The organism is Clostridium lacusfryxellense (assembly GCF_018861735.1).
GTDB lineage: Bacteria > Bacillota > Clostridia > Clostridiales > Clostridiaceae > Clostridium_AD > Clostridium_AD lacusfryxellense.
Map to the genome: position 1 here is coordinate 1 of NZ_JAHLEB010000036.1, position 51,408 is coordinate 51,408.

General features: G+C 33.8%; 35 protein-coding genes and 1 pseudogene. 7 read left to right on the forward strand and 29 right to left on the reverse strand.

The genetic code is table 11. The features are described from left to right. Nucleotides 1-142 precede the first annotated feature (142 nt). The gene (locus KPL55_RS17440) at nucleotides 143-1,015 is read left to right on the forward strand and encodes a helix-turn-helix domain-containing protein (RefSeq protein ID WP_216308026.1); all 873 of its coding nucleotides are present in this window, start codon (nucleotides 143-145) and stop codon (nucleotides 1,013-1,015) included. Nucleotides 1,016-1,108: 93 nt separating this feature from the next. Here the strand turns inward: KPL55_RS17440 and KPL55_RS17445 are convergent, their stop codons facing one another. The 4 genes from KPL55_RS17445 to KPL55_RS17460 form a co-directional block, all read right to left on the reverse strand. Next, nucleotides 1,109-2,986: an FAD-dependent oxidoreductase gene (locus tag KPL55_RS17445; RefSeq protein ID WP_216308027.1), complete on the reverse strand. Its 1,878-nt coding sequence runs from the start codon at nucleotides 2,984-2,986 to the stop codon at nucleotides 1,109-1,111. Beyond that, the gene (locus tag KPL55_RS17450) at nucleotides 2,983-3,828 is read right to left on the reverse strand and encodes a hypothetical protein (protein WP_216308028.1); all 846 of its coding nucleotides are present in this window, start codon (nucleotides 3,826-3,828) and stop codon (nucleotides 2,983-2,985) included. Before KPL55_RS17450 ends, KPL55_RS17445 begins: the two co-directional genes overlap by 4 nt. 193 nt (nucleotides 3,829-4,021) lie before the next feature. Beyond that, nucleotides 4,022-5,884: a DUF2264 domain-containing protein gene (locus tag KPL55_RS17455; protein ID WP_216308029.1), complete on the reverse strand. Its 1,863-nt coding sequence runs from the start codon at nucleotides 5,882-5,884 to the stop codon at nucleotides 4,022-4,024. Nucleotides 5,885-5,909: 25 nt separating this feature from the next. After that, a complete protein-coding gene (locus KPL55_RS17460) occupies nucleotides 5,910-7,097 on the reverse strand; it encodes a glycoside hydrolase family 88 protein (protein WP_216308030.1) in 1,188 nt (395 codons plus the stop codon). 142 nt (nucleotides 7,098-7,239) lie between these two features. On the opposite strand from KPL55_RS17460, the gene KPL55_RS17465 reads away from it, so the two are divergent. After that, nucleotides 7,240-8,121, forward strand: a complete 882-nt coding sequence (locus tag KPL55_RS17465) for a helix-turn-helix domain-containing protein (protein WP_216308031.1) — start codon at nucleotides 7,240-7,242, stop codon at nucleotides 8,119-8,121. 64 nt (nucleotides 8,122-8,185) lie between these two features. Here KPL55_RS17465 and KPL55_RS17470 read toward each other — a convergent pair whose 3' ends face one another. Together KPL55_RS17470 and KPL55_RS17475 are read right to left on the reverse strand one after the other, a co-directional pair. Next, on the reverse strand, nucleotides 8,186-10,087 hold the full coding sequence (locus tag KPL55_RS17470) for a glycoside hydrolase family 36 protein (RefSeq protein ID WP_246599586.1): 1,902 nt from the start codon (nucleotides 10,085-10,087) through the stop codon (nucleotides 8,186-8,188). 363 nt (nucleotides 10,088-10,450) lie between these two features. After that, a complete protein-coding gene (locus KPL55_RS17475) occupies nucleotides 10,451-11,161 on the reverse strand; it encodes a sialate O-acetylesterase (protein ID WP_216308032.1) in 711 nt (236 codons plus the stop codon). 236 nt (nucleotides 11,162-11,397) lie between these two features. Here KPL55_RS17475 and KPL55_RS17480 point away from each other — a divergent pair, with 236 nt between their 5' ends. Next, nucleotides 11,398-13,503: a glycoside hydrolase family 36 protein gene (locus KPL55_RS17480; RefSeq protein WP_216308033.1), complete on the forward strand. Its 2,106-nt coding sequence runs from the start codon at nucleotides 11,398-11,400 to the stop codon at nucleotides 13,501-13,503. Between the two features lie 66 nt (nucleotides 13,504-13,569). Here the strand turns inward: KPL55_RS17480 and KPL55_RS17485 are convergent, their stop codons facing one another. Then, the gene (locus KPL55_RS17485) at nucleotides 13,570-15,474 is read right to left on the reverse strand and encodes a glycoside hydrolase (protein ID WP_216308034.1); all 1,905 of its coding nucleotides are present in this window, start codon (nucleotides 15,472-15,474) and stop codon (nucleotides 13,570-13,572) included. A gap of 214 nt (nucleotides 15,475-15,688) precedes the next feature. On the opposite strand from KPL55_RS17485, the gene KPL55_RS17490 reads away from it, so the two are divergent. Then, the gene (locus KPL55_RS17490; protein WP_216308035.1) at nucleotides 15,689-16,579 is read left to right on the forward strand and encodes an AraC family transcriptional regulator; all 891 of its coding nucleotides are present in this window, start codon (nucleotides 15,689-15,691) and stop codon (nucleotides 16,577-16,579) included. Nucleotides 16,580-16,713: 134 nt separating this feature from the next. Here the strand turns inward: KPL55_RS17490 and KPL55_RS17495 are convergent, their stop codons facing one another. The 3 genes from KPL55_RS17495 to KPL55_RS17505 form a co-directional block, all read right to left on the reverse strand. Beyond that, entirely contained in the window at nucleotides 16,714-18,150 is a 1,437-nt protein-coding gene (locus tag KPL55_RS17495) for a glycoside hydrolase 5 family protein (RefSeq protein WP_216308036.1), read from the reverse strand. An 84-nt stretch (nucleotides 18,151-18,234) separates the two neighbouring features. Further along, nucleotides 18,235-18,684 carry a glycoside hydrolase 5 family protein gene (locus KPL55_RS17500; protein ID WP_216308037.1) on the reverse strand — a complete coding sequence of 150 codons (450 nt, stop codon included), beginning with the start codon at nucleotides 18,682-18,684 and terminating at the stop codon, nucleotides 18,235-18,237. A gap of 404 nt (nucleotides 18,685-19,088) precedes the next feature. After that, entirely contained in the window at nucleotides 19,089-19,298 is a 210-nt protein-coding gene (locus KPL55_RS17505) for a hypothetical protein (protein ID WP_216308038.1), read from the reverse strand. Nucleotides 19,299-19,620: 322 nt separating this feature from the next. On the opposite strand from KPL55_RS17505, the gene KPL55_RS17510 reads away from it, so the two are divergent. Next, on the forward strand, nucleotides 19,621-20,469 hold the full coding sequence (locus KPL55_RS17510; RefSeq protein ID WP_246599587.1) for a Gfo/Idh/MocA family protein: 849 nt from the start codon (nucleotides 19,621-19,623) through the stop codon (nucleotides 20,467-20,469). Between the two features lie 385 nt (nucleotides 20,470-20,854). Beyond that, nucleotides 20,855-21,154, forward strand: coding sequence for an SWEET family sugar transporter (locus KPL55_RS17515; RefSeq protein ID WP_216308039.1), 300 nt, complete (start codon nucleotides 20,855-20,857; stop codon nucleotides 21,152-21,154). A 109-nt stretch (nucleotides 21,155-21,263) separates the two neighbouring features. Here the strand turns inward: KPL55_RS17515 and KPL55_RS17520 are convergent, their stop codons facing one another. From KPL55_RS17520 to KPL55_RS17540, 5 genes are all read right to left on the reverse strand, one after another. Continuing rightward, nucleotides 21,264-23,363: a GH36-type glycosyl hydrolase domain-containing protein gene (locus tag KPL55_RS17520; RefSeq protein WP_216308040.1), complete on the reverse strand. Its 2,100-nt coding sequence runs from the start codon at nucleotides 23,361-23,363 to the stop codon at nucleotides 21,264-21,266. Nucleotides 23,364-23,525: 162 nt separating this feature from the next. After that, complete coding sequence (locus KPL55_RS17525; RefSeq protein WP_216308041.1) at nucleotides 23,526-24,440, reverse strand: glycyl-radical enzyme activating protein; 915 nt, start codon at nucleotides 24,438-24,440, stop codon at nucleotides 23,526-23,528. 61 nt (nucleotides 24,441-24,501) lie between these two features. Beyond that, the gene (locus tag KPL55_RS17530) at nucleotides 24,502-26,799 is read right to left on the reverse strand and encodes a pyruvate formate lyase family protein (RefSeq protein WP_216308042.1); all 2,298 of its coding nucleotides are present in this window, start codon (nucleotides 26,797-26,799) and stop codon (nucleotides 24,502-24,504) included. 77 nt (nucleotides 26,800-26,876) lie between these two features. Then, complete coding sequence (locus KPL55_RS17535; RefSeq protein ID WP_216308043.1) at nucleotides 26,877-27,626, reverse strand: N-acetylmannosamine-6-phosphate 2-epimerase; 750 nt, start codon at nucleotides 27,624-27,626, stop codon at nucleotides 26,877-26,879. Nucleotides 27,627-27,668: 42 nt separating this feature from the next. After that, the gene (locus KPL55_RS17540) at nucleotides 27,669-28,634 is read right to left on the reverse strand and encodes an ROK family protein (RefSeq protein WP_216308044.1); all 966 of its coding nucleotides are present in this window, start codon (nucleotides 28,632-28,634) and stop codon (nucleotides 27,669-27,671) included. Nucleotides 28,635-28,876: 242 nt separating this feature from the next. Between KPL55_RS17540 and KPL55_RS17545 the strand changes: the two genes are divergently transcribed. Next, complete coding sequence (locus KPL55_RS17545; RefSeq protein ID WP_216308045.1) at nucleotides 28,877-29,731, forward strand: AraC family transcriptional regulator; 855 nt, start codon at nucleotides 28,877-28,879, stop codon at nucleotides 29,729-29,731. A 183-nt stretch (nucleotides 29,732-29,914) separates the two neighbouring features. On the opposite strand, the gene KPL55_RS17550 is transcribed toward KPL55_RS17545, so the two are convergent. The 14 genes and pseudogenes from KPL55_RS17550 to KPL55_RS17615 all read right to left on the reverse strand — a co-directional run. Further along, entirely contained in the window at nucleotides 29,915-30,187 is a 273-nt protein-coding gene (locus tag KPL55_RS17550; protein ID WP_216308046.1) for a hypothetical protein, read from the reverse strand. A gap of 183 nt (nucleotides 30,188-30,370) precedes the next feature. Continuing rightward, nucleotides 30,371-31,819, reverse strand: coding sequence for a glycoside hydrolase family 88 protein (locus KPL55_RS17555; protein WP_216308047.1), 1,449 nt, complete (start codon nucleotides 31,817-31,819; stop codon nucleotides 30,371-30,373). Between the two features lie 40 nt (nucleotides 31,820-31,859). Continuing rightward, the gene (locus KPL55_RS17560) at nucleotides 31,860-33,830 is read right to left on the reverse strand and encodes a right-handed parallel beta-helix repeat-containing protein (RefSeq protein WP_216308048.1); all 1,971 of its coding nucleotides are present in this window, start codon (nucleotides 33,828-33,830) and stop codon (nucleotides 31,860-31,862) included. A gap of 2 nt (nucleotides 33,831-33,832) precedes the next feature. Then, complete coding sequence (locus KPL55_RS17565) at nucleotides 33,833-36,760, reverse strand: glycosyl hydrolase family 8 (protein ID WP_216308049.1); 2,928 nt, start codon at nucleotides 36,758-36,760, stop codon at nucleotides 33,833-33,835. 269 nt (nucleotides 36,761-37,029) lie between these two features. Next, nucleotides 37,030-37,272, reverse strand: coding sequence for a hypothetical protein (locus KPL55_RS17570; protein WP_216308050.1), 243 nt, complete (start codon nucleotides 37,270-37,272; stop codon nucleotides 37,030-37,032). Nucleotides 37,273-37,329: 57 nt separating this feature from the next. After that, nucleotides 37,330-39,771, reverse strand: coding sequence for a glycoside hydrolase family 9 protein (locus KPL55_RS17575; protein ID WP_216308051.1), 2,442 nt, complete (start codon nucleotides 39,769-39,771; stop codon nucleotides 37,330-37,332). Nucleotides 39,772-39,816: 45 nt separating this feature from the next. Then, entirely contained in the window at nucleotides 39,817-40,698 is an 882-nt protein-coding gene (locus KPL55_RS17580; protein ID WP_216308052.1) for a carbohydrate ABC transporter permease, read from the reverse strand. Nucleotides 40,699-40,739: 41 nt separating this feature from the next. Beyond that, entirely contained in the window at nucleotides 40,740-41,639 is a 900-nt protein-coding gene (locus tag KPL55_RS17585; RefSeq protein ID WP_216308059.1) for an ABC transporter permease, read from the reverse strand. Between the two features lie 126 nt (nucleotides 41,640-41,765). Beyond that, nucleotides 41,766-43,454 (reverse strand): type 2 periplasmic-binding domain-containing protein, encoded by a 1,689-nt coding sequence (locus tag KPL55_RS17590; RefSeq protein ID WP_216308053.1) that lies wholly within the window; start codon nucleotides 43,452-43,454, stop codon nucleotides 41,766-41,768. A gap of 225 nt (nucleotides 43,455-43,679) precedes the next feature. Further along, nucleotides 43,680-45,347 (reverse strand): response regulator transcription factor, encoded by a 1,668-nt coding sequence (locus KPL55_RS17595; RefSeq protein ID WP_216308054.1) that lies wholly within the window; start codon nucleotides 45,345-45,347, stop codon nucleotides 43,680-43,682. Then, nucleotides 45,337-47,091 (reverse strand): sensor histidine kinase, encoded by a 1,755-nt coding sequence (locus tag KPL55_RS17600; RefSeq protein WP_216308055.1) that lies wholly within the window; start codon nucleotides 47,089-47,091, stop codon nucleotides 45,337-45,339. The genes KPL55_RS17595 and KPL55_RS17600 overlap by 11 nt, the downstream gene beginning before the upstream one ends. Before the next feature lie 120 nt (nucleotides 47,092-47,211). Beyond that, nucleotides 47,212-49,314, reverse strand: coding sequence for a glycoside hydrolase family 52 protein (locus tag KPL55_RS17605; RefSeq protein WP_216308056.1), 2,103 nt, complete (start codon nucleotides 49,312-49,314; stop codon nucleotides 47,212-47,214). A 140-nt stretch (nucleotides 49,315-49,454) separates the two neighbouring features. Beyond that, complete coding sequence (locus KPL55_RS17610) at nucleotides 49,455-51,002, reverse strand: extracellular solute-binding protein (RefSeq protein WP_216308057.1); 1,548 nt, start codon at nucleotides 51,000-51,002, stop codon at nucleotides 49,455-49,457. Between the two features lie 72 nt (nucleotides 51,003-51,074). Beyond that, nucleotides 51,075-51,408 (reverse strand): annotated as a pseudogene (locus KPL55_RS17615) (ABC transporter permease); the annotation flags it as partial.

Consider the following 51,408-nt stretch of genomic DNA (forward strand, 5'->3'; position numbering starts at 1 on the left):
GGATAATATTTTGTGTCGTTACATTTATTCTCTCACAGTGGAGGAAAATATAAAAGCCTAACGGCTTAAAAGTTAGGCAATTCAATGATTGCAGAATTGTGCAATCGGCTAAAGTAGTTTATTTGCAAAGGAGGTTATTATTTTGGGCTCTACAGAATATATTGAACTTAATGGACTACCCATATTGGGTGTTTGCTATCATGACATTCCACCACGTTATGAGAATCACCCTCAAAAACTTTACCACACACTTAGAATAACTTTTGTTGAGCAAGGTAGTGGAATATGGACTATTGGAAATCGTAATTTTAAGTTCTCTTCTGGAGACATATTTATTTTTAATAATAATGAGTACCGTTCAATAAGTACAATTTACCCTCCGCAAAACCTATTACTTACAGTTATAGATTTTGAGCCGCGATTTATTTGGTCAAACCAACAAGATTTATTTAATTCAAGTTACCTTAAAATATTCTTTGAAAGAAAAAATAATTTATTTGAAAATTGCATAAGACACGTAAATCCTGTTTCACTTGATTTGCATAAGTTGATGTTAGAAATCCAAGATGAATTAGCCTGTAAGTTCCCAGAATATAAGCAAATGATTAAGGTAAAACTTCTTAATATACTTGTCATCCTTAATAGATACTATAGTAACATACTTGATATTCGTAATGAACCACCTGTTCCCCAGCAACATTTTGCCCTTGTAATCAAAGCTTTGGAATATATTGAGGATCATCTTTACGAAAATTTATCACGTGATGACATAGCTATCATGCTAAATATTAATCCTTCTGGATTATCAAAATTTTTCAAAAAATATAATGGCATTGGATTAACTCAATATATTATAAAAAAAAGAATTCATAAATCAGTAGAACTTTTGGAAAGCAGTAATCTATCCATTTTGGAAATTGCAAATAGCTGTGGTTTTAACTCTTCTGCAAACTTTTATAAAGCATTCAAAAGTGTGACAGGGAATATTCCCTCTCATTATAGAAAAACGCAATAAATACACTGTTGTAAAAGCTTCTTCTTTTAACAGCGGGTATTTATTGCTATTTGTAATGCCTTTTAATAATTTTATATTTTTTGTGAAGGTACCTTATTTAAATGACTTTTTTGCATTCCATTCCTCTACCTTACTATTTACAATCTTTCTTATTTTCTTGGCAAGAGAATATGGCTCACCCTTTCCACCTTTAAATGTAACAATTACGTTGAAATTTGATTTAAATACCCTCTGTTTAAGAATACTTGAAATTTCTTCTCTTAAGTCCACATTTTCATCACCTATTTTTATAAGTGCCATCATTGATTGTGAAAAATATTGAAAGTAGTATTCTTCATCATTATTTATAAATTCATTGTATATTTTATTTTTATTAGGGGAGCTTTCAGGGTGCATAAATATATCAGTAAGTAAGGTTACACTTTCTCTATCTTTTAATTTCCCTATAAGATAGATTGCAGAATGAGCTCGAAGTTGGTTGAATTTTCTACTTGTCTCTGGTAGGAAATCATCCCTCTCTTCAACAATTCGTCGAAGTATGGGTAGTGAGCTAACATCACCAATAAGTCCAAGTGCAAGTGCACTATTTCTTGATACATGCTCATCATTATCCGAAATCCATGACTTTAAATCATCTTTAATCTTTTCACCAAGACGTTTAGCTGACCATATAGCTATTCCAGGCTTATTTGTGCTTAGTCCATAGTGTATTTCTTCTTTGTTTGTCATCCATTTAAACAAACGAGTGTTATCAGGGTGTGATATTACTTCCTCTGTCCCAACATTATTTTCCTCATTAAGGCATTTTGTTTCTTTAAGTAATGTCTCTAGTTCTTCGTATGGTACCTCTTTAAGCGAAATTTCTTTCTTAATTGCAACAAATGCTACTATTGCTGATGCTTCACCACATTTTTGCATACTTCTTCTCATTCTTATACATGGTGCAATATCATGATCCATTGCAATGCATCGACCAGCAGTTAAAATACCATCTAATCCTTTTGGCAAAAGTGCTCCCATTGGAACCGGCACGGAAAAATTTATACCCCATAGGCTAGCTGCTACCGTCCAGTCTTGTTGCACGTCACTTTCAAAAGCGGCGTCTTTTCCATGATTATCAATATTTGAGTAAGCATAAAACAATGGTTTATCAGAAACCTTATCATTTTGATAATCCTCAAGTGTAATATTTTCTTCTCCTTCAATGTATCTTCCTTCTCTAAGGCCTAAAAGAGGAGCAAACCCTAACATTCTTCTGTTTTCTTCATATTTGTCCCACATATAATTGGGTAATGTTGCTGAATGAACATGGGCATCTGAATATTGTTTTCCATCTAGATGATTAATATATCCACAATCTGTGTAGTGATAAAAAACTATCTCATTATTGCATAATTCAATTTGTATATTAGAATAGGGTTGCCCTTGTCCGTCAATCCCTCTACCGCTATGTAGCTTGCAATTTGCCAAGGCACAAACCTCTGCATCTGCTGTGCAGTCAATAATAACTTTTCCTGCTGCTCTTTTTATCCCATCACTGCCAAACCACTGAATTCCAGTTACTTTGTTCCCTTCAAAATAAACACCGGTCAATATAGATTCATAAAGAATTTCCACCCCATATTTTACAGCTTCCTGCTCACATAAATATTTTTTTAGTTCTGGATTAATGCCTACAGCCTGAAGATATCCTTTGGTTTGCATTTCATTAGCCAATACATCTAATCTTTCATAATCCCCACCAGTCGACCCATAATAATAGCCATGTACACCACCAGCAGTTCCTGTACCTCCAAAACAATTTTGTCTTTCAATTCCTAAGACCTTAAGACCTTTTTTTGCCGCTGTAATAGCAGCAAAAGTTCCTGCTGTTCCAAGTCCAACAACAATAACGTCATATTTTTCTTTTAGACTAGAAACCTCTACTTCATTTTGCACAATATCACCATTAACTCTTGTAGATAAAATCATACTTTTAATTCCCCCTTTAATCTTTCTCCGTATTCTACACCTATTTCTAATGCTTTGAGCAAATTTGCGTAAGCACATGATGGCAACCAGTTCCAATTATAATCTATCTTAAACGGGCCTTTATCTTTCAGAGCAATATCAAAAGTAGTAGCAATAGATGCTAGACTCCATTTTTCAAGAGAAGTGGGTCTGTTTTGCCAGTAGGAATGTAACTTATGCCTTGCAGATATCCAATCTTCATCATTATCCAATGCATATTTCAAAATAATTTCCTTATTAAATCTGCCTTGATCAAAGCTAACATTTTTATTTGCATTAACTTCGATGTTATTAAAAGGAAATAAATTTTCCTCTAAAGAATGAAGCATTGCATTAATACTCTTTGAAAAAACGTATTGTGTTGACTTTGGATTTAATACCGATGCTGATGTAGTATCAATAATATTATCTGCTGTTATTTTTTGAAATCCTGAGTTGTTATGCAGAGTAATTTCATAAAATGCTGATACCTTTTTCACTTCAATTACTTCTGTTACAAACAATGTGTTTATACCTAAATCCTTTATGATCTTAAAAAGCAACGGTGTCACTGCTGGAATATGCACCATCCCATCCTCAGTTAGAATATTTCTTTGCAAGAGCTCTTTTTTAAGGTTTCCACCAAGAGTTGAAACTGAATCCCAATCTGCACTACCTAAATGATAGCAATCAATAAATTCATTAGCAACTAGTCCCGTTCTCTCAACTATCAATGTATTATTAATATTTTCACTGGCAATTCCTATCGCAGTGGCTGTAGCCCCGCAGATAAAATTAGAATAATGTGGTATTTTACTTTGCATTTAAGTCATCCCCTTATTAATATTTATAACTTTATTATAACTACTTTTTTTCAATATGTCGTCCACTTTTAAGACCAGTTTATCAACTTTTGTGACTTGTTTTCCTCTACCTAAACTCTATCACAAATCCACATAAAACTTTATAGAAAAGGAGCAGTACACATATCATGTACTGCTCCTTTAAATGATGAATTTATTCCATCTTAAGTTCTATAAGTTTTATCCCATTCTCTCCGTCAGTTATAATTATAGTGTTATCTATAACTTCTAGACTAGGTGGTTTGTCATATATTTTTTTGCTGTCTTCCATTTCAGTATTAACAAAAACTGCACTTACTATCCAGTGTACACCCTTTCCAATTGCTCCAGTAAGTGTAGGAATTATTGTCAATGGGTGAATTAAATTAGTATTAGGTTCGGTGTGAATTATTTCACCTTTAAAATCACCAAGTAAACATTTTATCCCAGCACAGCCCCAATCAAGTAGTGCAGCCGCCTCACCTTTTGATATGATAATTTGATTATCCTTATGCCCAACTCTATTTAGTTCATTAGGAATGGCAAACCCACCTTCTGCAATATCAAGTTCCCTGTTTGAAATAATTTTATGAATTCTTACATGCCACGGGATACCTGGTATTAACCAAGTACGTACTTCCACATCATTCCATGGTTTCCACAGAGAATAAATTACATTCTCCTCTATGCTAAATTCCTCACACCTGCGCCTTGTTCTGTATAAATTATCCTTCTCGGCAAGTGCAAGATTATTGTCATAAGCTCCTTGTTCAAGTCCATAACTACCCTTTGAAACACTAAAACCAAAAACATTAGAATATACAAACTTACCGTATTTAGCAGCGCAATGTGCTGGTTCAAATGCTGCGTGCTGCCCTGAGGTAAATGCAAAAACGTTTTTGCCTGAGGCTTCCCTGCATAAAATCATCCTAGCCTCTTTTTGAACAGATTTTCTCTTAAGTAATGGCAATGGAAGTTCTTGCGCCTTCCAAAAAGGATGCTCCTGTGAAAGTGCTAACGGTAAAAATGATTTCATAGCCCAATATGGAGATCCCGGCGCATTATAACCTTCTGCCATAATTAAATTAGGATAGGCATATCCTATAGTAAGTAGACCATCTGGCGTAAAAATGTATTGATTAAACCACCATCTTAAATTTCTAAGTAATAGTCCTTTTATTACTCCCCAAGGTAGCGCCTCCACCCCTGCAAAAGCTAGTCCACTCCAAAAACAACTCTGCGCAAATCTGTATGTTAAGCTCCTTCCAAAAGCCAAAGCTGACCCATTTTCTGCAAACCAATAAATGAAGTCCTTTGCAAATAATGTTGCTCTTTCCTTGAAAATTTTGCTTCTTACTGGGTCATCATTCTCCATGACTTTTGCATAAATAAGACTATAAAAATGAAAAGCAAAAGGTATATAATAATCCATCTGCTCTGTATCCCCATCTTTATACCATCCACTCGACAGGTAGAATTCATCCAGACGATTCAAATCTTTCTCAAGCATATCTGCATCATATTCTACACCTACTTTAAGCAATGCTATATTAACAAGGACACGGAAAAATAGCCAATTTGTATCTACTGTTTCACGCTTATTTGTTTGCCCAATCCAGCTAGCTAAATTATCCTTTTCCTTTTGGCTTAACTGTCCCCATAACTTATCAGGTGTTATAAGAAGTGTTAATGCAATAGTTGCGAGTTCCACCATTTTTTGATCGCAGTCACCAATATCCCCCCAATATTCATCATTCTGTGGGTCAGTACCACTTCTTATGCCTTTTAAATAGACGTCCCAGTTATCCCAATCTCCTCCACCTGCCAGTAATGGCGCCAGACCCCATAGTGGTCTAGCAAATGCCTCCATCATAGCTGTTTTTTCATTACATCTTGAAAAGGTATTTCCTAAATCTAAAAATGCCCCATTTTCACTGAAAAACGGTTTTAATGGATCACAAAGCTGTTTTACAGCAAGCGCCAAGTCACTTTTACTTTTCAAAGGGTTATTTGAAATTATAGGATAAGAATTTCTCATAATTAATCTCCTCTCTTTCTATACTCTACCAGAATGATTTCCAATCTTTAACAAGTCTAACTAATGCTTCAAAATAGTAGTAATCTCCCCAAATATTACATTCATCAATGCCTTTATTATGTGGCTTTGCATACACGGCGTGTAACAATACACCGTTTGATTCTGGGCAATCTTTACTTGTATAATTTTCTACAAGTGATTTTACAATATGCATAGCAGCATTTTCATAACTTCTTTTATCATTATCAGTTAAAGGAAGGTTTTTTGACAATTCAAGCAATCCACAGGCAGCAATTGCAGCAGATGAGCTGTCTCTCTCTTCTTCGCCCTTTGTAAATATAATATCCCAATAAGCTACATAATCTTCAGGCAGACGATTAATGAAATAGTTAGTAACTTTTTTTGCGAGAAGAATAAGGTCATAATCATCAGTATACTTATAGCTTAATGGGAATCCATATATTCCCCAGGCTTGACCTCTTGCCCAACAGGAATTATCAGAAAACCCTTGAACTGTTTGTCCATATTTAGGTTTACCAGTGTAAATATCCATAAAGTAAGTATGGAAACTTGATGCATCATCCCTAATTATATATTTCTCAGCTTGCTTAATATGGCTAGCCGCGGCATCATGATATTTTTTATCTCCCGTGATTTCACTAGCCCAGTATAGCAGTGGCAAATTCATACAACAATCTATAATCATCCTTCCACCGTTTTCAGGATCATCTGGATTTCCCCAAGCTTGAATTATACCTGCTTTTTCAAAATATCGTTCCATTAGCAAATCTGCCGCTTTTATAGATATATTCTTGGCTGATTCACTTCCAGTTAATTTAAAAGCCGCAACACTAGACAGTGTATATAAAAACCCTAAATCATGTGTCCCAGTTCCAATCCTTTCATCTACTCGCTTTTTATAGCTTTCTAATTGAATTTCAGCAACTTTGCGGTATTTCTCATCTTTAGTAATTTCATAAGCAAGCCATAGCATTCCTGTCCAGAAAGACGAGGTCCATTCTACGTTATCAATAGCAGGATAGACATTATTTACACTAGCCGGAGCAGGGTACTTGTAGGTAAAATCTTCTAAGTTTTGATCAATTTTTTTGAGTATAAACTGGATTGCTTTATCACAGTATTCCTTTGTTAAAGCCGGTGGCTCTGAAAACTTTTCTTTATTTTTTATTCCTTCATTATTTATATTTTTCATATAGATATTCCTCCTTAAATTAAAAAAATTAAGCATAAAAAAACTACATTAACTTTATTTAATTATACATTAAATATAAGCTTTTTTTTTATCCTTGATTGTGATAAAATACCGTTAGCTTGTCATTTTGGGAGGGTTACTAATGAAAGATACTTTAAATATTGGTTTTAACTTTAATTCTCTAAATACTTCTTACGACTTTGCTTATAAATCAACAACAAAGCAAGAAAATTGGAATATATTTCATATACATGAAGGTATGGAATTTCTCTATGTTCATGAAGGCAGTGGATTTGCAATTGTTGATCAAAAAATATATAAAATGAGCCCTAGAACGTTGGTTTACTTTCAGCCTTTTCAACTTCATGGCACAAAAGTATATATGGAAGATTCTTCAGTATATACTAGATCCATTTTATCCTTTGATCCTTCTCAATTGGATGTTTATTTGCAAAACTTTCCAGACTTAAAGCATTTTTTTCATATGATTTGGAAGGAACAATTATGTACTCAAATTATATCTTCATTACCTGATAGTAATCCTATTGAGACTATGTTCAAGTATTTTAATATAGATTTGAAGAGGTCGTTTAAATCTAAAAGCTCAGAAGAATTTACGCTGTTTATTATATCTTTTCTACAATTTGTAAAAACTGTTTGGCCTAAACAAGAACAATTATTAGAATGCATTCCCTCAAGTAATCCCACTTATATTGAAAAAATCATGGAATGGATTGAAGAAAATTATACAAAAGAATTCCATTTAGATATCCTAAGCACAGAACTTCATTTATCTCAGTATTATATTGCCCATTTATTTCACACTGCAACAGGAGCCAATATTACAGAATACCTAATAGCTAGGCGAATGAGACAATCATGCTGGCTCCTTAAAAACAGTAGTTTATCAGTGCAGCAAGTCTGCCATGAAGTTGGACTTACTAATGTATCTTATTTTTGCAAAAAATTTAAAGAACACACTGGTAAAACGCCATTAAAATACAGAACTTTCGGGTCAATCTAATTTTGGTAATAAAATTTAATGATTTTATTTTTCTTTTGTCAATGGCGCTCCTTTTTCATATTAATTATAAGCTAATTTTAATATAAACCGCTATTGCCTTGAACTCTTCACTAATATTGCAAACCAATTTATCTTCATTTATAAATATTTTTGCTACATCATCAGTATAGATATCTTCAATTCTATAGCTATAATTACTTGGAAGTTGTATTTGTATTTCACCAACCGCTTCTCCCTCAAAGCTATGGATAATAGCTACTATTTCTTTTTTATCTGTACTAACTCTTAAAATTGCTTGCCAACCTTTAGGGTGTCTGTAAGATTTAACCTTAGGTCCAAAACGATAAGAAAATCCATTTTTTATAACTGAGGCTATTTTATTGTAAAAATCTATTCCTTTTTTTATAATATCCCACTGTATTTCACTTAGATCAACTATATCACCGGATAAACACATACGACCTAGAAAAGTACCTACCATAGTATAAACTAGCCTCTTTTCAGAAGCTCTTTTTCTGAGAACTGCCCAAACCTGACTTTGTCTTGGAAGAATAACTCTATGTAAATTCGCTGCTATTATTGGTGATTCAATACATTCATGAGCATCTGAGAAGGATGACATACTGGTTATTGCCATCATTGAGGGTTCCAACCTATGTCCTCCTGAAGAACAATTTTCAAGAACAATATTTGGTATTTCAGCTCTTATTTTCTTAATAAAATTTTGCGTTGAAGCAATGTGCTGCCTTAACCCTTCTCCTTGAGACTCTGCTCCATCGCAGCCTATTCCAATACTATCATTATAATCTATCTTTAAATATTCAAAGCCGTACTTTTTAATAAATTCAATTACATGTTTTGATAAATACTCTATAACAAAACTATCTCTCATATCCCAAAAACGTCTATCTCCTGAAGTTATAGAAAAACCATCTCTTTTTAGTTGATGATCTGTATTATGAAAGGCATCCGAGTACCTTCCACAGACCTCAAATTCAAACCAGATTCCTGGAATCATTCCACATTCACGAATAACCTCAACAGCTTTTTCAATTCCCTCTGGAAAAAGTTCAACACAAGGTCTCCAATCACCCATACTAAAATCCCATTTTCGCCCTTTCTGAGCATACCATCCTGCGTCTATTACAAAATATTTAATCCCCTTACCCTTAAGACTTTCAGCAAGCTCTTTTATATTATCATAAGATGGTTTTCCCCAAGTTGTACAAAATTCATTAAATATTATCGGTAGTTCTTTTTCTGTTTCTGGAAGCATTTCCATTGGTCTGTTCTGCATTTGAGTCAACCTATTAGCAATGACGTCAATATTCCCTTCTGCTACAGAAATTACTGCTTTTGGAGTAGTAAAATTCTCGCCAGGTTGTACATTTTTAACCCAATGTCCAAACTCCCTATCAGCAAGTCCTCCAGAAAGAGAAAGTGCATCATCAACTCTGCAAATTTCCATTTGCCAAGAAGCTCCGTGAGCAAGTTGCACTCCCCATAATACGTGATTAATTTTATCTTCTACTGCTACAAATGGGAAAAATTTTCTTACAGGCATTGAACCTACTTGACCAAATTTTTCGCATCTTATCCCATACATGCCCCATGAAGGTTCAAGTTGTAAATCTTCTACCGAAGAAGTATCAAGTCTTCCCTCAGCACTCCAACAACTTCTAATTCTATGTACTAATAAGCTTTCAGGAGTATCACCCACTTCAAAAGGAGTAATGCCTGTTAAAGAAAAGCTGGACAGCATCTCAAGGGTTACTTTGATATTATCATTATTTACAAAGGTATTATATACCTCAAGTGCACCATAGCCCTTTTGCCAAACTAATTTATGATGAATTTCATGATTTTTATCATTTTTAAGTATTGTAGTTATTGTTTTACCGTACCTATCTTCATTTATATTTTGGCTGAAATATTTAAAATTAATTACAGATTGAGAATTTCTCATAGTTAACCCTTGAGCATATTCATTAGGATAATCTTCCCCAACAATTTTAACTTGAACTAAAGAATCTATCTTATAACTTTTCCCCTTATTAATTTTAGAAATTAAAACTGTTGGTACTATTAGGAGTCCTACAGTTTTATTTTCTTCATTTAATAAATACTGAATCGTAATATCGCTAACCTCATATGTAGATAATATTTTAATATTAATTTAGACCACCTCATTTAAAGATTTTGTACCATAATAACTTGGTTTTATTTCATCTATCCTATCTATTAGTATATAAAACATGACTAAAATATAATATAATAAACCTATCATATAATAGTACAAATCTATTATTGGTAATAAAATTTAATGATTTTATTTTTCTTTTGTCATTTCAATATACTTACTTGCATACCTTTTCCCTAATTCTTTTGCAGAAGAAGCATTAAAATGAAGAAAATCTCCAATATGACTAAAACCTGCAGTTTCTACATAGTCATAGTTGCTAATTTTCTCTTTTAAATTTATTATCGCTGAATTAATTATATTTACATAAGGATACTTATTTATATTAAGAAAATCGCCAATTTCGCCAGCAATAAAAGGTATATCTTCATCTTTTAAATCTATCCTTAGATCTATAATTGTTTGCTCAAGTCGATCCTTATAATTTAGTGCATCCTCTTCAAGTGCAGAATCACTTTCACCTAACAACCATAATATAGCTTTAATCTTTCCATTTCCCATAGCATCTAGTGCTCTTTTAATAGCATTTTCATACAAATCTCCACCTTTAATCCACCTTTCAAGTTTAGTTCCTCCAACAGCGCATGGAATTAATCCTATAACCTTGGAACTATCATGTCTTAAAATTTCATTGGCAAAAATCAAACTAGGTCCAACTCCAACTATATCAGGTTTATCAAAATGAACTGGTTCAACTGCTTCTACCCATGAATTATTTTCATCAAATTTTAATATACGAGGATTAGGTGTTTTATCTTCATTATTAAGTTTACCTCTGCCAGCCATATTTGATTGTCCAATTAATAAATATAAGTCAAAATAAACTTTTTCTTTACTCATTTTATCCATTCTCCTTTTAACATCTCGTGTGTCTTGTTCTACACAGATTGAATTTACTTGTTTATACGCAGACTACATGAAAGTATTTAGTATTTAGAAATAATTATAGCATATATGAGCAAAATCATAGAATATTTTGACATGAATATCTAAAGAAAGTTGAAGAATTTAGAGTAATAATTAGTTATAATTGGTTTGATATATAATTAAAACCCTATGACAAGAGGAGGACAAAAATGAATTCTATAAATAATTTTGATATACATAACATAGCAAATAATGAAAACCATTTTGCCAGTTGGACAAAGTTTGAACTAACCCTTAATAATGGAGTTGTTAAGAGAATTATTAAATTACCCTCTCCCACTGGTAATTTTCTAACAACATTTTATCAGCCGGTGGTAGGTGAGTTCAAGTACTTTGAGCCCCAAAATACCGATTTCCAGTTTGAAGTTAATGGTTTAACCTATTCAGGTCAAAGTGATTGGTCTTTGATTGAAATTAAAGCCATCACAGATACACTTGATGGAGATGGATCCTCCGTTACTCTACTGAGCCTCGACAAAAAAATCGAAGTTATTTTAAAATTCCTTCTATACCCTAATTTGCCAGTAATCCGCAAAAACCTAGTAATAAAAAACCTTGCTAATGAGGAGATTTACCTTGAATCAATAGATGTTGAAAAATTTAACATCTCCCATTACTTCGCAACAACTTTCAGTTGGATTTATAGTGATTACGGACGTAGGAAATCAATAGGACCTTACGACGGAAATATGCAGGATGCTCTGGTAATTGTGCATAACATGGACTGGGAATCAGGTATTGTAATTGGCAACGAAGCTTCTGGAGTAATGAAGCACACCTCAGTATTTTGGGATGCACCCGAAATAATCACAGGTCTTACCCATAAAAATGCAACTTTTCCTTTTCGCACATGGATTAAAACTAACGAATCCTTTGAAACACCACAAGTTTTCACAATGGTTTATAATAACCATAAGAAAGTGGAAGAAGTGCTCAATACGTCAGTTCCAGATTTTGTTAGAAAACACATGGGCATAAGACTTTCACGACTTCAAGAAAAGCCAACTTTCGTTTACAATACTTGGGTGCCTTTTGGAAAAGATATTAATGAAAAACTGATTATGGATCTTGCTAAAGCTGCTTCTGATGCCGGCATGAAGGAATTTGTAATAGATGATGGTTGGCAGGACAGCTATGGTGATTGGGGTATAGATAAAACTAAATTCCCAAATGGCTTAAAACCTGTTTTTGATTATATAAAATCACTAGGTATGAAGCCTGGTTTGTGGGTAAGTATAGGCACTGCTGCACCTGACAGCAAAGTTTATAATCAGCATCCAGAATGGTTTGTAGAAGATATAAATGGAAAACCTATTTCACTTATAATTGACGAATCTGACAAATATACGGCATGTTTCTGTACTGGTTGGTATGGCCATATAAAAGCTGTACTCAAAAGGCTAATTGTGGAGTATGGTCTAGAATATTTAAAACTTGATTTTTCTGTGGTGAGCAGCCCTTACCGTTTTGATAATACAGAGTCTGGTTGTTATTCAAATAGTCATGAGGGACATAAGGATCATTCTGAATCTCTATTTTCAAATTATGAACCTATGTGGACATTATTTGATGAACTTCACGTTTTAAATTCTGAGCTTTTTATTGATTGCACTTTCGAGACCATGGGTGGATTACAGTTAATTGATTATGCTATGTTAAAACACGCAGAAGGTAATTGGCTTTCAAATTTCGATGGAACTATCAGTGAAAAAACTGATCTTAGAGTTCGTAATATGGCCTGGTGGAGATCGCCAGCAATGCCAGCAACTGCACTAGTTATTGGTAATCCCCAAATGCAAGATAAAGGCTGGGAAATGCATATTAAATCCTTGGCTGGCGCTTTACCAATCATGCTTGGAGATCCACGAAAGTTAACACCGGAAGATCTTAAAATATATCGTAATTATGCAGACTGGCTTCAATTGATGGAGAAAAAATACGATATCATGAGCTATAGACAAGATCTATCTGGATTTAGCGAACCCATGGAAGGAAGTTGGGACGGATTTCAAAGAATAAATACGGATAGTAAAAATGGTGGGATAATTGGTATATTTAGGCATGGAGCAAACGAAATGGAACGAACTGTTTTCATAAACTACCTAAGTGGCTTAGAAATCTATGAAGTAAAAGCAATTAACGGAAATCTTATAGCAAGCTTAACAGGTTATGAACTTAAAACAAAGGGTTTTGAACTAACACTAAAAGATTTTTATTCTGGGGAACTCTTCGAGATTGCTGAAAAAACAACTTAATTATTAAGAGGATGTGAAAAACTAATTTCTAAGTTTTTCACATCCTCTTATGTATTATATTTTATACTATTTTTCAAGCGTTATGAATCCACGAGGCTCGATTATCTGCCCCTCGAACGTATATGGCGTATCACCGAAGTTTACAACAGCGCGTTTTCCAGAAGAAAACTGGGTTTCTTGTATCGTGCGTTCTGCATTTACGAAGCGATGAGACATAAGCTCATCATAACAGATTTGCTGTAGCCAAGTACAAATTTTCTTGTAACTCTCCACAAATGTAACGCTAAAGCTTTCCCATCTTTCTTGATCGATGGACCACAGAGGAGCCGTTCCATAAAGTATATTAAATAAGTCCTTCTTCCACCAAATTTCAGGGCAATGGTGGTTGCAATCCTCCCAACGCCATGAAGTCACAACTGCATCATGGTAAACTAGTTCATATAAGGGTACCCTAGTATATTCATTTATAGAATATTTAAGATAGGTATCAGGTGCGGTTCTCACTCCTAGCATGTAGGATGGCCTTTCATTGTTGCTCCAATCACCACTATTATAAATCGTACCCTTTTTCTCCACGTCTGATCCAAACCAAGTACGCTGAAGCGTCATCATACCATGGGCAAACACACCATGTGATCCAACAAAGTCAGATCCAAATTCTCCTCCTAAAAATATGTTATATTTATCCTCTATGAGCTCGTAATTCTTAATAATAGCCTCCGCATATTGTTTACGTGTAAGTCTATGTTCAGGATTGTAACATTCATAAAGACCATTAGCTTGATATACATCCAGAAAATAGGTTTCATGGGGGTATATTTTGAGTTCCTTTTCGACACGCTTGATAATTTCTGGCCTAACTGCCTCAGGGCACACGTATGTTCCAAATGTATTAGAATACCTAGAACCATCTTCCTTGAGCGATGTAATCTTATCGAACAATTCAGGATAAACATTTCTTTTTAGTGGAATATCAGTGATTTCCGCGTTGCCTGCATATGAATCTGGGTGAATATCTGTAAATAGCTCATAAGCTCCAGTTGCATAACCTATCTCTTTTAGCCGGCTGTCGTAATCCACTTCTGGATATGGTAAGTGGTTGGCATCCCAAAGAATTAACGCTTTATCTATTCCGGCTTTCTTAATTTTTTTTGCAAAACTTACCTCACGTGCTTTGTCCCATACATAAATGTGAACGGCACCCAAAATCTTTTCAATGGCAGGAAAACGTTTCTGTTTTTCCTTTAGTTTAACAACTTTGTTCTTTGCCCAAATATACTCTTTGTACCTTTTACATTGTGCAATGTAGCCGCCTTTATCGAAAAAGACATACCGCACCTTCCGTTCATAACTGAATTTACCCATTGAACTAAGCCAAACTGGAGAAAAAGTAATCAACCCATTTTCGCGTTTGAGCTCGATGGCAGCATCAAACGGAGTTTCAAAAATAGCCATGTAGCCAGTTTCAATAGCAGAATCTGTTACACCAATCCACGCCATTGCCGCACCGCCACCACAGAAGAATAAGGGATGCTGCTCTAAAGGGTAAAATGTATCGTCTACAGGTAGTAGAAGCCCCTCACTGTCTGTTTGCAACAGATAATGATCTTTGCTAGGCGTCCTAAATGCCGCTGGAAAGCTTATCTCATTAAAAGAAACATTTGAATCTGATGTGACACAAAAAATCAATTCCGATTTTTCAGTAAGTTCAACAGTTGCACACATTGCAAACGAACCATTCAACTCTAATTTCAAGATATTCCCACTCTGTGAGACTTTATGAACGGTCAACCCATTTAATGGCATCTGTTCCCATATTTTATTAACACGTTTATCTTTAACACTTATAGTATTGCTTTTACCGTCAAATTTAACCTCCAGATTTCTATCTGATAATAACCATATGTTAGGTATGCAATCACATGATTCATTGTTATTTACAACTTGCAGCGTTTCTTCTTTGTTATTCATAATTAAATTTACCTTCTTTCTTTATATTTTTTAATTTTATATATAATATCTTTTTTAAATTATGCCATATATAATTACATTTATGTTTATAGCCTCTGAGTATATTAAATCCTTATTCTACATTACAATATTAGTCTACTAATTATCACAGTAATATACTATAATAAAACTATCAATAAATATAACAAATCTATTATATTAAGGTGGTGATACAATGGAACCAGTTTTTGAATGCAATAAAAATAAGACCGGCGGTTTTGAACATCCTTTTTATGTAACCACCGTAAATACGGAACGTGAAGGCTATGAGGCACCTCCGCACTGGCATTATCACTTAGAACTTTTATATTTTACATCTGGTACTGCTAAAGTATTTGTTGGAAATACATGCTTTAAAGTTATTAGTGGAGACCTTGTTTTAATTAACCCTTGTGAGGTTCATTCATTAAAAATACAAGCTGGCGTTCCCTCAAAACACTTTATAATAGGTTTTGACACCGCACTACTAAATGCTGTTTCAAATTTAGACTTTGAAATAAAATATCTACTACCACATGCTACTAATATAAATCCAACCTACAGAGTTATAAAAATTGATCATTCTTATAATATTAATTCATTACTAGAAGAGCTCAAACTTGAATATATAAATAAGAACATAGGCTTTGAATTAGCTATTACTTCTAATATATATAAACTTATGACTTGGATATTAAGATACTTAAAAAATAATGATTTAGTTTTAATAACAGATTCTTCATTATCAAAAAATAATATATTGAAGTTAATGAAAGTCCTAAATTATATTGATAATCATTTTAACGAGAATATAACTGCCGCTTCGGCAGCTGATATGTGCTTTCTAAGTTATAGTCATTTTGCAAAGCTTTTTAAAGATGTTATGCATACAACATTCATTCAATATCTTAATTATTTTAGGGTACATAAAGCTGAAAGTCTTCTTCTCGACTTTGAAACAAGTGTTACAGAGATAGCTCTTAAGACGGGTTTTAATGATGCTAGCTATTTTATTAAACAATTCAAATACTATAAAGGGGTATCTCCAAAACAATATCAATGCTTATTAATAAAATCAAAAGAATAATACAACCTTAAAATTAAGAACCAAGCAAAAGTGAATAATAACGTTTGCTTGGTTCTAATAATTTAATTACCTAATACTCAAGTGGAAAGGATATAACTCACATCCTTATTTCACCTAACTTATTATAAACATTTCTAATTCCTTTTTAGAAACAAAATTATAACATCATTTGCGGCAATACTACACACATGTGATTTCTGCATTATAAAATTTTCATCTTTTGAAACAACGTTTTCTCCGTAAACTATACTTTCAACCTCCCACCCATCCTTAAGCAGTATAGAAGTGTTAATACATTTAGGAGAATAATTTATCATTATCGCTAGTTTTGTGCTCTCATCAAAAGAGTGCTCTGTTATTCCAACATAAGGATTATCCTTTTGTATTACTCTATTTTTTCTCACCTCTTCTGAAATTATGCTGTAAATTTTATAATAAGGTTGTAAATCAGCATTAAATAATACTCCTGGCTTGTGGATTACATTCATTTCAATTGGAAGTGTCATGAAGAATACTTTTCCTTTTCCGTATGTTGTAGTTGTTAATGCTGGATTCCCATTATTTTCACAACCAATTACCTGTGCACGTGAAATGTTAAGATCCAACTTAACTTTCGAACTAAAGTTCAAACTTATTTCTTCATAAATTCCGTTAATGTTTGCTTTAAACACAACATTTGCGTCACCGTTTCTGGTCGATCTTGTATTTACTTTAATTCCTGTCACTTCTTCAAAATCTGCCACATAACCGTCATCTATTGATATGTAGAGTGATGCTCCTTGTGAAACTTTATTCAATATTTCTGTCCATTTATGCTTTCTAATTCCCTTAACTCCTTTAATAGACGGAATTATATAAAGCAATGAATCCTTGAGTTGCTGATCCTCATGCTGAAATTCAATGTCAAAACCTGCTTGTTTGGACAATATGAAAGAACTGTATGCTACTGCCCAATGATCCTGATCGCTATTTGTAATGCAAACAGCCTCAACATCTCTTGAAGGCAGTTTTTCAAATGGCATATCATCAATCATTTTTTTAACTTTACCCATTTCTTTAATTACAGGCTTAGCTTCTCCATTCTCGCGAAGAAGCCCTAGTTCTCTCTCGCAAGACATCCAGTCATAAGGCGCATGTGTTAAATGATTTTGATCATGTGCACACCACCATAGAAATCCGTGGCAATCATGTGCCCACAGCGATATCATGCTTGTTCTTGCAAATTCTCCAGCTATCTCATCGCTACATATCATTGGTCCCATAGTACCTGTTTCCTCAGCAAAACAGTTCTTTTTACCAATATTTGAGTAAAACAATGTTTCTGCTGTAGCATGAAGAAGTGGTCTTATTGTATTAACAGGATCGTAATCCGAATATGGTGTCCAAAATGGATAAGGATGAGTTGTAAGAATATCCGTGAGTTCTCCTTGGTCCTGTATTCTCCAGTTTCCTGTAGGTGTAAGACTGTGCATTCCCGATACTAGAGGTCTTGTATTATCCTCAGATTTTATAGCACTAGAGATGGCTGCAGTCCAAACCCAGGCTTCTTCTCTATTATCTACTACTGCCATGACGTTACACTCATTTCCTAAATCCCAAGCAACTATAACTTCGCTATCTTTAAATGTTTTTACAAAATATTTTACAAATCGTACTTACCACATTATTGCCATTTTATCAGTTATTATATTCTTACCCTTTAACGCTTGAGGAACAAAAAGTCTTCCACTCATCCATCCAGTTATAAGTCCAATTATAATCTTAAATTTATATTTCTTTGCTATCTCTATAAACTCTCTAAATCTATTAATAGCTACAATAGAAACCCCCGCTTGCCCTGCCTCTGTATCTGGTAGAAGTTCTTCTCCAAACCTGTATTCAACCTCTTGACCTTCACTAGTGTATAACATTTCTATTGGCTGGAAATCAGGCCAAAGTGGGAATATCCTAAGTACTTCTAATCCTTCCTCAAAAAGTCTTTTTAAATCATTATCTACAACCTCAGGTTTCCAATCAGACCACATAGCTGTGCCTGCATGAGACGCCCAATAATTACATCCTGTAAAAAACTTTCCTGAGTCTTCTATTAATTTATTTTTTTCCATTCTAATAAAACCTCCATTTGTTAATTTATATTACTATACAATTTTACAAATTATCATATAAATATACTATGTTAAAACTATCAATAAATATAACAAATCTATTATATCTGTTAACGCTTTGCTGCTAACTAGATATGTAGAAAGCAAGAATAGAAATTATAAAACTAAAATATAACCATTTAACGACATTTCAGAAGGAAAGTCTCCCACTTCTATAAGTGGGAGTTACATGCCCTAACAAATACAAAACTTTTCGGAGGAAGTATAAATCTCCTTCTGAAGTCGTCAATGCATCTTCTATGAAGATGTTTCAGCTCCGCAGGAGATGATTTAATATAACTTAACAAAGAACCAGGCAATGGAAATATATCCTTGCCTGGTTCTTTAAATAATAACTTAATATTCTAAATTTTCTTAGTCTCCCCTGCCTTTATCTCAATAACCTCATCATTTACACTAATCCATAATGAAATGGAAGATGGATTGTAAATAATGTTATTTTCTACTGAGACCTTAAGATTTTTTAAATCTTTTATATAGTCAATAATTTCTATATTTGTAGCATACCATATATCACTTCTATTACTAATTAATTTGGAAAATTCGTCTATCAATTCCCAGTTCTCTTCAACATCAAATTCATAACTGTGCCCCCAAACATAAAATTACGTTATACTTAACGGTACAGGTGAGTTTGTAGCTCATGGTAATGAAGGAATCAAGTCAGTAACTTTAGCAAATGGCATAATGCTTTCTTCATTCACTGGGAAAATAGTTAACGTTCCATTTAATGGAGACGAATATGAAAACAAGCTCAAAGAACTTATAAAAACTTCATAATTCGTAAAAGTAGTAAATGATAATGTAAAGGCAGATATGTCTAAGTCATTTTCATCTTAATAATATTAATTTTAAAAAAACTAGGAGTGAATAATTATGATTATATTAAAAGCAGCTATCGTTGGATGTGGAGCTATTTATACTAATCATGCAGAGGCACTTACAAACAATGATAATATTGAACTTGTTTGTGTATGTGATATAAACGAAGAAAAAGCTGCAAAGGCTGCAGATAAATACAAATGCAAATATTATACCGATTATAATCAAATGTTAAAAACTGAAAAACTTGATGTAGTGCACATTTGTACTCCACATTATCTTCATGCCTCTATGTCTATTGCTGCTATGCGATCAGGTAACCACGGTCTTACTGAAAAACCTATGGCCATTTCAATTTCTGATGCCAAAGCAATGATTGAGGTGTCAAAGGAAACTGGCAAAAGACTAGGCGTATGTTTTCAAAACAGATTTAATGCAACTTCTGTTAGGATAAAAGAAGCAATTGAATCTGGAGAGGTTGGCAAAGTTATTAGAGCAAAAGGATTTGTTACATGGCATAGAGAAGCCCCCTATTATACTGATTCCGGTTGGAGAGGTTCATGGAAAACTGAAGGTGGTTGGGTTTTAATAAATCAAAGCATTCATACCCTTGATCTTCTACAATGGTTTTTAGGAGATATTCATTATATAAAAGGTTCAGTTGATACGAGACTTCTTCAAGATGTCATTGAAGTTGAAGATACTGCTGAGGCAACAATAAAATTTAGTAATGGGGCGTCAGCCATATTCTATGCTACAAATTGTTATTCCACAGATTCACCTGTGGAATTAGAAATAATTTGTGAAAAGGCAGTATTAAGGCTTACAGAGGATTTAACCATTAAATATAAAAATGGTGAAACCGAGTATACTACCGATGCAGATAATAAAGCTATCGGTTAAAAAGCATACTGGGGATGAGGTCACAAGTTATTAATAAATGATTTTTACAATAATTTAATAGATTGCACTAAATTTAGCATAGATGGAGAGCAAGGAATTACTGCAATTCAAATGATACGTGTGATCTATGCATCCCAGGAAAAGAAACAATATGTAAAGTTAAGTTCTCTAATTTATCTTCGCTTCTAGTAGCATCTACATAACATTAAAGACTATATATCTAAAGCTCGCGACCTGCTTCGAGCTAATCTTAATATTAAATATAAATAATTAAAAAATAAAATATTTTGACATGAATATCAAAAGAAAGTTGAGGAACTAAACACAGTAAATAGTTATAATTAATATGATTAAAAGCTTATAACTATATGGGGAGGATTATTTAATGGAAACAACACTAAGTTTTATAGCAGCGATTTTAACAACAATTTCTTTTGTACCTCAGGCATTAAAAGTAATTAAAACAAAAAACACAAAAGGTATATCTTTTGGAATGTACTTAATGTTAACAGTTGGTGTATTTTTGTGGAGTATATATGGGATTATGACTAAGCAAACTGCAATTGTTTTTGCGAATGTGGTCACACTTGTACTAGCTCTTATTATTTTAAAATATACTTATGAAGATATAAAAAAACAACAAAAACTAGAATCTCTGGCAAAACCTGTAGTAGATTCTATATAAATTTTTTTATATAACATAATAAAATTAGTAGGCAGCAAAAGGTACTACTTTGATAAGGTAATTAAAGTAGTACCTTTTTGCTGTATTTCATTATTAATCATATACTGAACTATCCCTTATATACTCTAAAATAGCAATAAAGCATCCATGCATGTACATGTGCACAGAAAGGTTGAAACGCCCCTTGTGTCCATGGATGGTACAAACCTTCACGTTCGCTAAGTGTAGATTCCAAACTATCTGCAAACGTCCAATGACCAACCCAGTAATCCGGATATTGCTCCGCATAATTGTGGAATGTCAATTTCTTCAATAGCTTGATGGCTTCTCGCCGATCAAATGAAGCAATTCCTACGATCAAAGGTCCTTGGTGTGCAAACCAAATTCCTCCGTCTTCACCTTGACCACCCTTACTCCATATTGGAATTTCCCTGGTTCTTGCACCAATTTTCTCCATATCAAGTAGTCTTTTCTTGATTTCCATATAAAGTTTTTGCTTGCGTTCAATAGGAAAATCTTCCATTTGCAGCAAATAAGGTTGTGCCTCTAGGCATAAGTTATCCATTCCAAACTTTAAATCCGGTTCGTCATGTTCTCCAATATAACAACGTGGTGCAAAAGTTCTGCCCTCCATGTCTCGCATAAATGCAGAAAATAGCTCGTCATGATAATAATTCAATTCACCGATAAAACATTCTGCAATTTCTTGGTTTTGTTCATCTACCACTGCATATTGCTTTAATTCCTTTATAAGTGTAGGAATTACTGAAAGTGCCATTGTTGTGTTGAGATGGGATTCTGCAAAATGTTTGTAAATATTGGGTGAATAGGGATGGAAAAAGCTATCACTCCAATCTGAATTTAACATTTTCACTAAACCGTGATGCCCCACTCCTACAACATCTCTTAAATAGATAAAATGTTGCATAAGAAACTTTAAAACGGTGTTTATTCTGGCATGTTCCATAGGATAATAAGTTACGGTTTCATTTAAGAATTTATAATCGTGAGTAACCCTTAGATATTCGCCAACAGCCATAAACATATAAATTTGCGGATCACTTTCCATGTAGATGTCAGGATCACTATATCCATAACCTATATTTTGACGCCTAATTTGTCCATCACTTGAACTATGCTTCATAGCATACCTAATACATGATTTTGCAAGTTGCGGGTTGCTATAAACTAGTGGAAGCAAGTGCTGTAAGTGATCTCTATTAGATGCATTTTGGCCAAGATGATACGCATAAACAGATCCTTGAGGGATAAAAGTTTCCTTGAAATATTGACTATAATTGGCCATCGCTTCAAGTGTGTACGCATTCCAAATCATTTCACAGCGAAGAATAAGGTCTTGCTCTTCCCCTAATGGTGGAAGTACTTTACGCCATAAGTGAGCATATGCTCCAGTACTCACAGCAATTTTTGCATTCTCTAGCATATCTTGAACTTGTGAGTCTATCTCATTGTTTTCCTTATCAAAAGTAATTCCAATTATTAACTGTATTGTCTTTTGCTCACCAGCATTAAGAACTGTCTCGAATTCTGCTCGCAAGAGATCACCAAGGCCATTTTGACTAGTTTCCACCCTAGAATTGTATGCGTCTGATGGCACAGCTTTTATAAAAAGTGTTGGTGGATATATATCATGGGTAAACGACTCCTCTGGATTCTCTGGCAGTACAAGCAATTTAGTTGGATGACAAGAGATATCAGCCTTCACTATACTTTGATCTGATTGAACACTTAACTTATTACGATATTTCACCCTTTGCTCAGTATCGCCTACAACCTGCCCTTGATCGTTCATCATCATGTAGTTTGCAAGCAATTGTTCACTATATTGAACTTTTATTGGACTTACTGAGTCATTTTGAAGTGTAACATTTACTAAAAAGGACGGATTACCACTATTAATTTTTATAGAAGGCTTAACTGATATAACCTTGGTTATTTTTAATTGCTGCGGACACTCAAATTCATAGCTAGCATAACCAATACCAAAACATTGCTTTGTGTTGATGGTATCATGAGAATTTCCAGAAGCCAAATTATATTTGCCAATTTGTTTATTGGTATCCTCGCTGATTATTCGAATACCAGAGTGATTCCATCCTAGATTTTTCCCACCATGATTTAATCTGGCCCATCCACGTTCACCGGTAATAAATTCATATTGGCCGCTAGCATGAGCGAATAGAGTCATTCTATAATTTCCTAAAATAAAGCATGGATCGCTTGCCAACTTTGAATCATTGCCTACTTTATCTTTAGCGAAAAAAGGAAATCCTCCTGTATATTCGTATTTCGGTAATTCATTGAGATCCCACGTCCAATTTCCCATTTGTTTCATGTTTGTCACAACCTTTCATCCACCAATTTGAACATTTAAATTTAATTTTTCTCCCATTATTTTGTATTCTTTAAGTTCATCTTTTTTCATACTTGTCATATGCGTAAGCTTATAATCCCTTCCAAGTTGTTCATACTTTTCAATCCCCAAAGTATGATAGGGTAGTAAATGAACATTTTTGATGCCATATTCACACGCTTTCTCAAACATTTTATAAAGTGTGTCATTGTCATTATTAAAACCTGGAATTACAGGTATACGCAATATAATTTTTTCAGCATTAACACTTGCTATATATTTTAAATTTTGTAAAATGAGTTTAATATCGCCACCAGTATATTTATGGAATTTATCTTCATCAATATGCTTAAAGTCAAACAAAAATAAATCTAAAAATGGTTCTGCCTCTTTAATTTTATCAATAGACGTCTGACCACAAGTTTCTACTGCTGTGTGTAATCCTTGAGCCTTACTTTTTTTTAAAAGCTCTAAAAATATGTCAAACTGTACAAATGGTTCACCACCAGAAATTGTAATTCCACCACCTGAATTCTCATAATAGTCTTTATCCCTTAATACAACCTCCATTATCTCGTTAGCATTCATTGTTTTACCAGAAAACTGAATTGCATGTTGAAGGCAGCTTTTTTCACACTGTCTGCAATGAGTGCATTTATCACGATGAAATTTTGGTGAGTCATTTTCAAAAGTAATGGCAGAATTTTTACATACACTGCCGCAGTCGCCACATTTTACACATTTATTTTTATAATACATTAAATGCTCCCCAATTGCTTGAGATTCTGGATTAGCACACCATAGACAATGAAGTGGGCAGCCTTGTAAAAACACGAGTGTACGTATTCCAGGTCCATCATGAATTGCAAATCTTTCAATTTCCATTACCCAGGCTCTTAATTCTGCTTTCATTTGTACCCCCCTTGCCTACTTAAAATTGGATGTTCCTTTTTTAAAATAAACTATCATTATTTTAAGTGCATTTTTCTTCATCATAGTATACTCTGCTCAATAATTCTTCTTGTACATTTGGTGTAAGATTAACAAAGACTGCCGAAAACCCACTTACCCTTACAATTAAATTCCCGTATTTTTCAGGATGTACAACTGCATCTTCAAGAACTTTTTTATCTACTACTGTAACCATTAAATGACATCCACCACGTTTAAAATAGGTTTTAAATAATGCTTTAATCAGTGGCCTATTCTCATTAAACATACTTGGTGAAAATTTAATGTTTTGTACAGAACCGGCATGATATTTTGCATCAAATTTTGCAAGTGAATTAAGCAAAGCAGTGGGACCACTCTTGTCAGCTCCTCCCTGTGGATTATTAGCGGGATTCATATACATAGTACTAAGTCTTCCATCTGGAGATGTTGACGTTCTATTTCCCCACTCAGTATTCATCTGATTATTACTAATAACTATTAGGAAATACTGCATTCCTGCTTTGATTCCTCGCTCTCTTACACCTTTTGCAACAAATTCATATAAACTATTTGCCATATTGTCCGCAGTATCTAAATCATTACCATATTTATCACAGTCTAGGCAGTCTCTACGAACATATTCATAACCTTCAAAATTTGCAAGTACAGCACGATTAAGTTCTTCTAATGTATATTTCTTGCAATCAAAAACTAAATGTTTAATAGCAACTAATGAATCCGATGTGTTAATATTTCCATAAGTTTCGTTAGTCCCACCAAGATATCGTACTCCGCCATCTAAAAGCGCTTTCCCTCTTTCAATACAATCATCCATTAAAACACTGTTAAATAAGAATGAAACGTGTTCATTCATTATTTCATAAGAACGATGTTGTGCATATACCGATAAATCTAAATAATAATCTAAAAAGTCTTTATAACCCTTATAAAACTCTTCAAAATTTTGAAAACTTGAAAGAGGCTTCATATCAATTCCACCAGACTTATCTCTTCCATCCATTGGGTCAATGCCTTCATTCATAAATATATTAAATATTTTCAGTAGATTAATGCATACATTAGGTGTACCTGTACTTTGTCCTTGGATTACAAACTCTGTACATCCAAATGGCACATATTGCTCAGCAGCTTTTTCATCAATGCGCATGCCACACGCAACTGCTGGAACATTAACATCATCATTGTATAATGTTGGATACGTTGCTCCGCCGCCAAGTGCATCCAATGCCTCATCCCAAATCTCGTCTAATGTGTCACTATCAAATCTCAAAGTAAATTGTGGCTCCACATATCTGCAATTTTTGGCTACTTTCATTGCAATATGCAAAAATTTATCTGCCTCTTTTGGATGTTTTCTTCCTTTTCCACCAACTATAATTCTTCCGTTAACAGTTGTTCTTCTGTTTTCTATCATCGTCCATAGTGAGTGCAAATAATCGTACGCCTCTTGCTCAGTAATTCTTCCGCTTTCAATATCAGAAACCATGTATGGTCCTAGATAGTCATCCAATCTTCCATAATTAATAACACCTGAGAGTAGTGCAAACAGCCAAATAAGTTGCAACGCTTCATGGAATGTCTCTGGCTTATCTGATTTAATTTTTTCAAGTCCATCACAGATCGTTCCTAATTCCTTTTTTCGCTTTTCATTATCACACTTTTCCATCTGCTCCTGTGCATTTGCTCTTAAATATTCTGCACTATTTACGAAAATGTCTAGACATCCTAATGCTCCAGTATAAAAATCATTAGTTGAATCTGTTTCCATTTTTTTATTTATAGCATCCCTAAGTCCTCCAATTCCTTTTTGGAGAAGTTTTGGATAATCAAGCATCATTCCTGACAAACGCGCTGTAGCAATTAAAGGATAATCACAGTCAATAAACCTACCAATTGTACTATCTGTTAAAACTTCTTTGCAATAGATAGTCTTTAAATCATGTTCTAACCAATAGTCATAAAGTTTATCTACTCTCTTCTTATCAACATCATTACTTAATTTTTTTTGGAAGTCACGCAGTTTATTAAATACACAGAAATGTCCAACGCCTCCTAGGGATGTAACAGTACCAAAACCAATAGGTAAAAAATCTATTCTTCCTGCTATTTTATCTTGCGTCTCAATACTACGAAACAATTTAGGATATAATACTTTTATACATTCAACCTCTTGAACTTCTTTGGGCTTACCTAAATAGGCTTTATGTGTATGTGTATAAGTTTCCATAATAGAAAGCTGCTCAGACAATGATTTTTCACAAGGCAATTTGACGCTTACTTCAACATTTTGTACACCATCAACATTAAATTTCACCATTTGCAATTCCTCCTAATTTACTAACTTCTTCTAAGACTTTCTAATCTCTTCTAATACTTACTTATCTTTAATTTATTCTAATGCTTGCTTTTTTCTGCCTCGCGCCAGTCTGACTGATAGCCTGACATTAAATCAACAAATCTCTTAGCTATTAAGTGTGGCCTTGTAATTGCACTTCCTACAACTACTGAATGCGCTCCTAAATATAGGCATTTGATAGCATCTTCAGGTGAGTAGATATGCCCTTCCATAATCATGTATACATCATCCTTAAAATCTCTACACATTCTGGCAAACTCTCTTAAATCAGGATTTTCAATATGTTTTGTCTCTTCTGTATAACCGTACAATGTAGGTCCTACAATATCTGCTCCCATTTCAACTGCACGTTTCGCTTCTTCATAATTAGAAACGTCTGCAAATATAATTGCTTCTGGAATTTCCTTCTTTACGATTGGTAATAGCTCATATGCTGGTCTTCCCTCATGGGTAATCTGACTTGTACAATCTAAAGCAATAATCGTAGCTCCTGCTTCCCATACCGCTTTTGCTGCTTCTAAAGTAGGTGTAATGAAAACATCTGTATCATCATGCCAAATCTTCCATAATCCAATGATTGGTAAATTAACTTGAGCCTTAATTGCTTTAATCTGCTCTGGTGAATTTGCTCTAATTCCTACTGCTGATGCCCACTCCGCAGCTCGTGCCATCTTAACAACCATTTCCTCTGAATAAATTGGGTCATCATGTTGCACCTGACAAGACACTATTAGTCCGTCTTTAAACTTCTCTACTATTGCTTTGTTTTTCTCATCTTTTAAATTCATTTTTCATTCTCCTTTTTTACATTTATTTTATTTGTTTATTTTTTAGCGCATTTGCGCGTATTTCTCAAGTAAGGCTGCCCCAATAATACCTGCATCATTCTCTAATGCTGACTTTACAACCGGTGGAACTCCTATTTCAGCTGCTGCAAAAGTGTTCTCAGCAACTTTTGCACTTAACGGTTCAAATAACGCTTTCCCTGCCCCTGCTACTCCTCCACCTAATATTATAACTTCAGAACGAAATATTGTTATAAACGTAGAAATCCCAGCAGCTAAATAATCAATATATTGCCTAACTACTTCTTGGGCTAGTTCATCACCCATATTATTTGCATCAAAAATCATTTTTGCATTAATCTGTTCTACATCACCGCTGCACATATCATACAGTAATGATTTTTTGCTTATTTCAAGTTTTCTTTTTGCTTGATTTATAAGGGCCGTAGCAGAACAATAAGATTCTAAACAACCTCTCTGTCCACAGGTACACAATTCGCCATTATACACTAGTTTTGTATGTCCTAGTTCCGCGCCCATTAAATCAGAGCCTGCATAGATTCTTTTATTTTGAATAATACCACCACCTACTCCTGTTCCTAGCGTAAGCATAACTGCATTATCATACTCTCTTGCTATACCTGCAAGCGTTTCTCCAAGTGCTGCACAATTGGCATCATTTTCAATATACGTAGGTAAATCTATATACTTTTTTAAATAACTATATATAGGTATATTCTTCCATCCTAAATTGTTCGCATGAACTAATAAATGAGTTTTAGGATTTACATAACTAGGCATTCCTATTCCCCAAGAAGTAAATTGATCCAAAGGAACGTTAGCAATGCATGCTACTTTTTTTGATAAATGCGCCATATCACTGACAATTTCATCAATGGAACGTCCTGCGTTTGTAGGAATGCTATCTTTAGCAATTATGTTGAAATTCTCATCTACTACGCCTGCTGCAATATTGGTACCCCCAAGATCTACCCCCAGATAATATTTCATATATTCCTCTCCTTTTGACATGTAAACTATTCTCATTCATGTGATCTATTCTAATTACTTTGTTGTATTTATATTTCCATTATAACACCAGTAATTACACATTTCATTACTTCAAATTGTTAAGAAGTTTATTCATCTTGCTTTTTTTTTATACCTATTGTATATTTATAATAGACTTTCATTTTATACATCATACATTTTTAAAGTCATATTACATTGACACATAAAAGGGGGTATTTGTTATGATATGTAGAGAAAAGGGCGTTTTACCTAACTCAGAATATTTCTTTTTTGATCCTTCTCAAAAGTTTAAAAATTATTATTATTATGTTTTGAATTGTGGTCATTTTTATTGTAATAATAATTACAGTATAAAGCGAGATGGAAATAATGTTCCTCTATTTTTATATATTATTGATGGAGAATTCCACCTTGAATATGAAGGAAATCATTACCTAGCAACTAAAGGAGATATTATTTTAATTGATGGTCAAAAGCCTCATTACTACTATTCTGGAGATTATTGTGACTTTATATATATTCATTATTCCGGTAACTTTTCTTGTAAGCTTATAAGCCATCTGATAGATCAAAACAATGGTCCACTTTTTAAATTGCAAAACCATCAAGAAATATATAAACTTGCAAATGATATTATTGCAAAACTCTACTATAACCAACCAGTCACTGATGTAAATCTTTCTTGCGCCATATATAATTGTTTATGCTACATACAAGATTCCAATGATGTTCTTTCCACTAGTTCTTCTCCCTCAAACAATATCATAACAAATAGCATTTACTTTATCAGAATTAACATAGGACAAGACTTAAATCTACACACGCTTGCCAAACAAGCCAATCTAAGTCTCTATTATTATGCACATTTATTTAAAAAAGAAACTGGCATGTCTTGTATGGAGTACATTGCCAAATGCAAAATAAATCTAGCAAAAACTATGTTAAAAACTACTCAGCAAACTATTAGTGAAATTGCTGATTCTCTTGGATATAGTTCCAGCTCAAGTTTTATTAATGCTTTCTCCTCAAGAATTGGAATTTCACCACTTAAATTTAGAAATAGAAATATTTACTAATTTCCTTACCAGCTACAATTAAAATAATAATTAAAAAGCGGGTGCAAATTTATTTGCCCCGCTTTTAAATTACTATTTGATTTACTCCTTGTGATTTCCAATTAGTTAAGCCGTTAACCCCATAGCCATCTGTGACATTGCTCTGAGCCACTCCAGTGCGAAGTCCATCTTCGCTATAAATCTCTAATTTAATACATTGGTTAAATCAGCTATATATACTCTTCTAGTATCATCTGCATAACCATTGAAAGCAATATATCTAAAGCTCTTGTCCCATGCTGGGTGGGCATCTACTCTTAAACTAAACTCATATGGTTGCTGCGTTTTAATCCTAATTAAACATTCATCCTTTCCACTTTTCATGTCTATTAACCTAATGGGGATTGTTCCATCTCCAAACGCAACTTCATCTTCTATATATGCATCGGTTAAAATAAACCTTTCACTTATATGCACTGTTGGATGTCCTGAACCTATTACATCCTCAAGGATTTTATGTAATCCTGTACCATAGTCATTGGGTGTTCACCCTCAAAATATAAGTAAATTTATTTAAGCTGTTCATACCGGTTAGAAAATCAAATGATATTTAAAAAGCGGGTGCAAATTAATTTGCCCTGCTTAAAATTATTATTTAATTTACCCCTTCTGATTTCCAATTAGTTGAGCCATTAACCCCATAGCCATCTGTGATATTACCCTATACTCACCTCTTTGTAGTTCTTCTCCACCTTTATTGCTCTGAGCCACACCGGTGAGAAGTCCATCTGGAGTCAAGCATTTCTGCAATGCAATAAGCGCCATGTTCGTGCAAATTGAAAATCTATCCGGAAGTATGTTATTTTTTATGCCAAGGGCAATAGCTGCAGCAATTCCAGCTGAACAAGAATTATCTGCCATTTTTGACACATCATCAACAAAGCAGCACCATAATCCATCCTTTTGTTGGAATGTCAATGCCTGGTCTGCTACTCGCTCAAACTCCCTCTTTAGTTCATTAACATCATAACTGCCATCTAGTTCAATAATTGTACGCACCAGCCCTAACATATACCATGCATACGCTCTTCCCCAATTAGTAAAGGTATGAGTATTATCTGAAAAAGTTCTTAGATGAATCTTGTCACCATCCGCAAGTTTCTCTTTTCCAATCATAAGCTGCCTTATTGCAAGCTTAGCTAAGTCATCTCTATTACGCTGCTTTGCTAAAACTGCAAGCGGATACGCCACAGTATATGATCCCTCAGCGGATAGCATATCTCCGTCTTGTATTGAACCTTCCTTGTTTATATGTGAACACCAATATTCTATAGCAACATCTAAAGATGGATGTCGTGGAAAAACTTTTGCAATAACTGCAAAAGGAAGACAAGTCTCAATACCATTTATCATGCCATCTACTACTTCACTTCGTGGATTTTCATATTTAAGAATGCCAGTTTTATCAAAAAACAAACTAAGATGATTTTTTATTGTATCATATGCTCTTTCCTTTAGTGCCAAGCTGCCCAAATCCATTAATCCGTCTAGAACACATCCTTCCATCCACCCAAACGGTTGAACAGAAGCTAAAGAGCACATACGGCTATAGAACTCTTGTAATTTATCAGTTTCTTTAGCTATGAGTATATGAGGTGAAAATAACTTATCAGCGGATGTATTACTACTTGAAAATATCCAGAGAGGATTACTCCCCTTTATCATCCTCAGACCAATACCTTCTTTCAATGCTTTTACAGCATGTTCTGCTTTAAGTTCTATTTCAAAAACTTCAAAAACATGTGCATATTTAATATCAAATTCACCTATTATTTCTCCCGAATCAATAAGGAATACTTCTATTAACTTTTCCTCTCTTACATCTAATGCTATAGTAATTCTAAGCCTAACCGCCTCATTAATAAGTAATTTAGGCGTCCATGAAAACTTCAAAGCACAATTTAAACTTGACTCGACTACAGGAACTGCTGTCCATCCAAAAGGAATACGTTTTAATTCTGGTACTTGTAGATTGGGAATATCTTTTACTTTAGCAATAAAATATTGCAACTTATCATTATTTAGCTTTATATCAATATTGCTTCTCATTTCTACCTCCTAAAATACACTTAATTGTTTTACATGTTATTTAATACCTGTATAGCCATACCTCGTCAATATGAACAAAATCCTCTGGACCACCCTCTGCATTAAATCCGATTGTACACTGCCCATTTGTTATTATGATATCAGACACATTCAATTGAAACCATTTTTTATCACAATCTACATGATTGGTGTTTAAGGATGCAACCACAGGTATATTACATCTTATTGCTTGTCCACCAAAATCCTTTACTTCCATGTAAAATATTCCATCATTACCGATACGTTTTACTCTTGCATGTAACCCATACCTACCATTAGTTACGTTACTTGCTACCTGATAAGTATAAACATGAAATGGTGTGTCCAATGACTGCTTCATACAAAACTTTCCGTCACTTATAGGGTTCATTGGATCGCGAAGAGGTCCATTTCCAACAATAAACCTATAGTGTAAATCATCATATATACCCTTAAAGCTATCTTCTGCTACAAAAGACGCATTAAGCTCTCCTATGCTCTCCCATCCTTTAGGTGCTACTTTCGTCTCCTTACCATCTTCTTCAAAGCTACCATTTGCAAGTACATTTATACCTATTGGAAAACCTGGTATATGTTGCGGTATTACTTCTTCCACGTACGATCTTGCATCTTTCTGATTTTCAGAAAGATTTGCACCAGCTTCGTATGCTCCCAAACAAGGTGGATTATGTCTTTCATTTTTCTCTATATCCTTACATATTCCTGTGATATTCTCACCTTTTCCAATACATAAAGATTCTTCGTTTAATTTATAGCCTTCTACAGCTCCGCCCATTTCACCATTAATAAAACCAGCCTCACCAACAAAACTATTTTTATGAACCCCTTCTTTAGGTATTCCATTTACCCATAAGTTATTTTCAAAAGCTATACTAACATCATCCATGCCAATTGATGTAATTCCTTTGAAAATATTATTTTTGCATTCATTTCCTACAGGGGTAACTGGGAGATTAGTTGCGACTTCAAAAATTTCACCACGTATACCAAAGGTATCCACAGTGTTATTGAAAATTTTAACTTTTTCATAGGTGTTTTTGTAATCTGTATTAACAAAATCATACCATTGCATGAATCCTGACCCTACTCCAGAAATTACATTATTATAAATTTGAATATTTTCATTATGTGCTATAGGCGCATTATCACTCCAGCAACCAAAATACTCACATCCCATACCAATTCCTGACATCCTCCTTCCACGCTCTTTTCTGCTACGAGTTTCATCAGTACAAACAATATAATTATTTCTTATGATAATATTCATTGTGCTATCAAGGTATACTCCTACTGAAAGAACATCCTTTATAATGTTGTCTTCTACAAGTATCCCATCACCAAAAATAGGATCAATCCCCTCGCCCCAGCACTCATGTATGTAATTACCTCTAAACACGTTATTATAAGCATATGAACCTACTACAGCAGGCGCTATTGGTGGCTTAAAATAAGTATTAAGAATTTGTGGATGACTTCCTATATCGAAGCAATCTTTCCAAGCTTTAGCAATTAAATATACTTCATTGTTCTCAATTAAACAATTATCTGAACGTACACTAATACCAAATTGTGCAATATCATGAACTTTACAATTTTTAATAGTAATTCCAAAACAATTAATCATAATGATGCCTGATGCAGGGGAATTACAAAACTCTAATCCATCAAATATGACATGACGAGTCCCGGGTGTAATATTTATAACAAATTCTTTTGGATGAATATCAGTTACTTTTGAAAAATCAAAAATAGGAGTTTTTTCACTATAAGCCTTAAACGTAATTGGATTTTCCTCTGTTCCAATACAACTAATGTTCATGGGCGAATTAACCTCATATGTTCCGCCAAATACATTTACATTATCACCAGGCTTTACCATCATAGAAGCTTTCAAAATAGTAGCAAAAGCACTAGACTTTGAAATACCGGAGTTATCATCACTACCAGAAGTTGAAACGTAATAATTTAACAATTTTATTCCTCCTTGTTGTTAACAGACTTCTTGTTTAACTTACAATGTTTAGAGTGTTTACAGCCTTTGCACTTTGGTACTTCTCTTGTCTTTGCTAGTACTATAACATTTATGCTTGCTGTATCCGCACTTGTTTTATCTAATGTCTTTGTTACTGTAAAGACCATCGCTATTGTTGTATTCTTTTTGGGTAATGTTATTTTCCCATCTAGAGATATAACTGCTGGTAATGAAGTTGCTGATTTTATCTCTATAGCATAACCTTCTGGAACTGTTGGTAGTGTTAATGTTGTTGCATTCTTTACTGGTGCCACTACACTTGTTATTCCTGCCACTACAGTTGCAAGTGTTACTCTTCCACCATTAAATGTATCAATAGCACTATTTAATGTAGTTACTGCTTCATTTATATTTACTTGAGTTTTAGTTCCTACTCTATTATTTATTCCTTGCGCTGTTTCAATTTTATCTTTCAATATATCTTTTGATCCAACTACATATTCTATATTGCTCGCCCCATCATGTAATGATTGAGCAGCAGATATTGCAGCAATCAAAGCCGATTTATTAAGTACTACCTTACTAGCTAAAAGTGTAGTTTTTGCTTCATTTAAATTATTAACTGCTATGGTTATAGCTTCTGGTGTAATAGGTGTTAAATCACAAGCCAGTTGTGCAATAGCTATTGCAGCACTCATTGATATCTTTGAACCAATTTTAACTTGTCCCTCTATTGTGCCTTCTGTAAATGCATTCATTGTTGCTTTAGCATCAATTATCGCTGACACTAATTCTATCTTTGTCACTTGGCTATTTATAAAGATTATTTTTGCTACGTTCAAAGCTAACACTGCATCATTAATTTCTGCTTGTGTTTTTGTTAGTGCATTAGCTGATATTGCAGAAGCAGTTGTGATTGCTGATTGCAATATAGCTTTTGTTCCAACTACATAGTTTGTAGCTTCGGTTCCCTCAACTGCAGCAGTATATAATGTTTGTACTGATGCTATTGCTGAATCTATTGCTGCAGTTACACTACTTGTAGACGCAACAAGTGTATCACTAGTTGTTGTGTTTCCTGAAATATCTTTTGCTACTACTCTAAAGCTATAACTGGTACTCGGAAGAAGGTTTGAAACAAGAAAATCATCATTAAAATAAACAGGCTTTGTACTAATTTTTGTAGCACCATTAAATACATCATAATTCACTGACAATCCACTATTATCCGTAGATGCATTCCATTTTAAAACAATGCTATTTGTAGTAGAAGACTTTTTAGCTAAACTTGCTGGCTTTGAAGGTAGTGTGGCATCAGCAACAGTTGTTACCGTAAGCACATCACTAGTTGTTTTATTCCCTGCTTCATCTTCTGCTACAACAGTAATGTTATAGGTTGTACCAGGATTTAATCGTTTTAACGGACAAGTAGTTGTACTTGTACCATACTGAGAATAATTTCCTTGATACACTGTATACTTCACTTTACCGCTATCATCAGTAGATGGTGTCCATGTTAAAGTAATAGTGTTTAAAGTTATTGATGATGCTGCTACATTTTTTGGTTTTGTTGGTGCTGTAGTATCAGCGGATACTGTAACTGGCATTTTATTGTTAGGATGTGCTTCCACATCGTTAAAGTTCGGCATATTTCCAGTAAGTGTCATCATACCAAGCACCAACAAACTATCTTGGTAATAATCCCCTGGCGAATCAGTAGTTATTTCAATGTCTTTTAAATAATCATACATTTTATTAAGTGATTCTTGATTTGATGCATCCACCATAGCCGCTGGAGCCATCATGCCAACCATATTTCTAGGACTCGCATACGTAGCTTTAGCTGTTCCGTCTAAATTAAAGCTAGCGGGAGTTTGTGAGTACTCTCCACCCTTTTGTGTATTTATATAATTTGTAAACCATTTTACCTGTTGATCAGGCAGGTCATGTGCTAATGCATTGTTAGAAGTTCCATTCCATAAGTAGTCCATGGTAATCCTCCAAGGCACTCTACATGAATCAAAACCGTAGTGGTAATCATTAGGAAGCTTAGTAGTAGCATTAACAGATACTGGGCTGTAATCATGTTTGAATTTAAATGGTAATGCTCCACTAGGATTTAACTTACTAAAATAATCAAACAAACCATATGCCGCCTTAGTAGATTGAATCCATTGTGTGTCACCAGTAGCCTTATAGAATTCACTAAAAGCTGCTGGCATTTGATATGAAGACATTGTAAAAGACCAATTTTGTACGTTAACAAGTTGTGATCTTGCCATAGTATATTGAGGTTTATTTACAGAATTTTTCATTAGATTATCTATTATAGTTTTTGCTTCTGCTAAATAATTAATTGCACCATTACTTCCCCATTGCTTGTCTGCCATTAACAATGCTAAAGCGGCATCTTCGTCTCCATCTGGAGCCAAATATGGGTTTACACCATTATTATCCTTGTCAATATTCCATTCCATTAAACCAATACCTGGAATTAAATGACTCTTATAATATTTAAGAATTCTGTCAAAATCATTATGAGCATCATTAGTTGAATTTGCCATATAAACAGATATTAACAAACCATATCCTGTTCCTTCGGAACAAGTTCCATTAGAATAGCTATCTCCAGCTAATACTCGAAGCTCTCCTGGTGCACAACCCTCTGCTGTTATATAAAGCTTCTTCCATCTAGTATACATTTTTAACATATCACTATTCATTTTATCTTGACTATCACTTTTGGGCATAATACCATTGGCATATTTAGTATTATGTGGAAAAGGATATTGTTCTACCGTTGTAGTAATTTCAGCAGCACGAACAGTTGAACTCATTGGAATTGAAATGCAGTTAACCGCAGCTAAAGTTATAGCCAACACTACATTAGCTATACGTGTAGCTTTTTTCTTTTTGATATTATGGAACATTTTATCTCCCCCGTTAATTTTATTTTTTAACATATATAGGGCAAACATCTTTCTCTTAATTTTACTTTAGTGACAGTTAGACTGTCTATAGCACTCTTTTGCCCGATAAACTAGCTGAAGTAAAGCTTTACAAGGTTTATATCCTCTATGGCAAAAAATTCATATTACAACAAATATTTAATTATCGTCAAATTAGTAATATATCATGCTATTATCTACATTATTAAAAAAAGAATGGTACACACAAAAATTTGTGAACCATCATAACTCTAGTAACCTTTAACACTACCCATTACAAGTCCCTTTGTAAAATGTTTCTGTAGAAATGGATATGGAAACCATTTTGCATCACCCAAAAATAAAATCGGATTAAATACTAGAGATTTAATAACATCATTTATTATTCCCGTGGAAGGTGAAAAAGTATCAATAACAATACCACCTACGATAACCCATGATAAAAAACGGGGTTGTTCCGAAACCTTCGTTTCAACAACCCCGTATTTTGCCATCTCAATTCATTTAGTATCATTTATCTTCTAAGATTTTCTAAACTTATAACTTGAGTTTTACTCCTTAAGACCGAAAGCGTATAGACAGCCAAAAGCATAGCAAGCGGGAGCCATGGTCCCATCTACAGTCCACTCAGTAAGGCTTGGTAGGTCAATTTCAAAATAGGATTCTACATCTGGCCAATCCTCAAAGTTGGAGGGATAAACAACATCCTCCTTAGGAATGAATGGGAACCGCTTATCACCTCTTCTCATTCGACAGGGTCCACACACTGTAATCCCTTCATGCACCTTTTGGCCAGTTACCCTAGCTTCTATGTGGAGAGTGTGTGTCGTGTAGTTTGAACCCACCCCTGTGGTATAAACCATATTCATTGGGTTTGCCCCCAGACAGAAAAGTGTTGAATCAAGTACCGATTCAAGATATTTCTTATCTTTAGTCAGGTAGTAAGCCCTCATACAGGAAATTGTATTTGGAGCAGAATAAAATGGATTCCAATTACCTTGTGGCATCATTGGATCTAGAGCTCCTAATGAGAAGGCATTCCCTTTTTGATATTCCATAGTCTTACTTGCATCCTCTAAAATAATCCTCAGGCATCTGCTACTAATTAATGACTCCTTACTATTTTCATCTAACACCATATATACAAAAGCGGCGTCCTCCAACTCATCTCCAAAAGTATCTACAAATAGCTTGTGCCATTTTGCTTCACCAGTCATACGATACATTTCGATGGCAGCAAGATTACGTTCTTTATTTATATTCTTCATTGCTTCTTGCGTATATTTCCCTTCACTGTATAAAGGATTTGATACGAATTCCTTTTCAGCCCATTCCAAAGCTTTCAGTGAACTAATCCTATATTCATCTGATAGCTGCATGTCATAGCTTTTTAAAATGTATGCAGCACGTGCTGCCACACCGCTATAGATATAACTTGACCAACAGTCAGGTGCATAGATGTAAGCTTTCAAAGATTCCTGCCAACTAGTTTCCCCTGCAACAGGATGTTCTTGAACTTCAATTCCACCTCTAATTCCACCTTCTTTTGTTTGAGCCCTTTTGTAAAAGTCTATATTCCAAAATGCCTCATACAGAATATCTGGAAGAGGCTTAACGCTTTCAGGAATATTAAAGTTTAATCCCTGAAAAGCAGATTCGCAAATAGTCATCAATTCAAGATGTTGTCTTGTAGCCGCTAGGTGTTGTACTCTCCTGTCCCAATCAGCCGCATCAAAATATCCACCCCAAATACCTTCCACTACCTCATCAGTAACTCCTTCAAGCAATTCATGGAAATTATTTTTTGCTATTCCAAAGGCATTAATACCGTTTCCAGAAACCTCAAGTGTAGTAGTAGATTGATTTACAATCAGACCATCATCGGGGTGATAGGAGCGTTTCCTAAAGAAATCAGTATATGGTTTTTCAAGTCCAATGCCACTTCGTTGATGATAGAATCCCCTCATGGACTTTATAAAGAGATTCTTCCACACATTTTCTCCGATTTCAAAAGGATAACTTACTCCTATACCATTTATATGAATGACATACTCACCCTCTTGCTGGAAATCCGAAAAATCCAAAATATATACATCCGTCAGGTTATGATTCCTTATTTCGCTCTGGTATTCGAGCCTGTCCGCTGGCCAATTCATAGTGATTTTCCCTTTGTAAGCAGCCTTTCGTGTTATTTTGTCAATTAATTCAAATTCGCAACAGTCGTCATATGAAAGCTTTCCGCCATCTGCGATCCAGGTGGAGAGATATGCCTTCTTTGGGCGATTTTCTTTGAGAAAACCTACCTGATTAACATGAATAGCATTACTTCTACACAAATATTCGTCAAACACAAATTTGATAGGATTGATATTTGCATCAAAGAGAATATCATAACCTTTTCCATGTTCAAGATTGGAATCAAGTTCAAGATAAATACTGTGCTCATAAGAGAACGACCACGGGCTATTGCCATCTCGGTCTAATGGTCTCTTCTTGCGCCAGATATGCTTTACACATATGGTCTTATCGTCAGTTTTGATATGATAGCAACTCTTATCAGTGACCTTATCCATATCCAATGGTTGCCCCTCAGCATCCCCAAACATAAAGATTTTAGGATCTTGCATATCAATGATTCCAATCTCTTCATCCTCAGAATATAACGCTATTTTATTTTTAAAAACCTTAATGACTTCTCCATTATTAGCATAATAACGTTCTCTTGAACCATCTTTGGTGATAAATATATTATTATAATCAACGACCAGTGCTCCTATTCTTTCTTTACCTCTGTTGATCTCTTTTTCTCTAACAGCATATGGACTAAAAGACTTCATCTTGATTACGTCGCCTTCCAAAGGAATGTAATCGACCTGCCTCATGCCTGTGATTTCAAATTCACATATTTTTATCTCCAGAATATTTTTAGAAACCGCACCAATAAAAGATACCCACGGCTTTTTTTCGCCAGTTAGTTTGGTATTGCTCACCACTTTAAGCACATCCTTATATAATATTTTATTTGTTTTTATAACCCTTTAACCTTTAACACTACCCATTACAAGCCCCTTTGTAAAATGCTTCTGTAGAAATGGATAAACACATAATATAGGAAATACTGCTACAAATATTTGTGCTGCTTTCTGTGTTCTGTTAGATACAGCCTTTAATGACGCAACTTGCTCTGAAGTTATTAAAGAGAGATCAACAGTCATAATTTTCGTCTGTAAATAGCTCTGCAATGGATAATGATCAGCTGTATTCATGTAAATAAGCCCATCAAACCAACTATTCCAATGTCCTACCATACAAAACAATAAAATAGTTGCTAAACATGGTTTTGATAATGGCAAGATTATATCCCATAGAACTTTAAGATGATCTGCTCCATCTATAAATGCAGCTTCACTTATTTCCTTTGGTAACCCTTTAAAAAAGTTCATAAGTAGTATTATATTAAACACTGGAACAGCATTCGGAATTACCAATGCCCAAATAGTATCTACCATATGTAGTTTACTAATAAGCATATATGTAGGTATTAGTCCTCCACTGAAAAGCATTGTTACAATAAGCATCCATCTGTAAAATGCTTTACCTTTAAATTCATTGTCATTCAATGACATTGGATAGGCAACCAAAATAGTAATAAGCATTTGTAGTGATGCACCAATTATTAGTCTTTTAACAGAAACCATAAATGCTAAACCAAATGCTGAATTACTAATTATATATTTATAAGAGTCTAAGGTAAATTCTTTAGGCCAAAGCTTTACCTCTCCGGCACTAACTGCATTTGCAGAGCTAAAAGATACTGCTAACACATTAAGAAGTGGGAAAAGACAAATAAATGCTAAAAATATAATAAATGTGTAGTTAAATGTTTGAAATATTTTTCTAGATAAAGAATTATCTATCACAACTTTTCACCTTCTCTTTTATAGATTTATCACACTCATTTTTAAAAAACACTATAACCTGCATATTTATCAGCTAATTTATATGATATTGTTATCAAAATAATTGAAACTAAAGATTTAAATAATCCTACAGCTGTTGAAACTCCATATTGAAAATCAACTAACCCTACTCTATAAACAAGAGTATCAATTATATCGCCTGAACTATACACCGCTGGATTATATAACAAAAATATTTGTTCAAACCCTGCGTTAAGAACATTGCCAATACTTAATACGCTCATAAGCACAACTATTGGCATTATTCCAGGAAGAGTAACATGAATTGTTTGCTTAAGTCTCCCAGCTCCATCTATCATTGCAGATTCATATAGAGAGTGATCTATACCTGTTAACGCAGCAAGGTATATTATCGCTCCAAAGCCAAAACCTTTCCATACATCTGTTATAACCATAGTATATGGGAACCATTTAGCATCTCCCAAGAAGAAAATCGGATCAAACCCTAGCGATTTAATAATATCATTTATAATTCCCGTTGAAGGTGAAAAAGTATCAATAACAATACCTCCTACGATTACCCAAGATAAAAAATGGGGCAAGAATACCAAAGTCTGAACACTTTTTTTTGTTATCTTGCTACCAATTTCATTTAGCAAAAGAGAGAAACCTAATGAAAACACTAATCCAGCTACTATTTTCATAACCGCAATAAATAATGTATTTCTTATTACTGAATAAATTTCTGGCATATTCATCATGTACTTAAAATTATCAAACCAAATCCACTCTGATCCAAATATCCCTGTTCTTGGATAGTATTTTTCAAAAGCTATCAATACTCCTGCCATGGGAATATAATGAAATATTATAAGCAATATAACCGCCGGCAACATCATTAAATGTAAATATAGTTGGTTTCTGAACTTAACTTTTGTCATTTTTTTAGGTTTAATTACCATCTTATCTATAGAAATTACTTTGTCCATAGCTATCCTCCCCGCTTATATAACTCAGTTGAAGAGAATTTACTCTCCAACTGTAGTTCCTAAATTTAAGTTATAGATTTACTTACTTGTATTCCACTCATTTACCTCTTTAGTCATTTGATCTCCGCCTAGCTTTTTCCAGTCTTTTACGAATTTATCAAAAGAATCAACAGATTGACCAAGTATAATTTTTGTAATCATCTCTGTTTGCATTTTATTTAGAGATGAACCTTTAGCCGTCATTGTTTCAGTTGAAAGGCCATAAAAACCATTTTGAAGTTCTAATTTATTCTTTTTAGTATTCTCATATATAGAGAGTGATCCCTCAGGTTTAAAACTATAGGCAAGAGCATTAGCCTTTTTGTCTGTTGGATTATCTAATGCCTTTTTAACGTCATCATATTTTATTTTTTCACCAACAGTGAGTTTTGATGTATCCTTTGATTTAAAAGCTTCTTGTACATTTTCAAATATATTTAAATCATTATCTCCATTATTTACCTTTACTAATGCATATCCTTTAAAGTCAATAGTTTTATCAATCTCTTTCCCATCTTTATCCTTCATTTTAACCGTATCCTGATTGTACATTTTGTAATCTGCATCGCTTTTCCCATAACATTTTTCAGTATATAAATTAGCCATTTTAATTATAGCTTCAGGATACTTAAAGTCTTTTGTTACAACTTGAGTGCCTTTTCCTACGCTGTAAGGATATTTAACAGGTTGCCCGTCTACTGAAGGTAATGGAACTGAAACCCAATCTGCATCAATAGTTTTATCCATATTTATTGGCCAAGTAGATAAATAATATGCGCCTCCAGCCATACCAGCCTTTCCAGAATTTATATATTCTGGTCCACTAGCACCGTAATCCATCGTGATAAATTCTTTTGGAATGTAATTTTTTTTGTAGTATTCTTGTGCCTTAGCTAATGCCTTCTTCATTTCTGGTTGAATTCCACCCCAAACTAGCTTACCTGAAGAATCTTTCACCCATGAACCTGCATATGCATGATTTCCTAGAAAAACGTTATCAATTCCAAGCGTCTGAAATAAGTCCTTTTGAACTACCATAGCAGTTGTATCATTTTTACCATTTTTGTCTGGATCTTTATTTGTAAAAGCATCCATAACAGTTTCCATCTCAGCATAAGTCTTAGGTGCTGAGAGGCCTACATTTTTTAACCAGTCGCTTCTTAACCATAATAATGGTGCATTTTGATATACATTAGCACCACCAGTTGGAAGCGCAAATAGTTTGCCCTTAGTTTTAGATGAATTTAGTGCTATCCCACCATTTTTTTCTAATATCTCCTTAGTCATAGGTGATGCATACTTGCTATATACATCATTTAGATCTGTATATAAATCCTGAACTATAATTTGATCAATAGTATTACCCGATGCGTTGTAAATATCTGGCATAGTATTTGAGGCTATTGCAACACTCATTTTTGCTGGAAATTGGTCTAGAGTTGCTGTCCATGCAGTCTTTAACGTAATTCCCAATTTATCCTTGTATAGCCTTGTCCATACATTGTCTTCTAATGATTGACCTGCTGGGTAAATTTTCCCACTATCAACCATGTATGCAACATTTATTGTTATTCCAGGTTCATATTTACCAGTTGGGTCAATTTTCTGGTTAGTTTGTGATTTAGATGAAGTTTCACCTGTCTTATTTTTATTACAACCTGTGAAAGAAGATACCATTACTGCAGTTAGTAATACACTTGTAATTAGTTTTATTTTCGATTTTTTCACAAAAGCTCCCCCTCATATTTTTCTTAAATTTTGATACATAACAATTTAAAGTCATCCTTTTCTTGTTTGTAATTATAAACGTTACCATTTAAGTATTAACTTTATTATAAAGGCCTCTTAATGTCTTAATTATATATCCTCCTAACCAGTTGTTCTATATTCTTCTTTTTACTTTGTTAACAACTCTTTACCTTTTGTAAAGGTTACCATTATTAGTGGTAGCTATTAGTTATTAAAAATAGAATCTCTATACTCCTGAGGAGTTATCCCCGTTGCTTTCTTGAAAAACCTAGTAAAAGATTGTGGTGATTCATATCCTACGCTGTTACCAATGTCATGTATTTTTCTATTATAATCACAAAGATACTTCTTAGCTTTATCCACCCTTACTTCAATAATGTATTCTGTGATATTACTACCTTTTATTTGTTTGAATAATCTGGAGAGGTAAGATGGATTGAAATATGACCTTTCTGCAAGACTAACCAATGAAAGATCTTCATCTATATGTTCATTAATAAAGTCTATAATCCTAATTATTGCATCATCAGCCCTATGCACCTGTTCATCCTCATGAAAAATGAATATAACATCAACTACATTTTCTATATACTTAGCAGCTTCCGGCCATGAGCAATGACTATCTGAGTTTGTCAATTTCCAAAGCTCAATTGAATGCTCTAACGCCTTTGTTAAATTAAGTCTATTTATATAGGAAAGTAACACCAATGTAACCGAATAGTATATCTCTAATGCAATACTATCTTTTGTTATTACCTCTGCACTTAAATACTTCATTAATCCCGATAGAATATTATGTGCTTCTTCCTTGTCACCACGTTCCAATGCAGAATCAAGTATTTTGAGCCTCTTTAAACCTAATCTAACTTTTCTAATGTCACTTTTGTTTTTAATTATAAAATACTCCTCTGAACTCTCTGACTTTATAATTGCCTCAGGCAGCATCGTTGCTCTGGTATTGAGAAGAATTTTCATCTCATCAAATTTTGGCGCTAAATCATTCCAATTAACACTTTTACTACTAACTGCAAACGAAATAGACATTTTTATTGTTTCTCTACATGATGCTTGTATAGATTCTAATGTTTCTTTTAAGAACAACAAACTCTTTTTCCACAGATCTTCCTCATTATCAGAGTTACAGATATTTACTGGTTGCAGAATAAAGCATAAATAACACCCCTCATACACAATATTTACACCCTTTAAAAACTTTGAAACAAGCTCCTCTACTATAAGTTTTGCAGTCATATAATTCTCCATCCTTTTTGTAGTAGTTATTCCTTTTGATAGGTCATCGAAGCATCCCAGCAAAATAGTAACAGGTTTCTCTTCATTTAATGGGATCTTAAGTTCTGAAAACCTCAGTTTAGTCAAATTAATATCTTCGATTTCTCCCTGTAAGAGTCTATATATATATTCTTTCACAAGCAATGGACCTGCTATTTCTATCTGCATCTTTGCCTTCTTAACTAATTCTTCTTTTATTAAGTTTTTCTCAATATCAGAAATTGACTTTTCAACTGCTTTAATAATTTCTTCGTCTTCCTCAGTTTTCAAGAGATAGCTCACACCCTCGTACTTAATTGCAGTATAAACATAGTCAAATTCATTGTACCCAGTAAGGAAAATCACTCTACATTCTGGCCAGCTATATCTAACTTTCTCCAATAACTTAAGTCCATTCATTCCAGGCATTCTTATATCCGACAATACTATGTCCATTCTTGTTTCATTCATAATTTCCAATGCCTCTGGCGCGGAATATGCCTTAAAAACTTCAAGATCTAAATGGTCTAAATCTCTAAAAAGTTCTACAAGCCAATTCACAATCTGTGGTTCATCATCAACAATTAATAATCTATACATCATCACTAACCCCTTTCGGTAAATCTATCCTTATAGCAACCTTTATACCTCCCATATCACTTTTCGATATGTTCACTCCACTTGCGCTGCTAAATTTAAGTTGTAACCTACGGTGAATATTTATTATTCCAGTAGTTTCAATTGCTACTTCACTCTCATACAAATCACTTTGGAGCTTCTTAAGCTTTTCTTCTTGTATACCACAACCATTATCCTCTATAGATACAATTAACACTTCTTCAAATTCACTAAATTTAACTGTCAGTAATCCATTTGATACCTTATCTTCTAACCCATATTCAAAAGCATTCTCAATAAAAGGCTGTAGTATAAGTCTAGGTACAAGGATTTCATTATACTTATCTGGTAGTTCATCAAACTGTACTGAAATTCTGTTACAAAATCTCATAACTTGGATATCCGTATAACTTTTTGCATGCTCTACCTCCTTAAGTAAAGGAACTTCATCGGAGGCACTTCGAGTTATAAATCGGAAGTATTTTCCTAGCTGACTACAAAACCTTATAGCGTTATACTGTTCTCCCCCTTTTACCATTCTTTGAAGAATAAAAAAGCTATTAAACAAAAAGTGTGGATTTATCTGAGCCTGAAGCTGTTTTAGTTGCGCATTCTGTGCTAATATCTTTTGCTTATAAACTTGATCAATAAGGGTTTGCAAATTATCAACCATTGCATTGTATCTACCATAAAGATACTTGAACTCATCACTAGAACTATGTTCAACTCTTACACTTAAATCACCATTTTCTACAGTTCTAAAAGCATTTACAAGCTTCTCCATTGGCTTTTTTATTAGCCTAAAGGTATACATGCAGTACAAAGCAATTAGTATCAGCGATGTAATTAATAGAATACTAGCCCACAATTTATACTTTATTAGGGGTTTGAATACCCTGTCCTGAGACATAAAAGCGATTAAACTCAAGTTTAATTTATCAGAATAACAATAGGTTACAAAATAGTTTCTTTTATGTAAAGTAATTGTATTCGTCGCAACGGTGCTTACATTATAATGAGATGTAACAAATTCTTTACACTTGTCCAAAATTTCTTTATTATCAGCACTTTGTATGGTAAATTTCTGATCAAGATCTAGAAGAAATGCTCCCTCATCGCTAAAACTATTAAACTGGCTAAGCGCATCCTTTATGGCTGTCTCATCTAGCTCTATCTCTATAGCGAAAAAAGGCTGTTTATTTAATACCTTTTCTGAAAATGCAGTATTAAGATATAATTTGTTATTTAAGTAAAAAAATTTAGTTTTACTGAATCTCGCTTTTTTAAAGGTTTCGTACCTATCTAAATCGATCTCCTCTTCACTAAAGTTTTCAGTATATGTCTTTCCAATAGAATAAACATGAGCTCTTACATGTTTTATGTATACACTGCTATTTTTTATAGCCTGAAGCCTTGGAAATACACCCTGCATATATCCGTACCTTTCATAGGGTTGAATTATTTCCCCTTTTATTACAAGGTCATTTAGGTTATTGTCTGTGAGAGCGTCAAATTGAAGGATTTTGATTCTCTCAATCTCCTTATTCAGGTTTTCTATATAATAAGATACCTGAGCTGATGAATTTTTTGCTATTTCCTCCTTTACAGTGTTAACAGCCCAATAATATATACTTATACCCAATATGAAAACTGGAATCATTATCAGCATAAAAGTTAAAACCAGTTTCGCAAATATTGAATTCTTAACATACACTAGTTTTTTTTTCATATTCTTGCCCCTCACATATTGTGGATAGTGTTAACACTATCTGTTATAATAAAAACTTCAAACTCTAAATTAGAATTTGAAGTTTTATATCTTTTATTTGAATCAAAGTTTAAACAAAAATTACTCTTCAAGCCACAAAATACTTGTAACTCCTCTTGGATAATACTTACTACCGGTAGGAAATCCTGAAACAATTTGATCGCTCCAGCACCAATAGCTTTGTTTATTATGAAGCAACCATTTTACATGTGCAGTATCTGCTACATCAGATTGGTCCTTTAAGTTTAATCCAAGTATTTTTCTAGATATAAACTGGCACAAATAGACTTTACTAAGCCATGTGTTATTACTTGTTGAAGATAACTTCCATCCACCATCTTCAGTTAAACATACTCCAGGAACTAAAATGTTACTAAGATGCTGCTTTAATGCCTTTATATAGTTACTATATCTTCCATCCTCATCAAGGGCATCCTTGCATCCTGAAAAATAAGGGAATACTAACCCTTCTATTGCAGGTATTATCCTAGAACTATTATCGCCTTCTAGTACTGCTGGTATATATCCTTCTGATGTCATATGACTAGCAAGTGTATCTGAACATCTTATAGATTGTCCTAATGCTTGCTGCGACAACTCAATCATATTTTGCTCCCTAAATATCTTTTCAAGTGCAACGTATGCAGCCCAGCATTTTCCTGCAAGATATATATTGTTTCGCGCTTGTCCTAGAGATGCATCTAAGCTATCGTAAGTAGTTATTTCTGATCCTCCCATTACCCGACTACTATCCAGCTTCATAATTCCGGTTCTCTTTTCAGATTCTGGATGATCTCTATTTATCATACTTTGGAAACAATCAACAAAAACATTTAATTTCTCTTTTAGCCATTTTTCATCTTTTGTAGCCTCTAAATAAACAGATGCACAACATATCCAATTAACTAACTGTTCTTGCGTCATGTGTGAAAAGCATCCATCTATTCCACATTTCTCATAAGCAGAGTGTCCTTTTCTGGCTAATGCATTTGCCCTTCCCATATCATGTGTAAAGCTTATGCCTCCTGGATATTCTTTTTCCTCACCTGGAAATCTTACACTATCATAATAGCTGTAGGAGTTAACGAACATATCAAGTTCATTTTTTACTGTCCACGGGTTCATCTTTATTTCATAAAAAAGTTGATCTACTGTTAAGTCAAAAGTATTCATCATTCTGTACTCGCCTTCGTTAACTATCCAAAAAGGTTTTCCCTCATGCTCTAATAATTCTGTACTTCCATAATAGCTTCTTATAGAGTGAATCATCATAAACTTTTGATTCTTTGATAGTTCTGAGGTATCTAACAAATCATTGGCACTAATGCATTTTTCAGTAATTTCATCAAAATTAGCAAGTGAATAATCTGCCACATCAATTATATCTTTAAAATACTTCGTGTAATAGTATTTAGTATTCATTCCAGTTGTTACTATTCCCTGGCGATAGAAACATACCGCGAATTTATAGGTACGTTTAACACCTGCTGCTACATCCATTATTAAAGCGCCGGTTGGTCCTAAAGCAAAATTCCAATTTTCTTCTACTTTTTCATTCAAGATTGATTCCATACTAAAACCCAATGCTGATTTTACGCCACAATCCTTAGATGCTATTGCATTCATCGTTCCTCGCCCTACACCTGCTATCTTACCTTCAGTAACATGATCTAACTGATACATTGATGTATAAATATCATTTGGTTCAAAGCCAAAAAAAGCTCTTCTAATTCTTTTACATTTTGTATTATCAACTGTTATTTCCACAAATACAGCTGGCACTATAGCTTTTTTAATTGAATCACTACTTGCATTTTCAGGATTTGGCACAGGGCAAGCAGGCGAGTAAATTGTGAAGGTTAGATCCCCTGCTTTCCAAGTATCATCACCCAAATTTAATTTTCTAGTTATCTCTTTATCCTCATATGGAACTATGACTGGTCTGCTTTCTAGCTTCTCATCTTTTTCTAAATCGTAAAGTTTTGACTCGTCATCGCCACCTTTAAAAAATGGTAACGCATTATAATAGCCTGGCTCTACATCTTCAAGCCCAATAAATATATTTTGATCTGCTGATTGCCTTAGTTCTAAGCCAACTCCGCCTTTAGCACCCTTAAATCCCAATGTAAAGCTAGCAAATGCTCCTATTGGTGAATGGTGTGCATTAAAAAAAGTGTTATCCATTTAATACCTGCCTCCTTGTTTGATAAAATACTTAGACTAAATTGCCCATAATAAAGTACAAAAACGTCGAACATGCCAATTCAACGTTTTTGTAATATTATAAAAATTTAAACTACACTAATATAATTATCTAAGTATTATTATTTAGCTACTGACATCTTCTTATTATAAGCATCTGATATTTCTTTGTTCCATTTTAAATAATCTGCATCAGTCTTTAATTTAGCAACATAAGCATCCCATGTTGTTATTGGCTCAGCCCCAAGCATTACCTTCATAAATGTCTCAACATATTTTTTGTTGTAATCTGCTCCAACTTTTGACTCAGTGTCCGAAGATAACCCAGTAATAGGACTTGATATACTAATTTTTGCTTTTTCATCTATAATTTTTTTGTTTCTTTCTAATTGTTCAGAAGTTGTACCTAATATACTTGCAGTTTGATATTTGTCATATTTTTGAGATATATTTGCCATAGTTGCAACAAGATCTGTCTTTGCCTGAGGCAAAGCAGTATATTTATCTCCTGTCTTATTAAAATGTACACCTTCTACACCGTGTTTAGCTAGTTCCCATCCCTCGTTACTTACACAGAAGTCATAAAACTCCATTATCTTCTTCATTTTATCCTCTTTAACAGTTTTAGGAATAACAAATCCTCCAAAAGAACCTTGATTCTTGGCTACATATTTACCATTATTAGCAGCTAAAGCTACTAAAGGAACAGTTTCCGCATTAGGAACAGTTTTCTTTATTGTTTCATCGTACACCGTTGTTTTTTGCATTGGATTAAAGTTTATACCAACTTTGCTTGCCATTATAAGTTCGCCTTCTTGCTCTGGTTTTAAAACAGCAATATCTTTATGAATTATTCCTTCAGAATATGCTTTTTTTAACCAAATAAGGGCATCTCTAGTACTAGTATCAGTCCACATATGAATAATTTTTCCATCTTTATCAAGTTTAAACCCAGCATCGCTAGCACCATTAAATATAGATACAACTTCTTTTAAAGAACCTAAATTACCATCACTTACATAACCAGCAAAGCCAACAGTATCTTTTTTACCATTTTTATCTGGATCGCCATTAGTAAATGCCTTCATTACTGTATACAGATCATCCATTGTTTCAGGTGACTTTAACCCAAGATTATCTAACCAATCTTTACGTATACTTATTTGTCCTGATGATTGACCATCAAGTGGTCGTGGTCTTGGCATCATGTAATTTTTACCATCAGGTAATTTTGTATTTTCCCAAATATTTTCTGGTAGTGCAGCCAAGTTTTTATAATCTTTATAGTACTTTCCTACTTCCCAGAACGCACCTTGGGCTGTCATACTTCTCCATTGAGCGTTATATGTTTCTAAATCCAAAGTCATATCTGGAATATCCCCAGATGCAAGAGTAACACTAAGTTTTTCATTGTAATTAGTACCTGGAACCCAAGTAATATCTAATTTAGTATTAGTCCTCTTTTCAAATTCCTTTACAATAACATTATCATTAGGAATAGGACCTACTTCCCAAAATACACTCATGATAGAAATTGGAGTTGCTTCCTCTTTTCCTCCGTCAACCACTTCTACTTTCTTGGTTCCACAGCCTGCCAAAAGTGATAATGTAATTGTTGTCATAACCATAATTGAAATTGTTCTTTTTAAAAATTTAGTATTTCTGTTCATTTTAGTAATCCCCCTTATTATTTTATTAATATCTATTTTAACGATTAAACCGATAAAAACTATTTTCATCTTTTATCCCTTAACGGACCCAAGCATTACTCCTTTTGTGAAGTGCTTTTGTAAGAACGGATAAACACACATTATTGGTACAGTAGCAATTATTATTGCTGCCATTTTTAATGATTGTGGATTTACAATCTGTGCTGCCGCATCTGGATTTCCAGCCCCTTGTGATGAAGTATCAACTAAAAGCACATTTAATACAATTTGCAGTGGCCATTTTTTAAAGTCATTAATATATAAAATAGCATTAAAAAATGTATTCCAGTAAGTCACTGCGAAGAACAGTCCAAAAGTAGCCATTGCAGGCAATGATAATGGTAATATTACTCTAGAAAAAACTTGA

What these genes read in the sequence shown, in the direction of transcription:
- KPL55_RS17520 (WP_216308040.1), bottom strand. Translation starts at nt 23,363, where the DNA reads ATGACTCTATTCGCTCATGCTAGCGGCCAATATGAATTTATTACCGGT.
- KPL55_RS17540 (WP_216308044.1), bottom strand. Translation starts at nt 28,634, where the DNA reads ATGAAATATTATCTGGGGGTAGATCTTGGGGGTACCAATATTGCAGCA.
- KPL55_RS17610 (WP_216308057.1), bottom strand. Translation starts at nt 51,002, where the DNA reads ATGAACAGAAATACTAAATTTTTAAAAAGAACAATTTCAATTATGGTT.
- KPL55_RS17545 (WP_216308045.1), top strand. Translation starts at nt 28,877, where the DNA reads ATGATATGTAGAGAAAAGGGCGTTTTACCTAACTCAGAATATTTCTTT.
- KPL55_RS17535 (WP_216308043.1), bottom strand. Translation starts at nt 27,626, where the DNA reads ATGAATTTAAAAGATGAGAAAAACAAAGCAATAGTAGAGAAGTTTAAA.
- KPL55_RS17530 (WP_216308042.1), bottom strand. Translation starts at nt 26,799, where the DNA reads ATGGTGAAATTTAATGTTGATGGTGTACAAAATGTTGAAGTAAGCGTC.
- KPL55_RS17485 (WP_216308034.1), bottom strand. Translation starts at nt 15,474, where the DNA reads ATGAATAACAAAGAAGAAACGCTGCAAGTTGTAAATAACAATGAATCA.
- KPL55_RS17500 (WP_216308037.1), bottom strand. Translation starts at nt 18,684, where the DNA reads ATGGAAAAAAATAAATTAATAGAAGACTCAGGAAAGTTTTTTACAGGA.
- KPL55_RS17465 (WP_216308031.1), top strand. Translation starts at nt 7,240, where the DNA reads ATGAAAGATACTTTAAATATTGGTTTTAACTTTAATTCTCTAAATACT.
- KPL55_RS17525 (WP_216308041.1), bottom strand. Translation starts at nt 24,440, where the DNA reads ATGAAAGCAGAATTAAGAGCCTGGGTAATGGAAATTGAAAGATTTGCA.
- KPL55_RS17565 (WP_216308049.1), bottom strand. Translation starts at nt 36,760, where the DNA reads ATGTTCCATAATATCAAAAAGAAAAAAGCTACACGTATAGCTAATGTA.
- KPL55_RS17555 (WP_216308047.1), bottom strand. Translation starts at nt 31,819, where the DNA reads ATGAGAAGCAATATTGATATAAAGCTAAATAATGATAAGTTGCAATAT.
- KPL55_RS17495 (WP_216308036.1), bottom strand. Translation starts at nt 18,150, where the DNA reads ATGGCAGTAGTAGATAATAGAGAAGAAGCCTGGGTTTGGACTGCAGCC.
- KPL55_RS17450 (WP_216308028.1), bottom strand. Translation starts at nt 3,828, where the DNA reads ATGCAAAGTAAAATACCACATTATTCTAATTTTATCTGCGGGGCTACA.
- KPL55_RS17475 (WP_216308032.1), bottom strand. Translation starts at nt 11,161, where the DNA reads ATGAGTAAAGAAAAAGTTTATTTTGACTTATATTTATTAATTGGACAA.
- KPL55_RS17605 (WP_216308056.1), bottom strand. Translation starts at nt 49,314, where the DNA reads ATGGATAACACTTTTTTTAATGCACACCATTCACCAATAGGAGCATTT.
- KPL55_RS17460 (WP_216308030.1), bottom strand. Translation starts at nt 7,097, where the DNA reads ATGAAAAATATAAATAATGAAGGAATAAAAAATAAAGAAAAGTTTTCA.
- KPL55_RS17445 (WP_216308027.1), bottom strand. Translation starts at nt 2,986, where the DNA reads ATGATTTTATCTACAAGAGTTAATGGTGATATTGTGCAAAATGAAGTA.
- KPL55_RS17600 (WP_216308055.1), bottom strand. Translation starts at nt 47,091, where the DNA reads ATGAAAAAAAAACTAGTGTATGTTAAGAATTCAATATTTGCGAAACTG.
- KPL55_RS17585 (WP_216308059.1), bottom strand. Translation starts at nt 41,639, where the DNA reads ATGACAAAAGTTAAGTTCAGAAACCAACTATATTTACATTTAATGATG.
- KPL55_RS17595 (WP_216308054.1), bottom strand. Translation starts at nt 45,347, where the DNA reads ATGATGTATAGATTATTAATTGTTGATGATGAACCACAGATTGTGAAT.
- KPL55_RS17515 (WP_216308039.1), top strand. Translation starts at nt 20,855, where the DNA reads ATGGAAACAACACTAAGTTTTATAGCAGCGATTTTAACAACAATTTCT.
- KPL55_RS17490 (WP_216308035.1), top strand. Translation starts at nt 15,689, where the DNA reads ATGGAACCAGTTTTTGAATGCAATAAAAATAAGACCGGCGGTTTTGAA.
- KPL55_RS17480 (WP_216308033.1), top strand. Translation starts at nt 11,398, where the DNA reads ATGAATTCTATAAATAATTTTGATATACATAACATAGCAAATAATGAA.
- KPL55_RS17570 (WP_216308050.1), bottom strand. Translation starts at nt 37,272, where the DNA reads ATGGCAAAATACGGGGTTGTTGAAACGAAGGTTTCGGAACAACCCCGT.
- KPL55_RS17510 (WP_246599587.1), top strand. Translation starts at nt 19,621, where the DNA reads ATGATTATATTAAAAGCAGCTATCGTTGGATGTGGAGCTATTTATACT.
- KPL55_RS17470 (WP_246599586.1), bottom strand. Translation starts at nt 10,087, where the DNA reads ATGAGAAATTCTCAATCTGTAATTAATTTTAAATATTTCAGCCAAAAT.
- KPL55_RS17455 (WP_216308029.1), bottom strand. Translation starts at nt 5,884, where the DNA reads ATGAGAAATTCTTATCCTATAATTTCAAATAACCCTTTGAAAAGTAAA.